43 protein-coding genes (1 of these 43 only partly in view) are annotated in these 57671 nt (G+C 47.7%); 23 read left to right on the forward strand and 20 right to left on the reverse strand.

All coding sequences use genetic code 11. The features are described 5' to 3' along the window. The 4 genes from mfd to B0475_RS03075 form a co-directional block, all read left to right on the forward strand. Nucleotides 1-1209, forward strand: partial view of a transcription-repair coupling factor gene (gene mfd / locus B0475_RS03060; RefSeq protein ID WP_157892665.1) — the final stretch only. The gene continues 2220 nt to the left of window position 1, outside the view; the window shows 1209 of its 3429 coding nt (coding positions 2221-3429); its start codon lies off the left edge, out of view; its stop codon occupies nt 1207-1209. Continuing rightward, entirely contained in the window at nt 1206-2066 is an 861-nt protein-coding gene (locus B0475_RS03065; RefSeq protein ID WP_077409966.1) for a CsiV family protein, read from the forward strand. The genes mfd and B0475_RS03065 overlap by 4 nt, the downstream gene beginning before the upstream one ends. Next, the gene (locus B0475_RS03070) at nt 2063-2662 is read left to right on the forward strand and encodes a YceI family protein (protein ID WP_077409967.1); all 600 of its coding nucleotides are present in this window, start codon (nt 2063-2065) and stop codon (nt 2660-2662) included. Before B0475_RS03065 ends, B0475_RS03070 begins: the two co-directional genes overlap by 4 nt. 65 nt (nt 2663-2727) lie before the next feature. After that, the gene (locus tag B0475_RS03075) at nt 2728-3513 is read left to right on the forward strand and encodes an enoyl-ACP reductase FabI (RefSeq protein WP_077409968.1); all 786 of its coding nucleotides are present in this window, start codon (nt 2728-2730) and stop codon (nt 3511-3513) included. Nucleotides 3514-3537: 24 nt separating this feature from the next. Here the strand turns inward: B0475_RS03075 and B0475_RS03080 are convergent, their stop codons facing one another. Next, nucleotides 3538-4467 (reverse strand): TolB family protein, encoded by a 930-nt coding sequence (locus B0475_RS03080; protein ID WP_077409969.1) that lies wholly within the window; start codon nt 4465-4467, stop codon nt 3538-3540. Nucleotides 4468-4715: 248 nt separating this feature from the next. On the opposite strand from B0475_RS03080, the gene B0475_RS03085 reads away from it, so the two are divergent. Then, entirely contained in the window at nt 4716-5240 is a 525-nt protein-coding gene (locus B0475_RS03085; protein WP_077409970.1) for a hypothetical protein, read from the forward strand. A gap of 6 nt (nt 5241-5246) precedes the next feature. Here B0475_RS03085 and B0475_RS03090 read toward each other — a convergent pair whose 3' ends face one another. The 4 genes from B0475_RS03090 to B0475_RS03105 form a co-directional block, all read right to left on the reverse strand. After that, entirely contained in the window at nt 5247-7007 is a 1761-nt protein-coding gene (locus B0475_RS03090; protein ID WP_077409971.1) for a tetratricopeptide repeat protein, read from the reverse strand. After that, the gene (locus B0475_RS03095; protein ID WP_077409972.1) at nt 7004-7249 is read right to left on the reverse strand and encodes a hypothetical protein; all 246 of its coding nucleotides are present in this window, start codon (nt 7247-7249) and stop codon (nt 7004-7006) included. The genes B0475_RS03090 and B0475_RS03095 overlap by 4 nt, the downstream gene beginning before the upstream one ends. A 31-nt stretch (nt 7250-7280) precedes the next feature. Next, nucleotides 7281-8480 (reverse strand): RtcB family protein, encoded by a 1200-nt coding sequence (locus B0475_RS03100; protein ID WP_077409973.1) that lies wholly within the window; start codon nt 8478-8480, stop codon nt 7281-7283. Nucleotides 8481-8901: 421 nt separating this feature from the next. Beyond that, the gene (locus B0475_RS03105; RefSeq protein ID WP_198538090.1) at nt 8902-12063 is read right to left on the reverse strand and encodes a S41 family peptidase; all 3162 of its coding nucleotides are present in this window, start codon (nt 12061-12063) and stop codon (nt 8902-8904) included. 210 nt (nt 12064-12273) lie between these two features. On the opposite strand from B0475_RS03105, the gene B0475_RS03110 reads away from it, so the two are divergent. From B0475_RS03110 to B0475_RS03135, 6 genes are all read left to right on the forward strand, one after another. Next, nucleotides 12274-13380 (forward strand): efflux RND transporter periplasmic adaptor subunit, encoded by a 1107-nt coding sequence (locus B0475_RS03110; protein ID WP_077409975.1) that lies wholly within the window; start codon nt 12274-12276, stop codon nt 13378-13380. A 1-nt stretch (nt 13381) separates the two neighbouring features. Next, complete coding sequence (locus tag B0475_RS03115; protein ID WP_077409976.1) at nt 13382-16516, forward strand: efflux RND transporter permease subunit; 3135 nt, start codon at nt 13382-13384, stop codon at nt 16514-16516. Nucleotides 16517-16588: 72 nt separating this feature from the next. Continuing rightward, on the forward strand, nt 16589-17167 hold the full coding sequence (locus B0475_RS03120; RefSeq protein WP_077409977.1) for a TetR/AcrR family transcriptional regulator: 579 nt from the start codon (nt 16589-16591) through the stop codon (nt 17165-17167). Next, complete coding sequence (locus tag B0475_RS03125) at nt 17164-18219, forward strand: efflux RND transporter periplasmic adaptor subunit (RefSeq protein WP_077409978.1); 1056 nt, start codon at nt 17164-17166, stop codon at nt 18217-18219. Before B0475_RS03120 ends, B0475_RS03125 begins: the two co-directional genes overlap by 4 nt. Further along, on the forward strand, nt 18216-21218 hold the full coding sequence (locus B0475_RS03130; protein WP_077409979.1) for an efflux RND transporter permease subunit: 3003 nt from the start codon (nt 18216-18218) through the stop codon (nt 21216-21218). Before B0475_RS03125 ends, B0475_RS03130 begins: the two co-directional genes overlap by 4 nt. After that, nucleotides 21215-22648, forward strand: coding sequence for a protein adenylyltransferase SelO (locus tag B0475_RS03135; RefSeq protein ID WP_198538091.1), 1434 nt, complete (start codon nt 21215-21217; stop codon nt 22646-22648). Before B0475_RS03130 ends, B0475_RS03135 begins: the two co-directional genes overlap by 4 nt. 4 nt (nt 22649-22652) lie before the next feature. Here B0475_RS03135 and B0475_RS03140 read toward each other — a convergent pair whose 3' ends face one another. From B0475_RS03140 to trpS, 6 genes are read right to left on the reverse strand one after another with little or no spacing between them, the layout of a single operon-like run. Continuing rightward, nucleotides 22653-24017: a choice-of-anchor B family protein gene (locus tag B0475_RS03140; protein ID WP_077409980.1), complete on the reverse strand. Its 1365-nt coding sequence runs from the start codon at nt 24015-24017 to the stop codon at nt 22653-22655. Beyond that, nucleotides 23995-25251 (reverse strand): metal-dependent hydrolase family protein, encoded by a 1257-nt coding sequence (locus tag B0475_RS03145; RefSeq protein WP_077409981.1) that lies wholly within the window; start codon nt 25249-25251, stop codon nt 23995-23997. The genes B0475_RS03140 and B0475_RS03145 overlap by 23 nt, the downstream gene beginning before the upstream one ends. Before the next feature lie 2 nt (nt 25252-25253). After that, nucleotides 25254-26558 (reverse strand): aminopeptidase P N-terminal domain-containing protein, encoded by a 1305-nt coding sequence (locus B0475_RS03150; protein ID WP_077409982.1) that lies wholly within the window; start codon nt 26556-26558, stop codon nt 25254-25256. Further along, nucleotides 26559-26873 (reverse strand): MGMT family protein, encoded by a 315-nt coding sequence (locus B0475_RS03155; RefSeq protein ID WP_077409983.1) that lies wholly within the window; start codon nt 26871-26873, stop codon nt 26559-26561. A 37-nt stretch (nt 26874-26910) separates the two neighbouring features. Next, nucleotides 26911-27888: a hypothetical protein gene (locus B0475_RS03160; protein ID WP_077409984.1), complete on the reverse strand. Its 978-nt coding sequence runs from the start codon at nt 27886-27888 to the stop codon at nt 26911-26913. A gap of 44 nt (nt 27889-27932) precedes the next feature. Continuing rightward, complete coding sequence (trpS, locus tag B0475_RS03165; protein ID WP_077409985.1) at nt 27933-28937, reverse strand: tryptophan--tRNA ligase; 1005 nt, start codon at nt 28935-28937, stop codon at nt 27933-27935. Nucleotides 28938-29030: 93 nt separating this feature from the next. On the opposite strand from trpS, the gene B0475_RS03170 reads away from it, so the two are divergent. Both B0475_RS03170 and metJ read left to right on the forward strand, forming a co-directional pair. Further along, nucleotides 29031-29312, forward strand: a complete 282-nt coding sequence (locus B0475_RS03170) for a hypothetical protein (RefSeq protein ID WP_077409986.1) — start codon at nt 29031-29033, stop codon at nt 29310-29312. A gap of 51 nt (nt 29313-29363) precedes the next feature. Next, entirely contained in the window at nt 29364-29636 is a 273-nt protein-coding gene (metJ, locus tag B0475_RS03175; protein ID WP_077409987.1) for a met regulon transcriptional regulator MetJ, read from the forward strand. A 13-nt stretch (nt 29637-29649) separates the two neighbouring features. Here metJ and B0475_RS03180 read toward each other — a convergent pair whose 3' ends face one another. The 5 genes from B0475_RS03180 to B0475_RS03200 form a co-directional block, all read right to left on the reverse strand. Continuing rightward, nucleotides 29650-30717 (reverse strand): MBL fold metallo-hydrolase, encoded by a 1068-nt coding sequence (locus tag B0475_RS03180; protein ID WP_077409988.1) that lies wholly within the window; start codon nt 30715-30717, stop codon nt 29650-29652. Next, nucleotides 30714-31838: an ADP-ribosylglycohydrolase family protein gene (locus B0475_RS03185; RefSeq protein ID WP_077409989.1), complete on the reverse strand. Its 1125-nt coding sequence runs from the start codon at nt 31836-31838 to the stop codon at nt 30714-30716. The genes B0475_RS03180 and B0475_RS03185 overlap by 4 nt, the downstream gene beginning before the upstream one ends. Before the next feature lie 272 nt (nt 31839-32110). Beyond that, nucleotides 32111-33070 (reverse strand): lipase secretion chaperone, encoded by a 960-nt coding sequence (locus tag B0475_RS03190; RefSeq protein ID WP_077409990.1) that lies wholly within the window; start codon nt 33068-33070, stop codon nt 32111-32113. Further along, nucleotides 33071-34021: a lipase family alpha/beta hydrolase gene (locus B0475_RS03195; protein ID WP_077409991.1), complete on the reverse strand. Its 951-nt coding sequence runs from the start codon at nt 34019-34021 to the stop codon at nt 33071-33073. A 171-nt stretch (nt 34022-34192) separates the two neighbouring features. Continuing rightward, complete coding sequence (locus tag B0475_RS03200; protein ID WP_077409992.1) at nt 34193-35170, reverse strand: LysR substrate-binding domain-containing protein; 978 nt, start codon at nt 35168-35170, stop codon at nt 34193-34195. Between the two features lie 250 nt (nt 35171-35420). Between B0475_RS03200 and cysG the strand changes: the two genes are divergently transcribed. From cysG to B0475_RS03220, 4 genes are all read left to right on the forward strand, one after another. Next, nucleotides 35421-36857, forward strand: a complete 1437-nt coding sequence (cysG, locus tag B0475_RS03205) for a siroheme synthase CysG (protein WP_077409993.1) — start codon at nt 35421-35423, stop codon at nt 36855-36857. Nucleotides 36858-36868: 11 nt separating this feature from the next. Continuing rightward, nucleotides 36869-37807 (forward strand): cysteine synthase A, encoded by a 939-nt coding sequence (gene cysK / locus B0475_RS03210; RefSeq protein WP_077409994.1) that lies wholly within the window; start codon nt 36869-36871, stop codon nt 37805-37807. 111 nt (nt 37808-37918) lie between these two features. Next, nucleotides 37919-39157, forward strand: a complete 1239-nt coding sequence (locus tag B0475_RS03215) for a saccharopine dehydrogenase family protein (protein ID WP_077409995.1) — start codon at nt 37919-37921, stop codon at nt 39155-39157. 4 nt (nt 39158-39161) lie between these two features. Beyond that, nucleotides 39162-39656 carry a DUF2306 domain-containing protein gene (locus B0475_RS03220; protein ID WP_077409996.1) on the forward strand — a complete coding sequence of 165 codons (495 nt, stop codon included), beginning with the start codon at nt 39162-39164 and terminating at the stop codon, nt 39654-39656. A gap of 48 nt (nt 39657-39704) precedes the next feature. Here B0475_RS03220 and B0475_RS03225 read toward each other — a convergent pair whose 3' ends face one another. The 3 genes from B0475_RS03225 to B0475_RS03235 form a co-directional block, all read right to left on the reverse strand. Then, nucleotides 39705-40844: a hypothetical protein gene (locus B0475_RS03225; protein ID WP_157892666.1), complete on the reverse strand. Its 1140-nt coding sequence runs from the start codon at nt 40842-40844 to the stop codon at nt 39705-39707. A gap of 96 nt (nt 40845-40940) precedes the next feature. Continuing rightward, complete coding sequence (locus B0475_RS03230) at nt 40941-42575, reverse strand: cation:proton antiporter family protein (protein ID WP_077409998.1); 1635 nt, start codon at nt 42573-42575, stop codon at nt 40941-40943. 194 nt (nt 42576-42769) lie between these two features. Then, on the reverse strand, nt 42770-44956 hold the full coding sequence (locus B0475_RS03235) for an OsmC domain/YcaO domain-containing protein (RefSeq protein ID WP_077409999.1): 2187 nt from the start codon (nt 44954-44956) through the stop codon (nt 42770-42772). A 303-nt stretch (nt 44957-45259) separates the two neighbouring features. Here B0475_RS03235 and B0475_RS03240 point away from each other — a divergent pair, with 303 nt between their 5' ends. From B0475_RS03240 to yghU, 5 genes are all read left to right on the forward strand, one after another. Beyond that, entirely contained in the window at nt 45260-49135 is a 3876-nt protein-coding gene (locus B0475_RS03240) for an FG-GAP repeat protein (RefSeq protein WP_077410000.1), read from the forward strand. 319 nt (nt 49136-49454) lie between these two features. Further along, nucleotides 49455-51371 (forward strand): serine/threonine protein kinase, encoded by a 1917-nt coding sequence (locus B0475_RS03245; RefSeq protein ID WP_157892667.1) that lies wholly within the window; start codon nt 49455-49457, stop codon nt 51369-51371. Continuing rightward, complete coding sequence (locus B0475_RS03250; RefSeq protein ID WP_157892668.1) at nt 51337-52395, forward strand: hypothetical protein; 1059 nt, start codon at nt 51337-51339, stop codon at nt 52393-52395. Before B0475_RS03245 ends, B0475_RS03250 begins: the two co-directional genes overlap by 35 nt. Nucleotides 52396-52397: 2 nt before the next feature. Further along, on the forward strand, nt 52398-53744 hold the full coding sequence (locus tag B0475_RS03255; RefSeq protein ID WP_077410003.1) for a LysM peptidoglycan-binding domain-containing protein: 1347 nt from the start codon (nt 52398-52400) through the stop codon (nt 53742-53744). Nucleotides 53745-53981: 237 nt separating this feature from the next. After that, the gene (gene yghU / locus B0475_RS03260) at nt 53982-54848 is read left to right on the forward strand and encodes a glutathione-dependent disulfide-bond oxidoreductase (protein ID WP_077410004.1); all 867 of its coding nucleotides are present in this window, start codon (nt 53982-53984) and stop codon (nt 54846-54848) included. Nucleotides 54849-54920: 72 nt separating this feature from the next. Here yghU and B0475_RS03265 read toward each other — a convergent pair whose 3' ends face one another. Further along, nucleotides 54921-55526: a hypothetical protein gene (locus tag B0475_RS03265; RefSeq protein ID WP_077410005.1), complete on the reverse strand. Its 606-nt coding sequence runs from the start codon at nt 55524-55526 to the stop codon at nt 54921-54923. A 208-nt stretch (nt 55527-55734) separates the two neighbouring features. Between B0475_RS03265 and B0475_RS03270 the strand changes: the two genes are divergently transcribed. Next, nucleotides 55735-57480 carry a vWA domain-containing protein gene (locus B0475_RS03270; protein WP_077410006.1) on the forward strand — a complete coding sequence of 582 codons (1746 nt, stop codon included), beginning with the start codon at nt 55735-55737 and terminating at the stop codon, nt 57478-57480. The last annotated feature ends 191 nt before the right edge of the window (nt 57481-57671 follow it).

Consider the following 57671-nt stretch of genomic DNA (forward strand, 5'->3'; position numbering starts at 1 on the left):
AAACAACTTAAAGCCGATGTGGATTTCCTTACCCTGACTGCCACACCAATACCCAGAACCCTGAACAGCGCGCTGTCCGGTCTGCGTGACCTATCCATCATTGCCACTCCGCCTAAAGCGCGACTGACGGTCAAAACCCAGGTCATTGAATGGCAGAACAGCATCATTAACGAAGCCTGTACCCGCGAGATTCAACGGGGTGGGCAGGTCTATTTCCTGCACAATGATGTGCAGTCCATCGAGCAAATGGCTGAAACCATTCAAAAAATCAATCCTGGTGCCAGGGTTCGGGTTGCCCATGGCCAGATGAATGAAAAGGAATTACAAAATGTCATGGTGGATTTTTACAAACAACGATTCAATGTGTTGGTGTGTTCCACCATCATTGAATCCGGTATAGATATTCCCAATGCCAACACCATCATCATCAACCGTGCAGACAAACTGGGTTTGGCTCAATTACATCAGTTGAGAGGTCGGGTTGGTCGCTCACATCATAAAGCCTTTGCCTACATGATTATTCCCAGTTGGAAAGCGATTTCCCGGGATGCCAAAAAACGCCTTGAAGCCATTGAATCACTTGAAGAACTGGGAGCCGGCTTCACCCTGGCCACCCACGACATGGAAATCAGGGGTTCTGGTGAATTACTGGGAGAGGAACAAAGTGGACAAATCCAGAGCGTTGGCTTCAGTTTGTATTGTGAAATGTTAGAACGTGCTGTGGATGCATTGAAAAAAGGTGAAGACATTGATTTATTGGATGACAACCAACAGCACACCGATATTGAACTGAACATCCCTGCCCTGATACCGGACAGTTATGTGTTTGATGTATTCACCCGATTGACTTTTTACAAGCGCATGAATAATGCCCGTACAGCAGATGCACTGGATGAGATCAAAGTCGAGTTGATTGACCGTTTTGGCCCATTACCCGAACCTGCCAATCACTTGTTTTATGTATTGAAGTTCAAGCAAAAAGCAAAACAGTTGGGTATTCAGTCGTTGGTCATGAATGAGGATTTCGCCGATGTGAAATTCAAAGCTCAAAACGATGCTTTTTTCGCCCGACTGATTCAGTTGATCCAAAAACACCCTGAAACCTTTAAGCCCCTGCCTGCAAACGGACTGCGTTATCAGGGTGATTTCCAATCGGCAGAACAACGCATCGACGCAATTCACCATTTATTTGATATACTGCATACATGAGAAAAATCATCCCCTTCTTGGTGCTGTTTACCACAGCACTCCCTGCCCAGGAATACCACCTGATCACTGATGAGACTCCGGTTTACGATGTTGAAGTCATTGTTTTCGCTCGCTTGTTGGGACAACCTGAAGCCAGTACATTGAACCCCAAACCCACGTCGCTGGAGCTGCCTTATCGTGAAGTGACAGCCATTGATGAAAGCTGGTTGATGTTTCAGCCTCACCAAACCACAGTGCTGCAGACAGATGGATCAACTGAACAACGCAATGAACAAAACCCGGAAGACTGGCAAGTGCCGATGGATGAAAGGCAACAGGAGCCCGAAACTGAGGCATTGGTATGGGTCCGTTTTGCCGAAAACAGTGAGCACCCGGTCACTGAACGATTGGCCACCAATCCTGGCATGGCGCCTTTGATGCAAATGAAATGGCGTCAACCTGCCACGCCGTTTCTGAATCCAGAGTTTGTTCGGGTCAGTTCTGTTTGGGAACCAACGGCTCAAGAACAGTTGATAACTGATGCATACGGTGATCAAACAAACCGTGTGGAACCAGGCTACAACGTTGATGAAAGCGATTTGTCAGGCACCACTGATCTGTCCACACCAGCAGCAACCACTTATGCTGATTATGCCTTTGATGGCGCAGTGGCCTTCTCAGAGCAAAGGTTTACCCACATACAGGTTAAAATGAATTTTTACCGACAGGACAACAATGGCCAGCAACTGACATACAGCATTGATCAGAAAAGCCGCATCAGACTGGGTGAATGGCATTATTTTGATCATCAGCAATTTGGCATACTCACCAAAGTCATCCAGGTTGACATTGAACCACAGGAGAACGAAGAATCATGAACCGCAAATCCATCATCACGGCCTGTCTTTGGCTCGTTGTTATGACAGGTTGTCAGCACAGCAACGAAAAACCCTCAGAGCCACCTTACATGAACTGGCAATTACAGGCGGCTGCATCGCAATTCAGTTTTTTGTCTACCAAAAATGGTGACCACACCGAAGAACACACCATTCGGTTTGATCAGGGACTCATTGATCAGCAGGGACAGTTAAAACTGGCACTGGATTTGACCACTGTAGACACCATGATTCCCATCAGGGATCAACGCATGCGTGATATTTTATTTGAAGTAAAAGACTTTCCCAAGGCTTACATATCCAGTCAATTGGATGAACAAATGCCACTGCTCAAACCATTTGCTGTGGACTTCATGCTCGACCTGCATGGCACCCGTCAATCCATGAGTGCTCAGGTGTTGATTCAAACGGTTGGAGATCAACTGGTGGTGACCAACTTCGAACCGGTGCTGGTTAATGGTAAAGACTTTGGTCTGGATCCGGCGATTAACCAACTGACCAAAATAGCAGGTCTGCGCAGCATCAATTACGAGGTTCTGGTGGATTTCAAACTGGTGTTTGAAAAAGCAGCTAATTGAAGTCACGCTGTAGAAAAGGTCGGTTAAAGAAAGTATGATACTGGTCTTTTCTAACAGGAAAACACATGGGTATTCTTACCGGTAAAAAAGCCCTGATTGTAGGGGTTGCCAGCAACCGCTCCATCGCCTGGAGCACCGCCGAATTCATGCACCAGCAAGGTGCTGAACTGGCTTTCACATACCTCGATGACAAATTGAAAAAAAGGGTAGATAAAATTGCCGAAGTCACTGGCTCGGAGATTGTCTTGCCTTGTGATGTGCAATCTGACCAACAGATCGAAGACGTGTTTACTGAATTGAAAAAACAGTGGGACGGACTGGACATCATCGTCCACTCGGTTGGTTTCGCCCCTCGTGAATTATTGCAGGGCAGTTACCTGGACAACCTGACCCGTGAAGGATACCAAACCGCCATGGACATCAGTTCATACAGTTTTGCCGCGCTGGGTAAAGCTGGCCGTGAAATGATGCAGGGGCGTGATGCTTCATTGCTGACCCTTTCATACCTTGGTGCAGTTCGGGCAATGAGCAATTATAACGTCATGGGCGTGGCCAAAGCCGCCCTGGAAGCCAATGTCAGATACATGGCACACGCTCTGGGAGCAGATGGCATCCGGGTTAATGGTATTTCAGCAGGACCGATCAAAACCCTGGCTGCTTCAGGTATAGGAAACTTCAAAGCCATGCTTGACCATGTCGCCCATGCAGCACCGCTGAAACGCAACGTTACCCAGGAAGACGTGGCCAAGGCTGCTGCATTTCTGTGTTCAGATTGGGCAGCCGGAATCACCGGTGAAATCACCTATGTGGATTCTGGTTACAACATCATGGCCATGACTGAATTGGGGTAAACCCTGAGTTAACCGGCTGATGACTCAATCATCAGCCGGCCATGACTGACCTGCTGGTGGCCAGTCAATGTGATAGACTTTGTGCCAGCCATTGCTGCCTGTATTGACCCATTCCATCCATTCTGAGAGCGTCAGTTTGTTTGCCAAAACAGCTTTGTCACTGCGACCACTTGTCCAGTATAGTTGCCCTGATGCGGCATCGTAAAACGGACAATAATCCAGTTGTTCAGAGTTGATGGTGTTTCCCAGATTTTGCGCTGGTTGCCATTGCCCCGCCACTTGCTGGCTGACATATAAATCACCACCACCGTGGTCATCTGCGCGGCCAAAAGATGAAAAGAACAACCATTGTTCATCCGGGCTGATGAACGCATTGAATTCATACGTGGCTGTGTTGATGGCATCAGGCAAAGGCACAGCAGGTTGGTAGACGCCGTTGTTCAGCCGACTCACAAAGATATCTTCTTTACCGGGTGCATTGTCCCTCGATGCTGTGAAATAAAGATGTCCCTGGGCAGTGACGCTGGGATAAAATTCATTCCCTTGTTCGGTGTTGATCTCTGCTGGCAGTCGGACTGGTTTCTGCCATGGCAGACTGAGGGATTGTCTGCTGACCACCCATAAATCAAATTGTTCACTGACACCGTCCTGCTGAAGGTTCCTGTTGGAGGCAAAAAACAACTGCAGTCCATTGGGGTGTAAAAAAGCCTCGAGGTCTTTGAATTGACCAGAAAAAGACGCCACTTCAGGCTGTGACCATTGACCATTGTGATGTTCAAGACGCACGATAACCGAACTGTCTTTGGCAACATTTTCCATGGTTACATACAGTTCCTGGTGATCATTTCTCAGGGCATAATCCCTGACATGTACCCCTGGCCAATCAAAGGCCACCTCTGCAGATGCAGCCAACCCAGTCAATAAACTCAATATCCATGTCAATACAGTTTTCATCAGTCACCTGTGCACCTTGAAATGATTCATTGTCACACGCCATTGTAGGTTTGACAATCGCTACACGTGTGAACAAAACCTGTTTATTTTGACCAACGGCAGTAAATACCCAGCCTGGATGGCAAATTAGAGTGTGATCTTATTAACATTTTTATGCTTTTTACCAGTTTTTACCAGCAGCTAAACGCCTCAACACATCAATTACCGATAAGATGTCGATCAACAAACACACAAGAGGGTTATGTACCATGAAACACCATAAAAAAAGCGCCATTCTGATCTTAATCATGTCATCATTCAATTTGTGGGGACATGAGTTTCTGACTGAAATGCTGGTATATCCTGAGGATACGATTGCTTATGATCCGGCCATCACGTATGACATCATTCAAACCATTCACCTGGATGAACAAGCGCTTTTAGCCGGGGTGCACAAAGAGTTGGTCAAAAAAGAAATCAAACGCATTGCTGCCAAATCTCACCGCCAGGTTAATCCCAAATTCATCGAATGTGACGATTGGGATGTGGTTTTTAAAACCTGCGGGGCTTTTGATCATTTCAACCAGGCCAGATCCATGGCCATCGATATTTGTACGGGGTTATCGGTTTCGTATGCCGAGCTGTATCCAGATGGTTTGATTCCCCAGTTTTTGGGACCTTTGACATTCATAGATGGTGGATCTGCAGCTGCCAATCATCATGATGATTATGATTTCAGCCAGGGCCTGAGTTTTAATTGTGTGGCTGTGATTTCCAATCTGGCTACTGAATAACAGCACCTACCGGGCTGACAGGGACATTTCCTTGGCCAGGTTAAGCACCTGATCCAGTTTGTGCTCCAGTTCACCCCGGTCTTTGTTGTCCAATGATTCATGAGAAAGGATAAAATGGCAGGTTTTCACCACCTGCCGCCAACGGGGATTGGCTGGCATCTTCTCTAATTCCAGGTATTTATCCAGAGAGCGGGTTCGCAAGGTGCCATTATCGACTGAAACGGTCCACGCCCTGCTCTGTTCTGCCAGTTCAATGCGATCCTGACCGGTGTTTTTTTCCCAGCAAGCCAGGGCATCAACCATCAACTCAACCAGCATAACTTTGAATTGTTGTTTTCGCTCTGCCGGATCTGCTGATTGACTGTGTTGCTTGATTTCCTGTTCTTCCTGCATCATGAACAGTTGTTGGCGGTGATGCTTGATCGATTGCATCAGCGCGGCCCGTTCTTTGCGTTTTCTGAACACATACATCATCAGTGTCACCGCCAACAACAGGATGACCAGCACTGCCCACAAGGTGGCATTGGTGAGTTGTTGTAGCTGAACTGATTGGCGCGCTGAAATCAACTGCTCATTAACCAGATCATGCTCAATTTGTTGCAGTTCAATCTGGTGTTGAACATTGCTGAGTTGCTGATCATATTTTTCCTGTAAAAACAGTTCCCGGTTTTGCTGGTATTTTTTCAGGTAAACCAAAGACTTGTCCAAGTCCTCAGGCCGGTAAAGATCACTGAGCAATTCATACAGTTGGCTGAGCGTTTGATGGTCTTGAATCTGTTCAGCCAGGCTAATACCTGTGATGATCAAACTGATGGCTTGCTGGTCCGCTTGTTGGTGCTTTTTGATGCGTGCCAGGTCAAGATAAAACCTGGCCTCATGCGGTAAGTCATACTGCTGGTGCAGTGCCTGTGCCTGTAGATAAAATGGTGCTGCCACTGCAAATTGATCAGCGGCCAGATACATTTGCCCGATGTTGGCCAGTGCCCTGGCCTGAGCCTGAGGTGATCTCCTGGATTCAAAAGTAGCCAGAATTTGGCGCACATAACCGGCTGCCGCTTCCGGCTGCCCTTTCCGTGAATGGGCTTGTGTCAAGTCTTCGTAAAGGTGTGAAATACGGTCAAGCACCCGTTCATCAAAATCTTCAGTCTGGGCATAGGCCAGGTATTGGTCCATGGCCTGTTGATAATAATTCAATGCCTGATCATGATCTTCCAGTGCCACATGGACCAAAGCAATGTTATTCAGGGTGTTGCCCACCTGATAGGCATCACCATGACTCAATTTGATTTGCAGGCTTTGCTGATAATGGTGTAAGGCTTCGGTGTAGTGACTGAGTTTGCCATGTACCAAGCCCAAATCGTTGTGGCTTTTGCTGATCAACAGCGGATCACCCAATTGACCAGCCAGTTCGAAACCAGCCTGCAGATGCTTCAGGGCTTGTTCATAAGCACCTTTGAAATAATGAAACTGACCTTGTTTGCGATGCCAGTTGTAACGCACATCGGTCCGCTCATTGAATTTCGGATGCTGACTGATTGCTTGCAGATAGCTGTACTCTTTTTGACGGTGACCCAATACATGATGAATTTCCACAAGTTGCAACCACAGGTCAAGCCGGGCCTCCGGATGGTCAATCAATGCCTGTTCACATACTGGCAATGCCAGTTGATGGTCACCTGCCCTGATTGCCTGTTCACAGTCTTGCTGTGCCTGGACAGTGTAGCTGGTTAATGTAACAAAAAAGGCAACCCAGTAGCGAAACTTCATGGATGTTGAGCAGGCAATGAAAGCTGTTTATCATAGCAAACATCCACAACAACCAGTTCACAAAAATCATTATCAAGCGGTTCTGTGGAACACAAAAAAGGGCCATAATCCCTGGCCCTTAGTTTTTGTTTGAATGACTGCTTATCCTGCTGTCGTTTGGCTTTGTTGGATTTTTCGTGCACCCCACCCTTTCTCATGATGGGGGCTCGAGCCACCTGGTTTCTGATTGGTTTTTTTGGCATAATCATGCTCCTGTTGGTGATCTTGCGATCGTTAACCTTTCACACACACCACTTGTTTCAGGGTGTGCACCACATCCACCAGATCGGCCTGATTGGCCATCACCTGATCAATGTCTTTGTAAGCACCTGGAATTTCATCCAGCATGCCCCGGTCTTTGCGGCATTCCACACCGCTGGTTTGATGTTCCAGATCACGCACTGAGAATGACCGTTTGGCTTCAGTGCGGCTCATGGTGCGACCAGCACCGTGAGCACAGGAACAAAACGAAGCGGCTGAACCTTTGCCTTTGACGATGTAGGACCTGGCGCCCATGGAGCCAGGGATGATGCCCAACTCATCCTGCCCGGCCCTGATCGCACCTTTGCGGGTAACGATCACCCGTTCACCATAATGCGTCTCATGTGAGATATAGTTATGGTGACAGTTGATGGCTTTTTTCGTCAGGGTGAAGTTTGGTAATGACGAGGCTTTTAGGGCATCGACCACCAGTTTCATCATTTCCTGCCGGTTCACCCAGGCATATTCCTGAGCCCAGTTCACCGCCATCACATAATCAGTGAAATGTTGACTGCCCTCACTGAAGTAAGCCAGGTTGGTATCGGGCAGATGTTGCTGATGACGTTGCATGTCCTTTTTTGCCAGGTTGATGAAGTAACGCCCAATGACATTACCTACTCCCCGGGATCCGGAGTGCAACATGATCCACACATCATCGTTTTCATCCAGGCACAACTCAATAAAATGGTTGCCACCACCCAAGGTACCCAACTGACGGTGCCAGGTGTGGTTAAAGCCTTTGAGCATTTTCATGATCGCCGGGTGTTTACCCACCAGTTCATCCAATGGTTTGTCCAGCCCATTAACCGTCGAACGGTTGACCACGCTGCGTTTGTGCCAGTTGAAGCCAACAGGCACCCGTGATTCAATCCGACTGCGGACCTGATACAGGTTATCCGGTAAGTCACTGGCGGTCAGACTGGTCCGTACCGCATTCATTCCACAGCCGATATCAACCCCCACTGCAGCGGGAATCACCGCATTGAGTGTTGGGATCACCGAACCGACAGTGGCTCCGATGCCCAGATGAACATCCGGCATCGCCGCCACGTGGTGATGAACGATCGGCAGGTTGGCGATGTTGACCAATTGGTCTATCGCCTGGGGTGCAATGTCCTCGGTGAAAATTTTCACCGGCACCCTGGTTTTGTTGATTTGTTTAAAAATTGGCATAATTAAATTCCTTGTAATTCAATCAGGCCTTTGCCCTGTCAGGGGCATAAAAAAGCCTGAAATACAATGCATTTCAGGCTTTATCAAGTCTGAAAGGCATCACGAACATGCCTTCCAGAAAATATGGTTGGCAGGCGCTTATTGGATTGTCTTCTCGGTTTGTTGCATGTTTAAGCCTCCTGTATGCGGTAAATAAGTGATGATCTTGGGACTTCGTTCAAGTTTGTCCTGACAAAATTGAAAGCGGCCACGGCGATCATGTATTAAATCAAACGCGCGACCTCTGATTTTACTGAGTAAAACCAACCGGGTCGGCGTGTCGAGCTGATCATCAGCTCTCCTTGGTTATAAAACATCCCCTGACCCACATGTCAGGGGATGTGTATTTTTCACGTTTGACGATTAAAGTCAAATAAAAACATCACTTTTGCCCAAAATCAGTGGGTGCCGGAGGCGCGTTGATCAATGATCTTGGGTTGGTTTGCAGATCCTTGAGCAGTTCTTCTACCGCCCGTTCGATTGATGGATCACGGCCCGCTGCGACCAGTTCTGGACGATCGATCACCTCAATGTCCGGGGTCACACCTTCATTTTCAACCGCCCAGTTACCTTCGGTGTCCATAAAGCGAAAGGTCGATGCCAGAATCGAGCCACCATCGGCCAGATTGGGGTTGCCACTGATGCCAATCAAACCGCCCCAGGTACGGGTTCCAATGATTTTACCCAGGCCAGCTTTGCGGAAATAATACGGCAAAGCATCGCCACCAGAGCTGGATTGACCATTGGTCAGCATCACTTTGGGACCGTCGTGGGCAATCAGTGGAGTGGCATTGCTGTCTAAATCCAGACCACGGCGTTTCCAGTAGTTCAATGTGGTACGGGACAAAATCTCAATCATGCGGTCAGGAATAAAACCACCGCCGTTGTAACGGTCATCGATGATCAACGCGTCTTTGCCGATTTGTGGCAGCAATTGCTTGAACAACTCACGGTTGCCATCAACAGCAGTGTTGGGCAAGTGCACATAGCCAATGCGACCATCAGACAGGCGATCCACCATGGCCCGACGACTGTTCACCCAATCCAGATAACGCAACTGGCTCTCTGAAGCTATGGGTTTGACAAACACTTCTCGGGCACCGCTGGTACTGGGCTTGCTGTTCACCTGCAGACTGATGGTGCGGCCTGCGGTATGCTCCAGTAATTGAAAAATATTCTTCACTGATTGGGTGCTTACCCCATCAATACTGATCACAAAATCACCCACTTTGGCATCCACCCCAGACGCAGTCATCGGTGAGCGGCGTGCCGGAGTCCAGTTTTCACCGGCAAAGATTTTGGTGATTTCAAAGTAGCCACTTTTGTGGGCTTTGAATTCAGCACCCAGTAAACCATTATCCTGGCGTTTGACTGCCGGCTGATCACCTGAATTCACATAGATGTGTCCGGCGTTCATTTCACCGGCGATTTCACCAAACACATAATCCAGGTCGGTGCGGTGCCTGGCGGCTTGGGCCAATGGCAGGTACTTGTCGTGGATTGCCTGCCAGTCCATGCCATGCATACCCGGGTCATAGAACCAATCACGCAGGATACGCCAGGCATCGGTGTACATTTGCCGCCATTCTACGGCGGGATCAACCTTCAGGGTCAGGTGGGTTAAATCCAATTTGTCATTGAGCTTCTGTTCAGCAGCAGCTTTGATCACACCGTAATCACCGCCTTTTTGCACCAGCATGTATTCACCATTGGCGCTGAGCTGATAATTGCCAACACCTTCAATCACGGTTTGGGGGTCTTCGGGCTTTCTGAGGTCAATCATTTTCACGGTGTTACCGTTGTTGTTGTGGACCACAAACACCGCATTGCCGTTGTTTTGCAGGTTGAAATAGTTACCGGCCTGACCAGGTAAGGCATGCACCCGATTATCGAACCCGGCAAACTGAATGTTCACCTCTTCTGCAGGTTTAACTTCTTCACCATGGGCGGCACTGCCAGCAAATGGGAACAATTCAGGTGCGCTGTCATTCAGAGCGGCAGCATACACCCGCGTGGCTTCATGATACAGGTAGTTGAACTCGTAGCTTGAGAATGACAGGTTGTAATCCCGGTTAGACAGGAAATACAGGTAATGACCATTGGTGTCAAACACCGGTGAGAAGTCATTGAACGCAGCACTGGTCAGACGTTGGCTTTGGCCTTTGTCAAGGTTGTGAACAAATACCGAACTGAACCCGGAATTCTCTGTTTTGGTGTATACCAGCCAGTTGCTGTCCGGAGACCAGCTGTAATCATTGATGTCATTGCGGCCGGAGTGGTCGGCTTTGCGGACCTTTTTCTTGCCAAGGTCGACCACCCACAAGGTTTGGTTGGTGTCGCCATATGCCAGGCGCTGACTGTCAGGAGACCACACTGGAGCATAGCGCCAGGTATTGCCATCTGTGGTCAATTGGGTCACCGCACCGGATTCAACTGCTTTGACATACACTTCGTATTCACCTGAGGCATCACTCAGGTATGCCACGTGCTGACCATCCGGAGACCAGCTGACTTCAATTTCACGTGCAGCAGGAGTGCGGCTGAATTCACGGATTTCATTGTGTGCCGTGCTGGCTTTGAATAATTCACCCCGGGCTGCAATGATGACTTCTGTGCCATCCGGCGAGAGGGCCATTGAATCAATCTGATCTTTGACCTCTTTGCGCATCGTCAGCATGCGCTCCTGATTGGCACTCACGGTGATGTCCAGTTTGCTGGTTTCACCGGAACCCGGATCAAAACGCCACAGGTGTCCACCATTTTCATAAACAATGGCGTCAGGACCAGCGGAAGCCCACAATGCATCAAAACCATCATGATGGGTGACTTTTACAGGCTGGCCACCTTTGACATAACGATACAAATTCAGGTAGTAGTCCCGGTCACTGAGGAAATAAATGTCCTCGCCCACCCAAACTGGTTGATGATCAGTGGCATCATGGGTTGTTAACCGTTCACTGCTGTTGTTTTCAAGGTCATACACCCAGACGTCCTGTGCCCGGCCGCCACGGTATCGTTTCCAGGTTCTGAACTCACGATCTTTGGGGGTGTACACATATTTTTTACCATCCGGTGACAACATCCCGCCACCGGTTTCTGGCACCGGTAACGCCTGTTCCATGCCACCATCAACTGGTACCAGGTAAGGTTGACCCATGCGGATACCCCATGGCAACCTGTTCGCCCTGACCAATACATGCTGATCATCAGCCGACCAGTCCAGAATTCGGTAATCATAACCGCCTCTGGGAGGCATGGCACCGACATCGTTATACCAGGTCAGTTGAGTGAGTTCACTGCCATCGGTATTCATTATATATACTTGGCGATTGCCTGTATATTCAGCGCTGAAAGCGATTTTGGTACCATCTCTGGAAAACTTGGGAAAAGCTTCAAATCCTTCATGAGCGGTCAGTCTTTTGGCCATTCCGCCTTGAACTGAAGCCACATAAATGTCCCCTCCATAGACAAATGTAACTTGCTCTTTGTGGATGTCTGCATAGCGCAGCAGTGCTGTGCTGCCTTCAGCGTGATGTTCAGCCATCACTGTGAAGGAGCCCATGCACAAAAGCGTGGCAATTACTGTCTGTAAGTGGTTTATCAGCAGTTTTTTGAAAATCATATCAGGAGTCCCCTTGATCAAATGAAAGCTGAAAATTTTAGCATTTCTGACCATCAATTGCTGGCCAAAACGAATCACATTTTTTTCACAACACCCATCTATAATTCAAACATTGTACCTGCCTGAATTCTTATGCTGAAAAAACTCATCGGTCCTGTCATTATCATTATCGCCGTCCTGGTTGTGCTGGTGATGATCAAAAACAAACCCCGACCAGAAACTCAGGAATCGGTGAAGGACAACACACTGAAACTATTGACTCAAGACATCACAGCGGCGACTCATCCGTTGTTGATTGAAGCCGAGGGATTCGTTTCGTCCCGGTGGCAAACAACCCTCAGCGCTGAGGTCAGCGGTACCGTCATTGCTGTGAGTGATCAATTCCTGGCAGGTCGCCGTTTTATGGCAGGCGATGTGTTGGTCAGTCTTGACCCATTGCCTTATGAAGTACAACTGGCCAGGGCCCAGGCCAATTTGAGTGATGCTGAAACCAGGCTGGTTGAAGAACAAAAACAAGCAGCCCGGGCAGAAAAAGACTGGTATCGAATCAACCCCAACCGGGAGCCTACCGATTTCAATCTCAGGAAACCACAGCTCAAAGCTGCCGAAAACAACTTGTTGGCCGCCAGGCAAGACCTCAGACTCGCGAATGACAACCTCCGCAAAACCCGCATCAGAGCGCCTTATGATGGCTTTTCCCTGTCCCGGAATGTAGACCTGGGTGAAGCCGTTCAGATTGGCACGGTGCTGGGAGAGTTGGTTGCTGGTAAACAACTTCAGGTGAGGTCATCCCTGACCACTTCCGAAGCCAGTTTGCTTGAACAGCAAGCACCGTTTAAAATCACCTTGACTGATCAGTCCGGACAAAGCTGGCAAGCCACTGAAGTCCGGTTTGAACCATTCATTGACAGCAACAATCGCTGGAGAACAGTGATCATCGAACTGGAAAATGATCGCCCTGCTCCTGTATATGGTGCATTTTTACAGGTTATGTTTTCGGTGCAGAACAATCAACCACTGATGAAAATTCCAGAAACGGCGATCAGCATAGACGGCAGCGTCTGGTATATCCTTAATGGTCTGACAGCCAAACTCAATCCTCAGGTCATTTATCAGCGAGCAGGTCATTACTATATCCAGCCACCCAATGAGACCGATAAACTTGAGCTCATCAGTTCACCACCGAACAGCCTGACCTCCGGCATACCGGTTGTGAGTGCCACAGAAACAGGTGAATAAGGTGAAACAAATTAATCAGGGTACCACTGGATTCATTGCCTGGTTCACCCGTAACCCAGTGGCCGCTAACCTGCTGATGGCCTTCATCCTGGTGGCAGGTTTCATGACTGCTCTGAATATCAGAACCGAAGCCTTTCCAGCCTTCCCGCCAAATTCAGTGAACATCGATGTGACCTTCATAGGTGGTACGCCGGCTGAAGTCGAAGAAGGTGTTACCATCAAAATTGAAGAAGCCCTGGAAGGGATTGAAGGGATCAAAGAGATCAGCAGCTCTGTCAGTGGTAGCGGTACGTCGGTGACAGTCACTGCCGTTGAAGGCTACGAATTAAAACGTCTTAAAGACGACATCAAACTGAACATTGATGCCATCAGTAGTTTTCCAGATCAGGCAGAGAAACCAGTGATCAAGGAACAGGTGTTTGAACGTCGGGTATTGAGTCTTGAACTGTATGGCGACAGTGATCACTCATCCATGAAAAAAGTGGCTGAGCGGGTGCGCGATGAATTGATGAAAGCCGATGGCATCAATAAAGTTGACATCACCGGAGCCAAAGCCTATGAAATCAGCATTGAAGTCAGTGAACGCACACTGCGGGAATACAACTTAACCCTGCAGGACATAGCCAGGTCCATCCAGAATAACTCGGTGAACCTGTCAGGTGGCAGCATCACATCCGACCAAAGAACCATCAACATCAAAACCGACGAACAGGCGTATTATGGCCCTGAATTTGCCCGTCTTGTGGTTGGGCAGTCAGCCACAGGAAAGCCGTTGTTGCTTGAGGATGTGGCCGTCATCAACGATGGTTTTGCAGAGCGTCGTACCTTTTCCAGATACAATGGCAAACCATCTATTCAATTGCAAGTTAAACTCCTGAGCAGCGACAGCATCACCCGTGCGGCGGCGGATGTCAAAGCAAAAATCGCCCAAGTAAAATCTCAAAATTGGTTTCCTGAAAACATTCAGACAGCCATTTGGAACGACGAATCAGAGGTCATCAGAGATCGGTTGTCGTTGATGATGAGCAATGCCCTGACCGGTATTGTGCTGGTGTTGATCATGTTGACTTTGTTTTTGCACCTGAAAGTGGCATTCTGGGTTGCGCTGGGTATTCCCATTGCTTTTGCCGGTGCATTGTTTGTACTGGGTCCCGCTGTGGCTGACTATTCTCTGAATGTACTGACCACATTTGGCTTCATTGTGGTGCTTGGGATTGTGGTAGATGACGCCATTGTGATCGGTGAAAATATTTATTCTGCCAAGCAAGAATCCGGATTGGGCGACCCTGACCCGGTAGGCACCACCATCAAAGCCACCCAAAACGTTGCCATTCCTGCAACATTTGGGGTGCTCACCACGGTGGCTGCCTTTTTACCCCTGACCCTGATCAGTTCTCAATTTGGGGAAATACTGGGTTCCATTGCAGCGGTGGTGATTTTTTGTTTGCTGTTTTCACTGGTCGAATCCAAGTGGATTTTACCGGCTCACCTGGCGCACATCAAAATTGCAGAACCAGACAATCAACACAGTCATTGGTGGCAAAGGTTTCAAAACCGCATTGATGAGGGCTTACATCATTTTATTCGACAACGATACCGTCCGTTCCTGCATCGGGCCATCACTCACAAAGCACTGACCCTCAGTTGTTTCATTGCCCTCTTCATACTCACCGTTGGACTGGTTCCCGGAGGCCTGGTAAGAACCAGCTTCTTTCCGGATGTAGAACAAGAAACATCCGTTGCTGATCTGGAAATGCAAAGTGGCCTGGGAGCCTTGATCACAGACGAAACAACCCGCAAAATTGAACAGGCTGCTTTGCAGGTTAATCAACAGGCCTATGATTTATTTGGCACTGACAATCCCCCCATACAATCGGTTTATGCGTTCAACACCACAGATCAGAAAAGCAAAACTTATATTCAGTTGGCAGTGGATCCAGATCGTGCGTACAGCAGCCAGGAAGTGGTCAATGCCTGGCGCAAAAACATGGGTGAATTACCCGGTGTTAAGTCACTGGAAGTCTATGCACTAGGCCCTGGCAGTGGAGTTGACATTCGCCTTGAGTTATCATCTGCGAACGATCAGGCGCTGGCCACCGCGGCCAGTGAATTACGTCAAAAACTGGCTGAATATCAAGGTGTTTATGACCTGAAAACCAACTACGATGAAGGCACTCCTGAATTTGCATTTACTTTGAATCAACTTGGTCAGTCCCTTGGTCTGAATCAAGCTGATGTGGCCCGCCAGATCCGTTATGCCTTGTTTGGATTTGAAGCACAGCGTATCCAACGCGGTAAAGATGAAATCAGGGTCAAAGTACGGTATCCTGAAAGCGAACGGGATCAACTCACAGATTTAAACCATATTCGCATCACAACTGCCAATGGTGCCACCATCCCCTTATACGAAATTGCTGAATTCTCTCCGCAGTTGGCCTTATCTGAAATTACCCGATACAACAAAAAACGAGTGGTTTATGTCAGTGGCCGCGTGGATAAAATACGCACCAGCAGCAGTGAAATTCTGGCTGATCTTAATGCCACTTACCTGGACAACATGCGACAGCGTTATCCAGACATTGACATTGATTTTGGCGGTCAATCCCGTGAACAAAGTGCTGCAACTGCGTCACTGATACAGGGGTTTGGCTTGTCCCTGATTTTGATTTATGCCCTGCTCGCCATTCCTTTGAAATCATATGTACAGCCCCTGATTATCATGAGCGTAATTCCATTCGGTATCATTGGTGCTATTTTGGGTCATTGGTTTCTGGGCATACCTTTGGGCCTGTTATCGTTTTTTGGCATCCTCGCGCTCAGCGGAGTGGTGGTCAATGACTCATTGGTTTTGGTCAATCGATACAACGAATACAAAGCAGAAGGCCTGAATTACTACGATGCCATTAAAATGGCTGCTCAATCTCGCTTCAGAGCAATTATCCTTACTTCATTGACCACTTTCATGGGGCTTTCTCCACTGGTTTTTGAACAATCTTTTCAAGCTCAGTTCTTGGTTCCCATGGCAGTTTCACTGGCGTTTGGCATATTGTTTGCCACCCTCATCACTTTGCTTATCGTGCCCACCATGGTCGGTATTGTTGAACGTTTAAACGGATCATTGCCAGCTGATCAATGAATGGCTGGATGAATTACTTGTTTTTTACAACCAATTGTTGACCGATCGGTCAGTCAAATCTATAATGTACCCATGGAAATTTCAAAAAAAGACAATATTCTGAATGAAGCCCTGGCTCTATTTGCCACGCATGGTTTTGCCCACGTATCAATATCGATGATTGCCAAACAAGCCAAAGTTACCAAAAGCCTGATTTTTCATCATTTTGAAAACAAAGAGCACTTATGGGAAACAGTTAAAGAAGTGTTTTTTAAAAAATACGCTGACAATCAAATGAATTTATTTGAGTCTGAATCAGACCCCATTGAACTGATCAGAAAATCGATGCGCTACTATTTTGACTTTGTCAGAAACAATCCAATGGTTCCACGGTTTTTTGCCTACGCGCATTTGGAAAATGATGAAAACTGTGGACGTCTTGACCAACCACTCATGCAACGAGGTGGTGAACTTATTCGCCAGGCTCAGGAACATGGCCTGATGCGAAAGAACTTTAATCCGGTTGTGCTGGTGATGAACTTCATTACTGTCATCAACCAATATTTCATTGCTGAATGCCATTTTAAGCACTGGGACAATGGCCTCTATCAAGATCCTGATACATTCATCAACGATTTCATCGAAATCACCATCCAGGGAATTCAACCATGAAAATCAGAACCCTTTTCATAGCCGGCATGTTTATTGTTTTACTGACAGGCTGCGATCATCAAGCGTCAGAGCAACAAGACAATGCAGAACAAATCACTTATGGATCAGCTGAATTCAGCCCCAATGAACAATATAAAGTTCATCAGGTAGCTGCATTTGTGGTACCCACTGACCAAGCCAGTTTGTCATTTCAGGTCAGTGGCGTGATCACCAGACAGTGGATCAATATTGGCGACTCAGTAGAACCAGAGCAACCATTATTCAGCATCAGCAACCCTTCACTGGAGCCCCAAATTGCTCAATTTGAAAGTCAGATAGAAGCCATAGAAGCCACATTGGAACAAAATCGGGCGGAAGTAAAAAGGGTCAAAAACCTGAAAAAAACCAACGCGGTCAGCCAAAATGAACTGGATCGCCTGACCAATCAACAAGACAATCTGCAAGCCACCAAGAAAAGCTTGCAGGCTCAACTCGAACAAGCCCAGTCAATGTATGATGAAACAGTACTGAAAGCGCCATTTGCTGGTAATGTGGCGGAAATTTATAAGGAAAATGGTGAAGTCATCAGTCCAGGTGAGCCCATCATGGTTTTGGGTGGGATCACATCGCTCGAAGCCCCCATCTACCTGCCCTCTTTCCTGCATAGAAACATCAGCCCTGGACAGCAATTACCCGTGCGTTATGAAAATCATGTACTCACAGCAACCGTCAAAGAAATCAGTCAAACAGCTAATCCACAATCACAGTTATTCAAAGTCATGATTGAAGTACCCATAGCGCACCAGATTAAATCGGGTGAAAAAGTCACTGTTCAATTAAAAGAGCACATTGGTCAGTACTACCGCTTACCCATTGAAAGCGTGATTGACGATGGCATCAATGATCCGTTTGTGTTGTTGATCGTTAATAATCAGGTCATTCAGACACACATCACACTGATAGACATCGAAAACAATGAGGTCATCGTTGAATTACCACATCAAGGCACCATTGAAGTGGTCACTTCTGGCCAGGTAAACCTGTCACCTAATCAACGGATCAACCAGTCATGAGTGTGGTCAGGGTCCTGGTTGGACAAAAAAGACTGATCCTCACAACGGCCATTTTTCTGGCACTGTTCGGAATATTTTCATGGTCCAGCATGAACCGGCAGGAAGACCCATTCTTCCCCTATCGGCAGGGATTTGTGCTCGTACAGTACCCCGGGGCGGATGTAAAAAAAATCGAAAAACAAGTCCTTAAACCCCTTGAAGAAGAATTGGCACAAATCGAAGAAATTGACGAAATCAGGGCGACGGTTCGCTCTGGATTTGTCCAGGTTATCGTTAAAATGCTGGATCACATCACTGACACTGATTTGGTATGGGACCGGGTCAGGCGGGCGGTAGATAAGGCCGAAGTACAGTTTCCGGACGGTGTTGTAAAGCCGAGCGTGGAAGATCGGTTACTGGACACGGCTGTGGCCGTTTATTCGCTTTCTGGCATCAATGACATCATGCAATTGCGAGATGCCGCCAAGTCCATTAAAAACCGCATGTTCAACTTACCGGGCATCGGTAAAGTGTCCTTATATGGAATGCCTGAAGAACAAGTCACCATTACCCTGAAAGAATCATTCAATAACAGTGCCATCATCAACCATGAATCAGTGGCCAGACAAATCAATGAACGCACCAAAGCGCAACCGATCAATGCCTTGCATGTGGGAAACAATCGCATCAACCTGGATGCTCATACTGAGTTTCAATCCATTGAGGAAATTAAAAACACCAGCATTGAACTGACTAATGGTGAACAATTACCCTTGTCGGCACTGGCAGACATCCGCCTGGAGGCTGAAAATGTGTCCAATTCGGGGTTCTGGCACCACAGTGAGCGGGCCATTGCCTTGTCTTTGTATGTGCCCATCAATCAACTCAATGTGGTTGATTTTGGCGCTTCACTGAGGGATTACATGGATGACATCCGTGATTTATATCCTGATGTAACCATAGAAGAAGTGTTTTTTCAGCCTGACCGGGTAAAAGACCGCATTCAGGAGCTCGGCGGTTCTTTGCTGACTGGAATGGCACTGGTGACCATAATCCTCGCCTTGTTCCTGGGTTTGCGCCCAGGTTTAGTGGTCGCCACCGTGATACCATTGGTTACCTTTTCTTCACTGGCATTATTCAATATGGGTGGTGGTGTGCTGCATCAAATGGCCATCGCTGGTATGGTCATTGGTTTGGGTATGTTGGTGGACAATGCCATTGTGATGGTAGAAAACATACAGTACCACATTGATGAGGGCATGCGGGGCTCAGATGCCTCTGTGACTTCGGTGCGTAATCTGGCCATGTCACTGGGTTCAGCCACCGGTACCACCATTGCAGCATTCATGCCGATGCTGCTCTCCCAGGGGAATTCAGCTGATTTTACCCGGGCCATTCCGACCATGATCATTCTGTCGATCACCGTCAGTTACGTGTATGCCATTCTGGTGACCCCTGCATTCAGTCACATGTTCCTTAAACAACACAAGGAAAATCAGGAATCATCACTCCAAAAACTGGGCCATAAACTTGGCCAGTTGGCTGTTGGTCGCACCAACATCATCATTGCCGGTGCGGTGGTTTTTGTGATGTTTTCAGGTTACATGTTTGGTTTTGTTCAACGTGACTTTTTCCCTGACACCGATCGAAACCAGGTGATCATTGACATCAAGTATCCGGAAAACTCACACATCATTCAAAACACCCAGACCACCCGGGCCATTGCAGCAGAACTGGCCAAGCGTAATCATGTGGAACGCACCGTTACATTTGTCGGTAACTCAGGTCCGGTGTTTTATTACAACCTGGTAGAAAAACCCAGGGCACCTCACATTGCCCGAATTGTCACGATCATTGATGACGTGGCCAATTCTCAGGGCATCATCGAATGGATCACCCGCGAAGTGACACCACAATACCCACAAGCAGAAATTGTGGCCAGGAGACTGGGTCAGGGTCCACCATCAGACGCCCCGATAGAAATCAAAGTCATTGCTGAGGACCGCAAAGACCTCACCGAATCGGTGCGCAAAATTCAAGACCTGCTCAGTCAGACAGAAGGTACCCGAACCCTGCGCAACACCATCGGACTGGGTATGGCCAAACTGACCCTGACACCACACGATGACCTGCTGAATAAAAATGACATCACCAGGGATAAACTTGCCAGTGGTCTGGCACTGCGAACATCAGGACAGGTGATTGGACAATACCGGGGTGATGAAGATCCCATCAACATTGTCATGCAATCACCCGAACATGTGAATTTCAACATTCAGGATCTGGATGACATCTCCATTCACAATGGCGAATACCAGTTGTCGCTCAATGCCCTCACCGATAAACGCATCGAATGGTTACCCGCCTCCATCAATCACATCAACTTACAACGAACTGCATCGGTTTACTCGGAAACCATTGACGGTTATACCTACGATGATGTGTTGGCGAAATTTCTGCCCCAAATGGCTCAGGTTGAACTACCCAAAGGCGTTGATTACTATGTGGCCGGTGCCGTTCAGGAATCCGGGAAAGCCAATCAGTCGCTGGGTAAAGCCCTGCCGATTGGTATCATCATGTTGCTGATCTTTTTATTGATTGAGTTCAACTCATTCAAAAAAATGTTGATCATTCTGATCACCGTTCCGCTGGCATTTGCTGGTGTACCCTTTGGCTTGCTGTTCACCAGCACCCCTTTTGGATTCACCGCAACCCTGGGGGTCCTGGCATTGGTCGGTATTGTGGTCAATAATGCCATTGTGTTGCTCGACCTGATACAAAAACACCAGGACCAGGGTATGGACATGAAAACCGCCATCGAGCTAGCAGTGGCACGACGTACCCGCCCCATCATCCTGACCACACTGACCACCATCGCTGGTTTGTTGCCTTTGGTGATGACCAAATCGACTTTGTGGCCTCCTTTGGCCTGGTCAATCATTTCAGGTTTACTGGTTTCTACCGCCCTGTCATTACTGGTGGTGCCATCCATGTATCAAAAACTCATCAGATCAACATGAGCATCCAACTGACACATCAATACCTCGACCTGGGTCAGGCTTTTTCCAGACCGGTTTTACCTGAGTCTTTCCCGGAGCCGAAACTGCTGCTGTGGAACACAGATCTGGCTGATGAACTTGCGATCAGCGTAACAGCATCAGAACGGGCACAGGTATTCTCCGGCCAACTCCTTGCCAGCGGCTCAAGGCCTGTGGCGATGGCTTACTCAGGCCATCAGTTTGGCCAGTTCAACCCTCAACTTGGCGATGGCAGAGCCCACTTGCTTGGCGAGCATGAATCTGCCAACGGACAACTGGTTGATATTCATTTAAAAGGATCAGGCCGCACACCATTCTCCCGAAATGGTGATGGCAAATGTGGCATCAGACCAGCCGTCAGGGAGTACCTGATGTCAGAAGCCATGCATGCTCTGGGGGTGCCTACCTGCCGCACCCTGGCTGTGGTCAGTACAGGGGAAACAGTGTTCAGGGAACAGCCTGTACCAGGCGCAGTGGTTACCCGTACCGCTGAGTCTCATATCAGGGTCGGTACATTTGAGCATTTTGCGGCCCGGAATCAACCTGCTGAATTAAGTACTCTGGTGGATTTCTGTATCAGCAGACATGACTTTGACACGCCTGAAAGCGGACCTGAAAAATACTTGAGATTTTTCTCCCAAGTTATTGATAAGCAGATAAAATTACTGATCAATTGGATGCGTGTTGGTTTCATTCATGGGGTAATGAACACAGACAATTGTCTGATCTCGGGTCATACCATTGATTATGGGCCTTGTGCCATGCTGGGCGTTTATGATCCACAAACGGTTTACAGTTCCATAGATCATCAGGGACGTTATGCGTTTGGTAATCAGCCAGCCATCACCCATTGGAACCTGGCCCGATTGGCCGAATGCTTACTGCCATTGATAGCGGATGACCAGGACCAGGCAGTGCATCTAATCATGCCATATATTGAAGGTTTCAGTGATCGCTATAATCAGGCTTATCGTCAGATGATGGCACACAAACTGGGTTTCAACACAGCCGATGAAGAAGTCTCTTCCTGCGCGGATGAATTATTGAAGCTGATGCATGCAAATCAAATGGATTACACCCATACCATGACTGCCCTGTTGGACCCGGACAAAGACAAATCGCTGTCAGCATTGAATGCATGGTTGTCAAGCTGGCAACAGTTACTGCATAAATGGAACATCAATAAAGAGCACAGTGTACAGCAGATGAAAGCAAACAACCCACTGGTCATCCCCAGAAATCATCACGTCGAACGAATTCTCAAACAGGTTGAAGAAAATGGTGACCTCAATGAATTGAAAACTTTTTTAAAAGTCCTGAAATCTCCTTATCAAACATCAAAACACATCAGTCAATATCAGGATTTGCCTACAGATCAGGACCAGAATTACCAAACTTATTGCGGAACCTGATGAATCAATCAAGACCACCAATAAAAATCAGGTCTGGTTCAGGCAAATTGGGTCGCAGGATAAATACCCCCCGATTGATGTCTGACACAATCACTACGCCATTGTCAAAAAAGGGGAATACGTTCCAGGCGCCTGGAAAGCCCGGGTTGTCATTGGGCGGATAGGTGTCAAAAAAAGCCACTTCTTTCATTTCAGCATGACGCAAATCGCCCAACTCAAGGATGCGAAGTCCCCGTGAGTAATTGGCCTGGTAAGTTCGCCCATTGAGCACATATTGATTGTGATCAATGGAGGCCCCTGCAGATTCATGATAACCACGGTCTACCGGGACATCAACGTTTCTGAAATCCATCACATATGTTCGGGTGTTGTTGCCATCCCTGAATTCATCTAACTCATCATCAATGATGAAAAATCTTTGGTCAGCAGTTAACCAGCCCTGGTGAGTATACCGATGTCCGGTATAACTGGTTTTGGAAATTTGAGTGGGGTTGATTTTCACCGTTACATCGACCACTGTGACCGTGTCTTCGTTACTCAAAAAACACAGTTCCCTGCCATGATAATCAGGGTCTGGACCAATATAATTGACACATTGGGCATCATGGGTGTAGCCATCACTGTCAAAACAACCGGCATATGTGGGATTGGTTGGGTTATTGATGTTCACCATGTGCAAACTGCCGGCACAGGTATTGCCACCAACCAAATAAGCAAAACCGGTTTCCTGATTGATGATGATGTTATGGGCTTCTCTGAAGTTTTCCTGTTGATACAGCGCATCATGGGTAAAAGTGACCGGAAAATCAACGGCTGTTAACAATCGATTCAGGTCAAACACCTGCATACCATGATTGCCTATTTCATCAGCCACAATGAAAGCGTGGTGGCCATATGTTTTGATGTCACGCCAGGAACTGCTGGAAACGTGGCTGGGTAACTGACCGATATAAACCGGATTGGCCGGATCAGTTACTTCAACAAATGATGTGCCATTGGACCTGCCTACCAAGGCAAAGTACCGATTGCTTTTGGGATCTTTCCAGCCCCAGGAATCAGAACCTTGCCCGCCACCGATGGTTGGTAAATCCAAATGTCCCAGTAAATCAACATGATCACAGGGGAAGACATCAGCCATTCCACCCAAACAGGAACCACTGCCTTTGAATTGGTAGCCCGTATAAGGTTGATCATGAGCGGCATGCATCAATTTGGCAAAATCCATGTCTGGATAGTTTTTACCAATGATGGCTGACCGGCTGGGGGTATGACACGCCTGTACCGGAATCCAGGAGATCAGTAGCACCCACAACACCAATGCATTGAAGTTCACAGGCAAATTCGCTTCATTGTTTGACCACCTGCCCACCTTTGATCACCACTGCAATGTTTTGCATCACTGTAATGTTTTCAATTGGGTTGTCTTCAACGACCACCAAATCAGCATAATACCCAGGCTTGAGTTGTCCCAATTGACTGGCTTGTCCCAACAAGTCTGCCGCATGTAAAGTGGCTGCCTGCAACGCTTCAGCAGGACGCATGCCATTGGCCACCATCAGGGCGAATTCTTCACCATTGCGGCCATGCTCTGAGACGCCACTGTCGGTACCAAAAGCGATCTTTACGCCAGCTTCATATGCCCGGTTAAATGACCCTGCCAGCAAAGGTCCAATGGTCGCTGCTTTGCGAGCCACCACTGCCGGGAAAAAACCTTTAATCCTGGATTTTTCTGTCACCCAGTCTCCTGCAATCAAAGTCGGAACCAGGTATGTGCCATGTTGCTTCATCAGTTTAATGATTTCATCATCCAGGTATGTGCCATGCTCAATACTTGAAACACCAGCCACAATGGCCCGCTTCATACCGCCTTTGCCATGGGCATGGGCGGCCACTTTAAAACCATAGTCATTGGCAGTGGCAATCAAGGCATCCAGTTCTTCATCAGAGAACTGTGCATTGTCGCCACTGGCTGCCTGACTGAGCACACCACCTGTGGCAGTGATTTTAATCAGATCAGCACCGTCCTGGTAACGTTGCCTCACTGCTCTGCGTGCCTCGCCCGTACCGTTCAAAACACCATGCTTTGGGGTGGTGTGTGGAAACAAGCCATCACGATATCCATTGCTGGGGTCAGCATGACCGCCAGTTGTGGCCAGCGACTTGGCGGAGGTGAAAATACGCGGACCAACTACTTTTCCTTTGTTGATGGCATTTCTCAGGGCCACCGATGCATTGAAGGCATCGCCTACATCACGGATGGTGGTAAATCCAGCATCCAGGGTGATGCGGGCATACATCACACCATTAATGGCCACATCAGCTTCATTGTCCTGAAATTTTTCCAGGTATCTGGTGGCACTGTTTTGATGGGTGATGTGGGTGTGCATGTCCATCAACCCAGGCAAGCAGTATGCCTTACTGAAATCATGATCAGCTTCTCCACCATTGTCATCACTGACAGCAGTGATGCGGTCACCCTCGGTGGTGATCAGTTGATTGGCCTTCATTTCGCCACTGGCGGCATCAAACAAGTGACCACAACGAATGGTCTCGGCTGATACCCAGGGACTGGCCATTAACAGGATTAACAACGTTTTTTTCATCTTTAGCCTCTCATTACAGATTCAATTTCAGCGATGGCCTTGGGCGCTTTTTTACTCAAAACCACAGGACCTTTCTTACTGACATGGATGTCATCTTCAATGCGTATGCCCATACCTCGCCACTTTTTGGGTGCTTTGGAATGCTCACTGATATAAATCCCCGGCTCCACTGTCAGCACCATGTTCTCTTCCAACTCGACCCACAAGTCATCAACCCGGTAATCACCACAATCATGCACATCCAGACCCAACCAGTGACCAGTCATGTGCATGTAATAATTGGCATAAGCCTTTTCTTCCAACACCTGTTCCAGAGAACCTTTGAGTATCTTCAGATCCAACAATCCCTGACTGATGGTTTTGACTGCTGCATCATGAAATTCATTCCAGTGACGACCAATCTGAACACAATCAATGGCGTCAAGCTGTGCCTGTAAAACCACCTCATACAAATCTTTTTGACGGGCTGAAAACTGACCGTTTACCGGGAATGTACGGGTGATGTCTGACGCATAAAAGTCGTACTCAGCACCCGCATCTATCAGCACCAGATCATGCTCAAGTAATTGGTGATTGTTGTTGATGTAGTGCAGGATGTTGCCATTTTCTCCACCACCAATGATGGGGGGATAGGCACTGTGTGACTGGTGACTCATCAGGTGATGTTGGTATTCTGCCTGTAAATGAAACTCATAAAGGCCTGGTTCGCAACGTTGCATCATCCTGATATGCGCTTCAGCTGCCAAATTGGCAGATTGCTGTAAACATTTGATCTCAGCACGGCTTTTGTACAGACGCATGTCATGCAAAACATGGGTAATGGAACTGAACTCTTCAGGCGCTTTGGACTTCTGACCTTTGCGTGTTTCGATGGCTTTGACCCACTGTGTGATTTTGTGATCAAAATCATCATTGTCACCAATTTTGAAACACAGTTTTTCACATCCCTGTAACAACAGCGGCAAACGGCGGTCAATTTCCCGGATGTCATAGGCTGCATCAAAACCAAAATCGTCCACAGCACCCTGTGTGCCAGCCATGGGACCGTCCCAAATGATTTTCTTCGGATCTGCTTCCCGGCAAAATAAAATCTGCTCAGCATCTTTTAATCCTGGGAGCAGAACCATCACTGCATCCGGTTCATTGAAACCAGACAAATAATAGAAATCACTGTCCTGACGATAGCCATGAAATACGTCACCATTACGCAAATATTCTGGTCTGCTGGTGAGGATGGTGACGGCACCCTCGCCGGTGATTTTCATTAATTGCTGGCGTCTTTTACGGTATTCCTTTGGGGTTATCATTCAGCCTGAACCTGACCACTGGTAAATAGAAAGATCTATTGTATCACCCAAGCCAAATTCTATGCCTTCCAATTGCAGTTTTTTCTTCTGAACCGAATGACCAGGACGGTCAATTGGAATGGTGATTTTACCTTGTGAACCGATCACCCGATGCCAGGGCAATTGATGTTTTTCTGTGCAACTGTGTAACACCCGTGAGACTTGCCTGGCAGCCCGGTGATTACCGGCCATGGCAGCCACCTGACCATAAGTCACCACTTTGCCGGCGGGTATCCGGCTGATGATGTCAATGATGGCCAGGGTTAATGGCTGCACAGTCAGCAGATCCGTGTTTCAGTTGCGGCTCTCATTTTCATTCAGGCAATTGTTTATCGTCTTTGCCACCGACTTTGGATTTGGCCCAACCCAATGCTTTGTTTTTCATTTCTACAAATTTTTTGGAGCCCCTTTCCAGTTTGGCTTCCCATTCAGGATTTGGCTCTTGTCCCTCGGTGACTTTGAAAAACACCTGCATCAATGCAGTCATGGCAAAGGGATCAATTAAAGCCGCTTTGACGCCCCAGGCCGTAACCACAGCCAATACGAAAGGCCAGAAGCCGCCAGAATATCCACCAAAACTCATCAGGGCGGCCAACGGAGCAAATACGATGATCAACACAATCAGTGACAACACCCAGGTGATGATGGTCAAAAACAAAGCGTTTTTCAGAAATGTTTTGTAATTCTGAGCATACAACACCAATGCTTTGCGTGAATCTTCCCATGGGTTTTCAGAATTATTGCGAATGTAATAAGCCAGAATCACTTCATCAACGTAGGTCAAGGACATGTTTACCACTCCATTAATGAATTGCACCAATGGCTGTGGAATCACCGGCAGGAATGACATCACCCCGGAGAAGATGCGGTTGAAGGTCTTCAAAACCCCTTTGATCAACTGATCCACACCAAACAACACTGAAGACTCTTTGAAACGGTTTTTTACCACTTCCTGAGCGTATTTGATCTGACCTTTACCTTCCGGCATCGGCTCACCATCCAGGTGTTTAACCACCACCGCGATGTGTCCGGCCTTAACCAAATACAACAGGTATTCACGCACGTAATACAGCACCCCGCTGACCAGTGTAAAACCACCGACCATGCCGTAAAAAACACCGGCTTCCGAATTATCTCCTACCTTGCCAAATAAATAGCCCACACCACCACCGGTACCGGTACCCAGAATGTAAGCCAGGGTAATGCCCATATAAATCAGAAATCTGAACAACACAAACTCTTTGGTTTTCCATAAGGTGGACATGACCTGCCCAAATTTAAAATCAACCATTGTTATCCTCTGTTTGTAATCGACGTCTGATACAGACGCCCTGTTTATTTAATCGGTCTGATACCCACAGCTTCCTTCAACCTGGCCAAAAAAGGCGAGGCGAATGCACGGGCTTTGACCGCACCCTTTTGCAGTTCCTGTTCAATTATATCGGGGTTCTCCATCAGGTCATGGTATTTTTCACGGGCAGCTTTTAATTCTGTGTTCACCATCTCAAAAAGTTGCTGCTTGGCAGTACCCCATGCGATGCCGTTGGCAAATTCGGTCTTCATTTCATTCACTTGCTGTTCAGTTGCAAAGGCTTTGTAGATGTCAAACACAAAAGAATCGTTCGGATCTTTGGGCTCGCCTGGCTCAAGCGAGTTGGTTTTGATTTTCATGATGTGCTTACGCAACTGCTTTTCTGTCAGCCACAAAGGGATGGTGTTGTTATAGGATTTGCTCATTTTACGACCATCCAGACCCGGTAAAATAGCTACATTGTCATCGACAATGGTTTTGGGCATGGTGAAATGCTCACCAAAATGATGATTGAATCGCGCCCCGATGTCACGGGCCATTTCCAAATGCTGGGTCTGATCCTTACCCACCGGCACTTCATTGGCATTGAACATCAGGATGTCTGCGGCCATCAGAACCGGATAGCTGAACAGGCCCATGGTGATGCCTTTATCAGGATCATCTTCGCCCTGGTCGGTGTTTTCTGCCACTGCCGCTTTATACGCATGTGCACGGTTCATCAGGCCCTTGGAAGTCATGCAGGTCAGCAGCCAGGTCAGTTCAGGTATTTCCGGAATGTCAGACTGACGATAAAAAATGGCTTTGTCTGTGTCCAGTCCCAGGGCCAGCCAGGTGGCGGCAATTTCTTTGGTAGACTGAGCTATGCGCTCAGGTTCCCAGCACTTGATCATGGCGTGAAAATCTGCCAGAAAGAAATAACTGTTCATGGCCTCATCCTGGCTGCGCAGAATGGCGGGCTTGATGGCCCCCACATAATTGCCCAAATGAGGTGTTCCGGTGGTGGTAATCCCTGTCAAAACGGTGGTCATGTTGTGTCCGCAAATTAATAAAACCGCATTATTGTATTCAACCGCCTGAACTAATTACAATGGATAATTCGATTTATCAAAACCGGAGTACCCATGAAACTGTTGTTATCCTCGTTGTTTACCTTGTTATGCCTGACTTCAGCCCCTGTTCTTGCCAAAAACGAAGCCCAGGAAGCCGCCCAAAAAGGCTTAAAAGCAGTCACTGTATACCTTGATGTCAATTTAATTGCCCGTAAACACCGCGCTGCAAAAAACCTCACGGAGTTACATCAGGAGTTCGCCGCATATGGTTATGAACTGATTCAGGTCAATCCCTATACAGAAAACAGTGACTTGCAGGGGTTTTATGTGTCTTATAAAAAGGCCGCAAATTGATTTCAGAGGTTTCCATGCTAAAATATAAATTTTCTACAAACAGACGTTTATATGGCTTGGAATGGCAAATACATCAATCCTTATGTACCCCATGGTAAAAAAAGTGAGAAGGTCAAGAAAATCACTGTCTCCATACCGTTTGATGTATTAAAAATACTGACCGATGAACGAACCAGACGGCAAGTTTCAAACCTCAAACACGCCACCAACAGTGAATTGCTCTGCGAGGCATTCCTGCATGCCTATACCGGACAGCCGTTACCCACAGATGAAGATCTGAGCAAATCAAACACTGCATATGATCGCAAACTGAAAGGCGAATAACCACCCCATGAGTTTATGGCGGAGACAAAATCCGGGTTTCACCAACTTTCATGGTGATGAAAGGTTTCAGTTCCGGCGTTGACATAACCTCACGTTCCAACCATTCTTTGGGTTCAAGGTAAGGTTCATGGGTCAACAGGAACGTCCCCCAGTGTATACCCAAAGACAAGTTGGAACGCACATCCTGATGAATCTGCACAGCCTGACTCGGGTTGACATGCTGAGGTAACATAAAATATTCAGGGCCATATGCTCCGATGGGAATCAGTGACAGATCGTGTGGCCCCAATTGTTCACCAATGCGTCGAAAATAATCGGCTTCATAACCGGTATCTCCAGCAAACCAGACTTTGAATCCATCGATGTTGACGTGCCAGCTGTTCCATAACGTTTTGTTGGTATCAAACGGCGTTCGTTTAGACCAGTGTCGGGTTGGGGTTGCGGTAACAGTTGTGAATTCATTGTACTGATGGGTTTGCCACCAATCCATCTCTATCACCCGTTGCTCATCGATGTCACGCTTCAAAAACCACTGTTTTAACCCCCATGGCACCAGCCAGGTTACCTGATTGCCGAGTTTGATCACCGTTTCATGGTCCAGGTGATCATAGTGGTTATGGGAAATCACCACCACATCCACAGATGGCAGCTGATCAACCGATAGTGCCGGGGGTATCAGGCGCTCAGGTCCACCGAGGCCAACAGGCGATGCCAATGCACTTAAATGTGGATCAGTCAGAATTGTCACATCCTGGAACTGTATCAATACTGTGGCATGACCCAGCCAGGTAAAACGTGGCAACGCAGCAGGCGCTTGAAGCAATGCCATATCAATTGATTGCTGTTGCTTCATGACCATTTCATTTTCTGGTTGGACAAAAGTACCTTCTCGCCAGCGCATACGCAAGTATGACAGCAAAGGGGAACTGTTTTGTGCCCGTGAAATGAATTGCTTTTCTCCATGATGTGCAGCATCTCCTGGTGGTTTGAGGTATTGGGCAGATCGCCAGCATCCACTGATCAAACCCAACACCACCAGCAAGCCAATCATCAGCCCAAGCACTTTAAGGCTTTTGATCATGATAACAGCTTCAGGTCTTCCAGGATCTGGTCCAAACTCGACCGACAGGTCAGTTGTTGGTATAAATCATCCAGTTCCTGACCATTGACCATGGCCAGTATGGTGGCCAATACAAAGCCACGGTGTACATTGTCGCCACCCAGTTCGGTATTGACCTGTAATGCAGTCAGGGTATCTTCCGGGTATTTATTGGCCAGATAGAGAATTCCCGGCCAACTGTCACTGATGTAACAAGCCGAAGAATACAAGCCGCCGATGACTTGATCGTCCGCCCAGCTGGCTGCAGGACGGCGTTTAAAATGCTTGCCAGCTACCTGCATGAGCACCTTCCTAAGAAGAGTTTGACGTGATTCCAGATCATCTGATTGCCACAGGTCATGTAATAAATCCAGGTATTGAAAACACACACGGATCAACTGATTGTCCGGATGAGTGAGTTTCAGGTGCAGCGCAGCCATTGATTTGATCTCAACCAAAGAATGTCCCGTTTCCATCGCCCACAAAGCCAACGGACCAATCCTGACCAGCCCTCCGATTGATGGTGTGTCATGGGTAACGGCGGCACATTGATGTGCGGCGCGGCCAGCGGCTAAATGGGCGAAAAAACCACGGTGATAGGATTCTGCATAAGTGTCTGGATGATTGGCCGGATCGGCAGTCATTTGTTGGATATAGTGGTTTAAAAAAATGGATTCATCATATTGTTGCCCAGCTGCTCTGATGGCATCAAACATCCACAATACCGTGTGTGCATTCAGGGTGTTTTCGCCAGCCTGCATGTCATGATGATAATGGATGCCGGATTGATCCCACAAGTGGGCTTTGCCTTTGAGAATCACATTACCCACCACTTCAGGGACATTGTTTGCTTGTGAGCCTTGGCGACCGCCGTGGCGCTTGGAATGTAATGACATGATGGCACCGGGATGTCTGGCAGGAGCCGGATGAAATTGCTTGAAACCGTCAGGAAAATCCTTCCTGATGTCTGTGCGTCGGTAATACCAATGAGCTGGCATGGCCAGAGCATCGGCCACAAAAGCATTTCTGATGGCCCTCACAGACCTCGGAACAGTTTGCAAACCCTGCTGTTGGATGCTGTATTGCTTATGAGGGATTGACATGAGAAAAACGGTGTTTAAAAGACAATTATTTTAAACACCGTCAGTGAAAGTCAGATGAAACCAGGCAGTAACCGATGATAAAGAGTGTTCCTGGGACTCCGCCCTCCGATCCAGTCCTGCACTAAGTCATGAATCCTTACAGTTGCCAGTAAATTTTATTCCTGTCAAAATCCAATATGGCCTCGTCGATCATATCAAACGATCAAACACGCAACGTGCTGAATCGCCGTCGCTCATCAATTAAGCCAGCGTCTCGAACCGATCCCCTGCTCTCAACCGTTATTCAGGTGGTGATCATACCAGGACCGCAATCGTTTCAATGAACGTGCATCATACTGACTTTCCAATTGGGCCATGGCCTCCGGATCTCCCTGTAATTGTTGGCGTTGTTCAATGTAAGCAGAGACTTTTAACTGCCAGGCGCTCTGACGTTGATCCAGCGCCCCGAGTCTTTGTGCAACATCTTCACCATAATCAATGGTTCGCAAGATCATTTTTTGTTGATCACTGACTCCTGTATCAGCATATTGCTGGTTTTGTAGCCAGGCATCCTGATAGGCTGTTGCCGCTTCTTCCTGCAGTAACCACTGGTGTTGTTGACTGGTCAATTCTCCAATGTCTCCAGCCTCCCGGGCAAGGAGCCAGGATGCATAAGCATGTGCTTCACCATAGAATGCTTCACTCAGGGACTTTCCCAGCAATTGCTCCCGATGATCCTGAATGGCCATGAGTTGATCTTTGAGTGACAAGTCTGATGACAAGGACAATGCAAAATTTTCTGTTTCGGCCAGGTAATTAACATACTCATCAAACAAATCCCTTACCTGTTCCAATTGATCCAGTGAGAGGAAATCACTGCTGATGCTGAGTAACCGGTGTTTGATTTGTTGTAGTGACATTTCACCTCTTGCACTGAGGTAATGATCAAATAAACGATGTAAATCTTTGTCTGCAATAACTTGACCTTGATCATCCAGATTCACCCCTCCATCAGGATGTGTACCGGACAACGAACTGACCTGGCTGGCATATATCAGCTGTTGATTGGGCAATTGCCGTCGTTGTTCATGTTCCCAAAGCATAGCCACTGTGATGGATTGTCTTTGCGGAATTGATGATTGCACATCCATTGTAACAGGTGCTTTCAGCTGATCGGCTTGAGCATAGGCCCAATAAGCTGCTGCTGCTGTCGTTGCCAGGATGATTGTACTTAAAGTTGTTTTACCTTTCATTTATAAACCCTCGTTTTTTAATCTGTTGGCATGTGCCCGGTAAACGCTTACAGGATTGGGAGTGAACAGACCCCTCAGTCCTAAGACCTGATTCACTTCATCTCCATGATTCCATGGGTAATCGTCACGCAAGACACGGCCCAGATGTGAAGAACAACGTCCCACCAAACCGTCATTGGCTTCGCCAAAGAACAACAAACTCGTCAAGCCGAGTAAAGCATCACTGATGTCAATGACGTTACTGACTGGACGGGTTCCGCTGAAAGAATAATATTTAACCCCATTGGCTTCGTAAGCGCCTTCACCACATGTGCTCAATGGCATGCCCTCGGGATAATTTTGATTGAATGCTTCGGCACCTGCAGTGGTCAGGGCATTGAGCGAGGCCAGTGCATCCTGGGGGTCACCTGCACCACCTGAAGCCACTTCAATCAAGGTGGCCAGGGCATTGGCCATTCCGGCAAGCACAGCTTCAACAAATGATCCAGGAGGTGCCACTGTCTGTACTGCATCAGCGACCGGGCTGCCAGTATTGGGGCCGCCAACAGCAGTCACAGAAGCCACTAAATCCGGACGCACTGACGCCACATAGCGGACAGTAGGAGAGCCATGAGAATGACCGATGAGATTAAACTTTTGATGACCATAAATGGCCTGAATGACTTCAAGCTGAGACAACAATTGTTCACCACGCATTTCACTGGAATGTGCTGCCGATACATCAGCCACGTAAACCGTTGCCCCATCATCTGCCAATTCACCCGGAATACGATAGAAATAATTGAATATTCCAAAGGCCTGATCAAAGCCAAACAACCCATGAACCAGTACAATGGGATGTTTGGTTTTGGTGTAATTACTGTTCCACCAGAAGGCATTAACTGGTGAACTTAATACCATAAGCATCATCACAACGATGATCCATGGCGCAGATACTTGCGACTTGTTCATAATACTCCTCTCTATTAATTCATCAGCTCTAACGGCTTTTACATTTTTTTAACAGAGCGGAAATGACTTGTCAACAATAAATTAAACGAACGTTTGAAATATCAATTAACTTCGTTTATTTTCTGTTTTTATTCAGTGATTTAGTTGATATGTTAAGCATTTTTTTTGAATTCATTGCCAGGCAGAATCAATCGGTTCAACCTGCTTTTGTGGATCCACCAACAACAATTTATTATCAATGGCTGACTGAACCTGTTCCCTTTTTACATGAGGTGCAAATAACTGAATAAACTCATGCATAAATCCACGCAGGAATAAACTTGGGCTGAATGCCAGCCACGTGGCACTCAATGGCAACAATCCGACAGTGCCCAGGGTATGCAGATCTGCATCCAGTTTTTTGTCAACCGCCATACTGGCAATGATGCCCACCCCAAGTCCTGAACGAACGTAAGTTTTAATCACATCTGAGTCACGTGCTGTGAAGACGATTTGATAGTCAAGGCCAGCTTGGTTAAAAGCCTGTACCAGTGATGAATTCTGTTGATCATTACCCACATAGACAATCAATGGATGCTTGGCCAGTTCAGCCAATGTGATGGATTCTTTTTGAGCCAGTGCATGACCTTTGGGCACCACGATTTTACGTTGCCATTTATAAAGGTCCAACTTGACCAAGTCGGTGGCTTCTTCCGTACTGCCGGAACTGATGACAAAATCCACTTCCCCTTCTCTGAGGGATTTGAGATTTTGCTGTGACGTACCCTGTAATAAATTCACTTTGATTCCCGGGTAGACTTCATGCAACTGTTTCAACACCGATGGCAACACATACCGGGCCTGGGTGTGAGTGGTGGCAATGTTCAGCTGACCATGCCGGTCATTGGTCAGCTCATGACTGAAGGCTTTGATGTTCTCCACTTCCTTGAGAATGCGTTCAGCCCTCTTCAGTACTTCCTTACCAGCCTGGGTCAAAGCAACCAGGGCCTTGCCTTGTCTGACAAACAAACTGAATCCCAGCTCATCTTCCAGCAAGCGCACCTGACGACTGACACCAGGTTGTGAAGTGAACAACTGCTTGGCAGCTGCAGTGACATTGAGTCCATTGTGGCTGACCGCCACGAAAAACCTCAGTTGTTGTAATTTCATTTTGAAATACCGGTTAATTCATACAGTTGACCGCACATTGACGCATAAATGACATGTCTGTGTACAATCAGTTTAAGTCCCACAATCAATGGCCCTTTTGAGCGCATCATATCAGCCACATCAATAATTCGCAATATGGACGTCTAAACGTCTGATAACTTTTTGTTATATGCCCATGCCGATTTACTATTTTGGGAAATCAGGTCAGCTGGCTATAGTGTGCAGAACATTTACCTCAATATGACCCATCATGAAACACTTGCCAATCAACATCAAATTGCACCAGCAACCCGTTTGGGTCTTAGGTGGTGGCACCGTAGCACTCAGGAAAATTCAGCCTTTGTTGTCTGCCGGTGCTGAAGTCTATTGTGTTGCCAGGCGGTTTCACCCTGATATCAGGACTTTGACCATTGATCACAGTATTTGGCTGACCAAACATGATTTAAAGGATTTGTCGGTATTGGAACAATTACCCAGACCACGACTGGTGGTTTCAGCCACCGATGATCCACTGATTAACCGTCAGGTTTATCACTTCGCCAAAACCCATGACTTGCTGATCAATACCGTAGATGATCAGCCTTTGTGTGATTACATCACACCTGCCATTGTCGATCGCTCACCCGTGGTGGTGGCCATCAGTACCGAAGGTGCTTCACCGGTTCTGGCCAGGATGATTAAACAAAAAATCAGTTACCTGCTGCCAGCAAACCTCGGAAGTTTGGCAAGAAAAGCCAGACAGATGAGGCAAAGCATTAAAGAGAACATCCCCGATTTCAATAACCGCAGGCGGTTTTGGCAACGGTTTTTTGATTGGTCTCATGCCAGCCTGAGTTTATTCAAAGACCCCCACATGAATCCCGGAAAGGAACACATTGATGAATTGATCTCCGAAGTCAACCAAACTGCAGGACGAGTCAGCCTGGTGGGAGCCGGTCCCGGGGACCCTGATCTACTGACCATCAAAGCCATCAAAGTCCTGCAATCAGCTGATGTGGTGCTGCATGACCATCTGATTTCCTCAGACATCATGGCCATGATACGAAAAGATGCTGAATTGATTGATGTGGGTAAACAGGCTGGTAAACACTTGACCAAACAACAAGTCATCAATCAACTGCTGGTCGAGCACGCGCGTCAGGGATTACATGTCTGCAGACTCAAAGGGGGTGATCCATTTGTTTTTGGCCGTGGCGGTGAAGAAATCCAGCAACTGAACAAGCACCAGATACCATTTGAAATTGTTCCCGGTATCACTGCAGCAGTTGGTTGTGCGGCCTATGCGGGTATTCCGCTGACCCATCGTGACCATGCCCAGGGATTGGCATTTATCACCGCACACTGCAGTGATTCGAAAGATCGGATTGATTGGCAATTCTATGCAAAAAATCAGCAGACACTGGCGGTATACATGGGACTGATTAAAGCCGAGCACCTGGTAACACAATTGATCCTGCATGGAAAAAACCCATCAGTTCCTGTTGCAATCATAGAAAATGGCACCCGCCATAATCAACGCACCGTCACCGGACAATTGCACCAATTAGCTGCTATGATAGATGAACACAAAATCAATTCCCCTGCCCTGATCATCATCGGTGAAGTGGCGGGCTACGCAGAACAACTGGATTGGTTCAGCCCGCACGTGGCATACCAGCCTGAAGAAGCTTACTTAAAATCAGCATAACGAGAAACTTTATGATTTATAACAACATTCTGGAAACCATCGGCAACACGCCAATCATTAAAATCAACCGACTGGCACCTGATCATGTCGACATGTATGTCAAAGCTGAATACTTTAACCCTTTGGCTTCAGTCAAAGACCGCCTGGCCCACGCCATCATCGCCGACGCTGAAGCCAAAGGCTTACTGAAACCAGGACAAACTGTGGTGGAAGCCACTTCTGGTAACACCGGTATTGCTCTGGCCATGGTATGCGCGGCAAAGGGCCATCCATTCGTAGCCGTAATGAGTGAAACATTTTCCATAGAACGGCGTAAATTGATGCGCGCATTGGGAGCGAAAGTGGTACTGACACCCGCCGAAGCACGCGGATCTGGCATGGTGGCCAAGGCCAAAGAACTGGCGGAAGAACGTGGCTGGTTCCTGGCCCGGCAGTTTGAAAATGAAGCCAACCCGGCCTACCACCGTTCCACCACCGGACCAGAAATCCTCAAGGATTTCGCCGGCAAAAAACTGGACTATTTTGTCAGTGGTTACGGAACCGGTGGCACCATCACCGGGGTTGGTGAGATGCTGAAACTGGCCAGGCCTGACATCCAGGTGGTTGCTACTGAACCTGTCGAAGCCCAGCTGTTGGCTGGCAAGGAATGGAGCCCTCATAAATTACAAGGTTGGACCCCTGACTTTGTGGCCGATGTGATGAACCAGGATATCTTTGATGACCTGATTCCAGTTGACGAACATCAATCCAAAGCTGCCTCGCTGGCATTGGCATCAAAAGAAGGTATCCTGTGTGGGATTTCAGCCGGAGCCACCTTTGCAGCAGCACTGGAGACTGCCCAAAAGGCCCCACAAGGATCGGTCATTCTGGCCATGTTGCCAGACACCGGGGAACGATACCTCAGCACTTATTTGTTTGAAGACTTCGAAAGCGGTTCAGACGAAATCTGAACCCACTCAGGCTATGACTGACAAGACAGGCTTCAATCGCCTGTCTTTTTTTATGTCTGATTATCAACCACATATGCTATTCTGATAAGTCAATCAACGGTAATAATCATCATGACACAACAAAGGTACGATGTGATTGTCTTTGGTGCCACCAGTTTTGTCGGCAAAATCATTTGCCAATATCTGGTCAGCCATTTCAAATCCGGGGACATCAGCTGGGCCATGGCCGCCCGATCTGCTGACAAACTCGATCAACTCAAAACCCAGTTGGGTCCAGCCGCTCAGGATCTGGCAGTCCTGGTGGTTGATGCCACCGATGAACAGGCCCTTGGGGCCATGTGTCGACGTACCCGGGTATTGATGACCACGGTGGGTCCCTATGATTTATATGGTGAACCGGTATTGCGTGCTTGTGTGGAAACCGGCACTGATTACTGTGACCTGACCGGAGAGGCGCATTGGATTCGTAAGATGCTCGACCGATACGAAGAACAGGCCAAACAAACCGGTGCACGTATAGTGCATTGCACGGGTTTTGATTCCATCCCCTCTGATCTGGGTGTCCACCACCTGCAGCGCGAGGCCCGCCGAATATTTGGGACTCACTGTTGTGATGTTAAATTGCGCATACGCCGAATGAAAGGCAGTGCATCAGGTGGCACCGTTGCCACTGCATTGAACATGGCCAAACAAATCAAGGCCGATCCATCGGTCAAAAAGATCATGGCCAACCCTTATGCACTGTGCCCTGAAGATCACGGTTTTTCTGTGCGTCAACAACGCGATAAAATCCAATATGATGCATCCTGTGACTCATGGGTAGGTCCCTTCTTCATGGCTTCCATCAACACCCGAATCGTTCACCGGTCCAATGCCCTGAGCAAGCAAAGCTACGGTTCTGACTTCACCTATCATGAAGGTGTTATGACTGGCAAAGGCTGGTCTGGAAAAAACAAAGCCAGGGGTATTTACTGGAGTCTGGCGGCATTTTTTACGGGCGCAAGCCTGTCGCCAATCCGCTCCTTTATGGCCAAGTTTTTACTGCCTAAACCAGGCGAAGGACCAACGCCAGAAGCCCAGGAGGCTGGGTTTTATGACTTTCGCTTCATCGGTACAACCGCAGCAGGTCAACAAATTACCACCAAAGTATATGGCGACAAAGATCCGGGTTACGGGTCAACCGCTCAAATCATGAGTCAGGCAGCAGTGTGCCTGGCCAATGATGTACCGGCACATACAGCAGGCGGGTTCTGGACCCCCGCTACATTGATGGGCGATGTCCTGATTGACCGATTACATCAGCATGCAGGGCTGACTTTTGAAGTTTTATCAACCCAACAGGAGGAATAAACGCATGAACTTAACCCCCATAGGCTGGTTGCACACCATCGTCGGAATCATGGCACTGGTTGCCGGAGTCTGCGTGTTGTGGCAACACAAACGACTGAGTTACCGCCCTCGTTTGGGACAAATCTATTTACTGGCCACTGTCATCACTGCGGCCTCTTCGCTGACCATTTTTAATCATGGTGGTTTCAATGTGGCTCATGGCTTGGGAATCCTTACTGTGTTGGCTGTGCTGGCTGGTGTGATCATTGAAAAAACTGTGTTGTTTAAATCCTGGAACAAATTTTTCACCAACCTGTGTTATTCGGCGACCATTCTGTTTCATTTGTTACCAACCACCACAGAAATCATGACCCGTTTTCCGCCTGATCATCCGCTGGTCAGTTCATTGAAAGATCCGTTGCTGCACAAAACTTTTCTGGTCATCACCGCGGTGTTTCTGATTATGCTGATCTGGCAAATGTTGTGGCTGCGAAACCAGCCCAATGAATTCAATGGCTGACAATACGCACCGACAGAATTAACTGACCAGGCAAACACTGGGTTTTGGTCAAGGGTGCTGCGCTGACTGCTGCTCAATCGGTTGGTATAAACAATCCTCAGGGCTTTGCAATTCATCAGCAGGAATACCTTGTTGGATTTTTTGTTGGTGAAAATACCTGGCAGCGTGGATCAAAGCAGTCCGCTCGCCCTGCTCGCGTTTGATCTTCATATTGTCCCGCATAAAGTCCAGATCCATTTTGCCAATCACCTGAAAAGTAAATTGGTTGTTCAGGCAAGTGATTTCCTTTTGATAGGCATGGTAAGTTTGCTCCGCAAGCATGGCGGGGTCATTCTGACCAGCCAGTTTCCAGGCTGTTGACTGAATTTTGTGGCCAATAGCAGTGCTCAGGTATTGGTCATCATTTCCAGCCAATATACGGCCAATGGTCACGCAAGCCTGACTCAGTTCTTGGTATGTATCACAGGCATCAAGCAGACCCCTGAAAGCCGGAACCGGCATGATCATTGAGAAGTTAATCTTCATCACCAACAACAGATGACCACTGGCGTTGTCATGCAGGTACTTCAACTGTTCAGCAGAGTAATCATCCAGATCTGTTAATTGACCAACTCCAAGGTGTTCGTAAAGGTATCCGGTTGGCAAAGGGTGATCAGTGGCATATTGATCCAGGGTCTCAATAAAAAGCGGTGAATTATCCATCTTTAGTTGAAAACTGCTCGCTTCAGCCATGCGGTTAACCCAATCAAATACTTCCCCTTCAATACCTGCCCGCATGGCCTGATTCAAAGGCCTTATATAGGGTAACAGTTGATCACCATGTTGTTTAAACATGTGATCGTTGAGCAGGTTGATGTCACAATCCGGGTACACCTGATCACTGCGACACAAATCATTGATCAGCCACATGGTGTGCAAATTGAGGTCCTGACGTTTGACCAGTGAGTTCATCACTGGCGTGAGTAATTCGACCCGTTCAGCTGCGGGTGGATCAAAAGTATTTGGGTGAAACAAAAAGAGCCCATAAGCCTGTAATTCAGGATTTTTTTGTTCAAGCAGATGCCGGTAAAAACCATGCTCCCAGGCCAGCAATTCAAGATTGGCCTGCTCTTCACGACTCAGTCCTTGTTCAGCTTGGGTGGCAGTGGCTGATAACAGCAACAGAATCAGGTAAACTTGTTTCATCATCAACTCCATAAATCAGAAAACCTTTATTGTAATTGAGAAAACCGGCACTCACCAGTGAGATAAGTCCTGAATGAACAATGACCAATCAATGCCGGGTCAGCTGACCGGTTTATGCTGATTCCTGAGGTCGGAAAAAACCGGTTCACTTTCTATGATGTGACTGGCAAAGCCCGCACCGGCTTCACTGAAAATATTGGCCGCCATGTCCACGCCCGCTTCTTCCAGCGCAACGATATCCTCCGGGAACTTGGCTATCGACACCAAGCGGGCTTTGTAGCCCATTTCTTTGAACATTTTCACCACTTCCAGGGTGGTGGCCACATTGGGCAGGGTCAGCACCACCAATTTCAGTTTATGCATGCGTTTGACCCGATCCCAGAAATCTGCATCACTGGGGTCTCCCAGCACCACATGGCGATGGGCCTTTTTGTGCTTAAGGACCTTATAAATGTTCACATCGATGCCAACCACGAGTTTATGATGCAATTGCGAAAGCTGATCATAAGCACCGGTACCAATGATGCCCATGCCCACCACAGCGACTTCAGCTTTACCGATGTTCAGTACCGGATCAAAAGGCAATCGTTGTTTACTCTGAAACCGTTTAAACCACTTGCGCCGCTGGTTATACAAATCATTGGAAAACCGGCTGAGGATGGCTGACAAAACAAAGGAGAAAGAAATCATCATGGCCATCACAATTAACCAGCTGTCATTGATCCATTGTTGAGCCACTCCAACAGCCATCACAATCAGCCCGAATTCACTGAAATTGCTGAGGTTAATGGTAGAAAAAAGCGCGGTTCTGGAGCGTAATTGGAAACGCGTGAATAAAAAGAAAAACAAAACACCTTTGACCAGCACCAGTGGCGTTAATACGGCAGCCAGCATCAACATGTTCCAGTCGGGTTGCCCATACAGCCCTATGGAAAGGAAAAAACCCAACAAAAACAAGTCTTTGAAACCCATCATGTTTTTGACCAGCTCAATCGACTTGGCATGATTGGCCAGCAAGGCCCCCAACAACAAGGCCCCCAAATCTCCTTTGACCCCAACCATTTCAAATATTTCTGCGCCACCCAGGGCCAGTAAAAAGCCAAACAACACCAACATTTCACCATGCCCGACCTGGTTCAACAGACGATGCAACAAAAACCGGAACGGGATCAATAACAACAAACTGAATGCCCAGATGGTGGGTATCTTGCCGTCTGAAAAAGCCAGAAATGCCACCGCGATGATGTCCTGGATGATCAGGATGCCGATGGCGATCCGGCCATGCAAGGCATCATATTCACCGCGTTCTTCCATGACTTTTACCACAAAAACCGTACTGGAAAAACTCAGCGCAAAAGCCAACAGCAAAGCATTGTGTAAACTCAGGTCAGCAAACATGTAGACCTTCAACACCGCCAATGTCATCACCACCCCACTTAACAGTGCAACGGTGATGACAACATGCAGCAAAGTAACCCCCCATACCTGAGGCCGGATCAAATTCTTGACATTGATTTTCAAGCCAATGGTGAACAACAACAAAGTGATACCCAGTTCCGACATGAATTCAAGCAAATGACGATCAACGATGTTTTGGGTGCTCAGGATAAATCCGGAAGTCAAAAATCCAACCAGTGGAGGCAAGCCGATTTTCTGTGCAAACAAACCTAGCATGAATGTCATGCCAATCCAGATGAAGCTGTCCAAGGCCTGAATCAACCAGCTCAATTCCATGAAAAACCACCTCCACTGAACAAGTAGAGCGACCTCAGCTGCAGCTGCAAACTGTTGTTGGTTTTCATAAAACCTCCGCCTGATTGCTGTTGATTAATTATCTTAACAAATCAGCTACCTGCCTGGCCACTGTAAAGTTATTTCTCAACAATACCAGCGGATCAATTCAAGAGCTGATTAACCGATTACCCGGCTTAAGGGTTGTGGGCTTCGGCCCTGGCCTGACGCAGTTTCTGATAACTTTCGATCAGCCTCAGGTGTTTATCAATACCCTCCAGTTGCATGTTGGTTTTGAACAAGCCATGAAAGCGCAACTCACCGTGCACATACCGAATCACCTCATCTGTGGTTTGCTTACCAAACATCCGGCCAAAATTCACCTTGAAATCAGCCAACTCCAGGGCATCGTCCAGTTTAACTTCCAGCACGGCCTGCACGGCCTGATAGAACAGGTTGCGTTCCACGGTGTTGTCATTGTATTGTAAGAATGCCTGCACCAGGTCCAGGGCTTCTTCGGGGTTACCCAATGCCAGACAAAGCATGATTTTCAGCTCCAGTATGGTCAATTGTCCCCACACTGTATTTTCATCAAACTCGACACCGATCAGCGTTCTTATGTCGGTATAGTTATCCAGTTGACTGTCCTCCAGCCGTTCCAGTAAAGCGGTCAATGCCTGATCGTCCAAATCATGAATGTGTAGGATGTCTTCGCGGTAATCCAGGGCTTTATTGGTGTTATCCCAGATCAGGTCTTCAACCAAATAAACTTCGGAATAATCAGGCACCAGAATCCGGCAGGCAGAGGTTCCCAGAACATCAAAATGAGCCACATAGACTTCTTTACCCAATTTTCGCAGGATGCCAAATAACATCGTTGCTTCGGCTTCATTGGTTCCTGAGTAGTCCCATTCACAAAATTCAAAGTCAGCTTTGGCACTGAAAAAGCGCCAGGAAATCACCCCGGTTGAATCAATGAAATGCTCCACAAAGTTTTCTGGCTCAGATACCGCCAATGAATTAAAGGTCGGCTGTGGCACATCGTTCAGTCCCTCAAAGCTACGCCCCTGTAAAAGTTCAGTTAAACTGCGCTCCAGGGCCACTTCCAGACTGGGGTGGGCGCCAAAAGAAGCAAACACGCCGCCGGTTTTGGGGTTCATCAGGGTCACGCACATCACTGGAAACCGACCACCCAGTGAAGCGTCCTTGACCAGCACCGGAAAACCCTGGGCCTGAAGCGCTTCAATACCCGCTACAATGCCCGGATATTGATTCAGCACGTCCTGTGGTACATCAGGTAATACCAGCTCCTGTTCTATGATTTGTTTTTTAACCGCCCGCTCAAAAATTTCAGACAGACACTGCACTTCTGCTTCCGCCACATTATTACCAGAACTCATGCCGTTACTGAGGAACAGGTTTTCGATCAGATTGGAAGGAAAATAAACCGTTGCACCGTCAGATTGCCGTACATATGGAATGCAACATATACCCCGTTCGCGATTGCCTGAATTGGTATCAATCAGATGAGAACCACGTAATTCACCATCCGGATTGTAGATGGCCAGACAGTGGGCATCAAGGATCTCCACTGGTATGGCATCATCCGGTCCAGGTTTGAACCATCGCTCATTTGGATAATGAACAAATTCACTGTTGGCAATGTGCTCCCCAAAATACTGATCGTTATAAAAAAAATTACAATTCAACCGTTCAATGAATTCACCCAGTGCAGAACACAATGCACTTTCACGGGAAGGCCCTTTGCCATTGGTAAAACACAACGGTGAGGCGGCATCACGGATATTCAATGACCACACATTGGGTACCAGATTGCGCCAGGAAGTAACCTCAATTTTCATACCCAACTGTTGCAGGATGCCGGTCATGTTTCTGATGGTTTGTTCCAAAGGCAAGTCTTTTCCCTGAATAAATGTGCGTTCAGTGGCATCGATGTCTGCCATCAGCAGCGCCTGGGCGTCCTCGTCAATGTTTTCTACGACCTCAACCTTGAATTCAGGACCGGTTTGCACCACCTTTTTCACGGTGCAGCGATCGATTGAACGCAAAATACCCGCGCGGTCTTTTTCTGCCATGTCATCTGGCAGTTCCACCTGAATCTGAAAAATCTGGTTGTAGCGATTTTCCGGATCAACGATGTTATTTTGCGACAAGCGGATGTTGTCCGTGGGGATATCGCGGGCATTGCAATACACCCTTACAAAATACGCTGCACACAAGGCCGATGATGCCAAAAAATAATCAAAAGGACTGGGCGCTGACCCATCTCCTTTGTAGCGTATCGGCTGATCAGTGATGACTTTGAAATCGTCAAACAAGGCCTCTAATCTGAGGTTGTCGAGAAAATTAACTTTGATTTCCATAAGGTGCGGTGTGAAGTAGTAAATTGAGTTGTGTTGCTGATTATCGGTGTTTTTGACAGCTGAGTGTTGATATTTTATGACAAATAGCGATGACAAGTCAGCCTGATCGCTGGCGGCATTTGAGCACTGAGATATTTGTCATCAACCATACCCCTTATTTACAGATAGATTGCCAGACAACCTGATCTGACTGTACCTATTTTAATAATACCTTTGTATGCATTGGACAAATTGTTATATACATGATCAGCCATACATACTATCATTATATAAAACAATACAAACACAACCGAGGGGAATTTCATGAATCATTCTGTCAGGATTTTGATGGGCATTGCACTGCTCGCCCAAAATATTTTTAACCCACTGTACGCCAATGAAACCCCACCTGATTTCACTGATGTTGAAGACATACTGTTGGGCCAGCGACATTTGCTGCGCAATGATGACCTGGTGATTGCCCTGGATAAAGGTACCCAGTCATCTGGCAGTGTGTTCAACCAGGTCACTTTAGAGACCAATCTGTTACACATATCCAAACAATCCAGCCAAACCATCATAACACCCAAATGTGCGCTGGCCAGACCTGGAAGCCTGTCTCTCTCCGTGCCGATCAACAATGTCATGCACACCCGGGTTGGACGGGTATTTGAACTTGACCGGGATGTTTCGGTGACCCTGGCACCAGCCAGTCAAAACGGTCAGTTTGGTTGTGAAGGTCCATTGGCTTTGTATGTCAACGATCACCAGAATGCTGACAACAACACCAGGACTGAAGTCGATAACTCAAGTCCCATGTGGACCCAGATGCTGTTGGCTGATTTTGACCTGGATGGCTATGCTGACGTATTCCAGAACCATGGCTATGGTTACGCGATTCACACCGCTGTGGACACCAGTGACCCCACTCAAGGGCTGAAAAGAACCCAATTCCAGGGCATCCCAGATTCAATGGTAGCCACCACCACGCCTCCTGTGGCCGGTGATTTTAATGGTGACGGGGCGGTTGACATAGCCTGGCTGGCAAGTCAGGCCAAAGATCAGGCCGGTTTATCAATTTATGTGATCTCTGTGTGCCCACGGCAAGGCATGAAAATCAATGGTGTTACTTGTCAGCGGCCTTTTCAGACCATTCCCAAGGTGTCCACTGAATTTGCCGCCCATTCCATCACAACCGATGCTCAATTGGAGTGGCCCAACAGCTTATGTTCCGGTTGTGGCAACTCAGTGAATAAATTCTGGTTGGCCAGTGGTAATCTTGATGGCAGATTCACTTCCACTGAAGGGGCTCAAACCGATGAGCTGGTTTTTGCCCGGGTCAATCAACAACAGCTTGAGATACACGCTTATCGATTGGGCAACGACCTCAAACCATTAGGTAAAGCCAAAAAAACCATCATTAAGGGCATGAATGTTTCGAAGTTTTTGCTCACCAGTGGGCCAATTAACCAATTCAGTGCCACTGATCAATTGGCGCTGGTGACATCCAGTGACACTGTTCTGGATAAAACCACCCTGGCAGTGGTTCATTTTGAAGCAGATTTAACGGCCAAATGGTACAGTTATGAGGTCAGTCAAAAAGCCTTTAACAGCACAGGTCGCACCCGGGCATTTCCATTTGCCACAGGCATCACAATCGGTCGATTTAATCCTCCACAGTCAGGGAACTCGAGGGATTTCAACCATCAGATTGCCGTGCTGTACAACACCGTAGATACGGTTTCTATGGATTCCAAATACAAAACCATGCTGCATATTTATACCGTGGGTGATAACGCCGATCCGGTTCCGGCTCTGAAATCAGAACATGTGGTGGCCAATCAACAGTTTAACACCCCACATAATTTTCAGATGGTGGCACCCTTGCAGGTAGGCGATCTACGAGGGCGTTCATTGCTGCTGGGTGAGCCGGACACCTTTCAGGTGGAGAGTCATATTCAGCCCCATGTCATTCTTGGCAGCCCACCTCAGCATGTTGATTACATCACCCCATCACGCGCTGACCAACCCAAAGTCTTTAACTTCAGCGCAATCAAAAAAGATTTCCATTCCACCTATGCAGTACAGGCATCGCAGGAAAATCAGTCCAGCAACAAGTCCACCACAAGTTCAGGTTGGGCCTTGAAAGAATCAGCCAGTTTAAAAGGCAAGGCCACCATTGGACCAGTGGAAGTCTCAGGTGAATTGAGACAATCTTTGGATGTGGCTGAGAAGAATACGGTGAGCGAATCCTTTGATACCTTCCAAAGTAAATCCTTTGATGCGTCCACCACCACGGGTTATGGTGACCAAGTTTGGTATTCCAGCCGGCGGATGAATGTGTTTATTTATCCTGTACTGGGAAAATACCAGTGTCCACAGAACAAAAAAACCTGTTCTGACGATGAGAAGCAACCCATGACAGTGGTGTTCTCAGGCCCTGACAACATCCGTTCCAACATCAGTGCCACCGGGCGCAATCTGGAATGGTACCAACCTGTACATGTGCCAGGACAGTTATTCACCTACCCCTGGAATGAACAACAGCTGTTATTGCAAAACCCGGACCTGCAGTCATTGGGTCAAACCGCTACCGGGGCTTTTTTCACTGATGACTCAACCACCACACGCAAGGTCAACTGGAAAGGCAGTTCAGGCAGTCAGAAGAGTGTGGGTTTCAACAGCTCATGGGCTTTGGGGGGTGGGGTTTCAGTGGCCGTAGGCACACCAGAAGAAACTTATAAAAAAGCTGGCGGGGTCAAAGGAGAAGTCAATTTTGACATGTCCTACAGCAACGGTTTGGAAACACTCAACACCGACACCAGTAAAATAGGCACCTCAACCGGCGTGGCCATCAAAAAACCCGGTAGTTTTCCCAATCCCAGTTACTACCAGTACCTGTTGGAACCATTTATATTTGGCAGTGAAGATCAACTTCAACGTTCTGAGAACACCAAACCAGATGCCGACATATTGACCAGAGGGCCATTACAAACTGCCTTTGCAGCTGACCCGACCGATCCGGGCAGTGGCAGCTGGTGGTCCACAAGTCCTTACAAACAACACATTGATGTGGGCTTCGGATTTCCTGCCAGATGGGAAATCAGTAACAGCAACAGTCAGGGATTGATGGATAAGGAGACTGCCTGCCTGGGCGGTGAATGTGCCATCATGGATCAACCTGATGCAAATAACCTCTGGAACAGCAGTTTCTATTGGTTGCGTGGCTTTTACATACAGTCCAATGGCCAGGGCCCGCAAAGAACCGCCGCACATACAGGAGATCAACTGACCTTAAGTGTCCGGGTTTACAACCACAGCCTCAAAGACATGGCCAAAGGTGATCGGTTAAAAGTCCGTTTTTATGGCCAGCAATGGGACCCAACAATCAACCAACCCATGGCCGGGGTCAACAGTTTCCTGATCGGCCAGGATGTCTTTCAAAGTCTGCCCGGGTTTGCCACAGGCGCCGAGCCCAACTGGCGTCTGGCTCATACCCGCTTTGACACCTCACAATGTGGCTCGTCAGGTTGTGGTGATAAATATTTTGTCTTCTGGGCCATGGTTTGGGCAGAAGACAGTCAACAACAAATCATCAAATCAGAATTACCCGGTCATGGACTGAACCAAGCGCTGTCTTCAGAGGCTTTGACAGCTCTGCTGGGTAAAACCAATCCGAGTATGAAAGCCGTTTTTGAAGTCAGCAAACAGGGCGCAATGGAATTTTCGCAGGTTAATGACAATGACTATACGTCATTCAGCAACAACCTGGGTTACTTCCATCAGGTGTTTTTCATCCACAACCATGAAACGCCCATGCTGAAGCGAACTCAGGATACCGTTGATATTCATCGCCACAGCGTTGTCCAGCAACCAGTGATCATAGAACAGCTCACCCTCAGTGAGACACACATCAAAGCGGGTCAGGAAGTAAACCTGACAGTGAACTTGAAAGCCGGACAACACAGTAATGATGCCATGCAACTGATGGTTTACCAAGTCACAAGTTCAACATCACAGTCTTCTTTATTGGACCATGAAATGATTGCCCATATCAAATCCAACGATGTTTACCAGATCAGTTTACCGATTCGTCCTCAGGGCTGTGGTCGGCAGCAAATAAAAGCAGAGCTTGATTTGGGCGAGCCCAACCAGAATGCACAGATAGTGAGCGCAGAGTTTCTCGATATAGAATGCTGAAGAGGCACCCGAGAAGTACTGCAAATAATACATGATGACATGAAGGAATGATCTTGGGGCTACGGCCTCTGATCCAGTCACGTCTCAGACTTCTGTATCCATTGATAAATCGGTAAGGCTTGGTTTCCTGACTGCATCAAATCGAACACCTGCTTGCGCTGTCTAACTGAGTCGGCGGGTCGAGCTGATCATCAGCGCTTCACCGAATAATGAATGGATTCTGTCATTCTGACTGGTGTCATCACAGTTTACAGTTGTTCACCTGCAAAAAGTCTGTTTGCAGCTAACATGTACGATTGTGAATTTTTAAGGCGGGAAATTGAATAATAAGTCAATCATGTTCTGGGTCGTTTTGACTTTGGTGGTGCTGGGTATCACACCATTTGTGCTTTCCTGGTATCAAATCAATCAATCCAAACAGGCCATCGTTGATCAGGCTCAAAAGAATCACCTGATCATATCCCGGGCAACCGCTGATCGAATCGAAACCACCATTCAGCAATACCATGCCTTGGCTGAAGCGCTGGGTAACCAGCCCAATGTTTATCTCAGGCCTGACTCAACAGAGGCCGCAGAAGCCATCAAAAACAGCCTTTCTTCTCAACCGGATGTTGAAGTCATGGCGGTGATGCTCAACAAACAAAGTGAACGCACATTGATACAAGTGGCACGCAAAGATGCGGCCAGCCCGGCAAGCACGCAACTACTGCATCACAACACAGGATATCTGCCTGTGATTGAACACACAAACGGCAACAAATACCTCCACATAGCTGTCCCGACGGCAAGACCCCAGGTTGATTTGGTGATGCTGATAAATATTGATTTCAGGCAAATGCTCGACCCCACCATTCTTGGCCAGGCTGCTAACATCAGCTTAGTTAACCAGCAAGGTGACATCCTGGAATTTGCCGGTGAGCAACCAGTCAACCTGCCCGAAGAATGGCTCAATTTATTTGCCACAGCCACTGTGATGGGTGGGGCAAACAGGGCATTCCAAAATGATGAACGCATGATTGCAGCTTTTGCCAAACTAGAGGACCTGCCCTGGTTCATCGTTTCAGAACAACCTGTTCAACTGGCCGAACATTCAGCCACCAAAATGCGGCAAACCGCTTGGCTGGTTTTTGGAGTTGTGTTGCTGGTGACCTCAGGATTGATCACATTGGCCTACCTCTCCTGGGTAAAACCATTGCGTCAGATCGTTAAAGCCCAAACTTCACTTTTAGGCAGCGATACTGACTCAGCCATATGGCGCGATGGCGAAGTGGCAGCGATCGAACACAGCTTTGAAGCATTGACCCGTCACATTATTGACCGAAACACCCTGGGTGAGGTTTTTGTTGATCGTTATCAGGTAATCAGCCCCATTGGCAAAGGCGGCATGGGATCAGTATTTCTGGGCTGGGACCCCAGACTGAAACGACAAGTGGCACTAAAAACCCTGCCCATTGGAGAAAACAGTGCATTTGACAGTCGCAAAATCATGAGTGAAACCTTGGTTCAGGAAGCCATCACTGCAGCCAAAATCTCACATCGCAACGTGGTATCCATTTACGATGTGGTCTCGACTGATACAACCGCATTTATAGCCATGGAATACATCAAAGGTGAATCATTATTCAGTTTGTTGTCCAGAAAAAAACACCTTAATCTGTCATTAACACTGGCCATTGCAGTGGCCACATTGAGGGGGCTGCATTCTGCGCATAAAATGGGGTTTGTGCACCGTGATGTAAAACCAGCCAACATCCTGTTGGACGTCAATGGTGACATCAAACTCACAGATTTTGGCACAACTGCCCTGCTCAGTAGCCTGACCCATGACTCCATCACCGGAACAGCCGCTTACATGGCACCGGAAACCCTCCGTACCGGACAAGTCAGTGAACGCAGTGACCTGTTCGCTGTGGGGGTAGTCATTGCTGAATGTTTGTTGGGGGTTAACCCATTCAAAGGAAAGAAACTGTCTCAAACAAGACAAAACATCATCAACAAAAACATTCAATTCCATAAGCAATTGATTCACAGCGGTTCACCTGAATTATTCAAGGTCATTCAACAACTGCTTAACAAAGACCCTGAAAAGAGACCAGTCAGTGCAGCCGATGCTGCACAACAGTTGGTCAAGCATATGCCTGGTGACATTCATTGGGATGCCAAATCTGCGGGTGTCATAGTCTTAAAAACTGAGAGCGATCATGAAAGCGATAAAACCCTTATTTCCCATCATTAGTCTGGTGGTCTTTAGCCAGGTGTCACAGGCCCGGGACTGGCCGCAAAGCGTGTCACACAAAACCGGTGACCAATGGTCACTGGATGGTCAGGTATTTCAACCGTTTAAGCAATACCCACGGGTTAAATCAACCGGTCGGTATGCTTTGCTGCGACTGTCTCCAGATGGCCAGTTAAGCACTGAATGGGTCAACCTGGAAGCTTCTGATCCCCCCCCGGAAAACATGCAACTGTTGGTTGATGATGTGGGGCCTGACATCATTACCACCTGGGATTCTGTGGTCGCTGATTCAACAGCCATTGTGATTGGGCCGAATTCGGCTTTAAACATACAGACATCAGATGGAGTGCTAAGTACGGTACAACTGGATGGGCAATCAGTCCCTCAATCTGACGGCGTATTGAACTTTACCAAACCCATCTCGCACATTAACCTGACCGCAACTGATGCCTTCAACAACATCACACAATGGAATCAATCAGTAACCAGTGATTTCCACGCACCGATTATCCACTGGCAGCCCTTGCCTCCTATGGTTAAAATCAAACAGCAATGGGTGGGGAAATCAATAGCTGACATCAAAGTATCAGGTACTGATCAACAGGCATTGCAGTGGTCACTGAATGCACAATCCATCGACCTGCCTGAAAATGGTCACCTCAGTGTGCAACCCAATGACATCCTCACCGCCACTGATGCACTGGGCAATTCCAGTCAACAAACCATCAACTGGCAAACAGACAACACCCCTCCACAAATTGTCATTAAAACAGCCGCCGGAGAAAGCACAGCAGAGCGCACCATTCACCTGAGTGTGAATGAATTGATGCAGGTGTATGTTCGTGATGAAGCACTGCAGGTTACAAGGCAAACTTATCAGGGCAAAAGCAGACACTGGAAACCACTACCCAAAAGCTTCAGATTCACCAGCAAAGGGCGGTACAGAATCAAAGTCAAGGCCAGTGATGAAGCTGGCAATTCGACTGAACAGACCCTCAACATCAAAGTCAAAAGGAGTCATTGATCATGAAAAAATTTAAATGGATGATGCTATTGGCATTTAACACAGCCATGGGTCAGTCAGAAGTCAAAGACATCACCATCAAACATCAGGTAAAAAGTGGCGAAACCCTGCACAGCATCACCCGCCAATACCTGGGAACTGATTTCCTCTGGCAAGAAAACTGGAAATTAAACCCGCAAATTGACAACCCCAATTTGTTGACCATCGGTGAAGAGCTGACAATCATCAAAGAACGCATCATACCTGCAGAAAAAGCCCGCATCATAGACACTGTCAACAGGGTTGAAAAGAAACCGGTAACCAGTGGCTGGAAGATCACACAACCTGGAGATGAATTGGTTCAGCAGGAAGGTGTCAGAACATATGAGCAATCGACTGCACTGTTGTCTTTTAACGATGAGTCTACGTTGAAAGTACTGGAGTTTTCTCAGGTTTTCCTAAAAAACCGCAGCACCACATTACGAGGAACCGACTCCGCCACCATTGAAGTGATTAAGGGGGATACCGAGTTAAACTGGGAACCCCTGGCAAAGCAACCCACAGACATCACCATCATGTTGGGTAGCACCATGTCAAAACCTCAATTGAGTCAGGGTAAAGCCACTGAATTACGGACCGGCTTAACTGCTGACGGTGATTCGGTCATCTCTGTGTACCAGGGCCAAAGTGCCGTTGAGTCTGCAGGCAATCAAGTTCAAGTTGAACAAGGCATGGGGGTGGCTGTAAAACAAGGAGAGGTGCCTCCACCGCCTCAACGCTTATTGCCTGCTCCGGTAATGAATCCTGACAATGCGGGCAGTTATACATATACCAACCCTGTCTTAAGTTGGGAACCAGTGTCAGGTGCGCATGATTACGTGATTGAGCTGTGTGCTGATGCCCAATGCCAGGTGGTCATTGATGAAACCAGACAAACCGAAAACAGCTGGCAGGACAAACAACCCCGAACAGCCGTTGATCACTATTTCCGGGTTGCAGCCAGATCAGCAGAAAAGCTGGTTGGCTATCGGTCAGAACCGCAAATGCTGCGTTTCTCCACTGACCAGATGGATCACAGCCCACCTTTGGTTGCGATCCAATTGTTGGGCCATAAAATAATCGGGGATCAGCAGATCATTATAGGTCCACAAGCCACCTGGCAAATCCACGTCATGGATGAACAATCAGGCATCTCAACGATTGAACACCGCTGGAATGATCAAGCCTGGAAGCCATGGTCAGGAGAACCGGTCAGCATGAATGACCTGAACGGGACTTATTGGATCAGGGTCAGTGATCAACTGAACAATGAAGCCATCAAATCTTATCACTTTGTTCGTTTATCTGAATCGCCGGATCACCAACGGTAACCAAGCATGACCTGGTGATTTTCATATGTTGATTTCATAGATTTTTAGTTCATCCATATCTACCAAACTATGAACATCAGAGCAGAAGATCATCAGGTTATCTCTGTCATTTTCCAATCAGTTTTTCACCCATATTTCAGCGCCTTCATCTAGAATAATGACAAGCCATGTATTTTTTTGCATGAAGTCTCTATTTATCCGGTCACTTGCAGAACAGACCACTCAGGACTAACCACAATGACAAAACCGAAGTATCAACCACCGAAAGTCTGGCAATGGAACAAAGCGTCAGGCGGTAAATTTGCCAACATCAACCGTCCGGTTTCCGGTGCCACTCATGAACAGACATTGCCCGTAGGCAAACACCCTTTTCAACTCTATTCACTGGCCACCCCCAACGGTGTCAAAGTGACCATCCTGTTTGAAGAACTGCTGGCTGCCGGTCATGCCGATGCCGAATACGATGCCTGGCTGATCGATATTTCTGAAGGTGACCAGTTCGGCAGTGGTTTTGTGGACATCAACCCCAATTCAAAAATCCCTGCACTCGTTGATCGTTCAGGAGGACAGCCTTTACGTGTGTTCGAGTCAGGCGCCATTTTGTTGCACCTGGCCGAACGCTTTGATGCTTTTATACCCAAAGATCCTGCCACCCGCACCGAATGCCTGAACTGGCTGTTCTGGCAAATGGGCAGCGCCCCCTATCTCGGCGGTGGCTTTGGACATTTCTACAGCTATGCTCCTGAGAAAATCGAATATTGCATCGATCGGTTCACCATGGAAGTCAAGCGTCAATTGGATGTGCTGGATCAACACCTGGACGGTAAACAATTCATTTGTGGTGATGAATACAGCATCGCCGACATGGCCATCTATCCCTGGTATGGTGCCCTTGTACTGGGCCGGCTGTATGATGCGGCTGAATTCATCGAAGCCCACGGCTACAAAAACGTGTTGCGCTGGGCCCAGGCAATCGATGACAAACCTGCCGTGGTCCGTGCGCGAAAAGTTAACCGCAGCTGGGGCCATCCGGCCGGTCAGTTACGGGAACGACATGATGCCAGTGATTTTGAACGACGTACCCAGGATAAACTCGAATCCTGAATTTGGGCCATTGCAGGACCCAAATGATGAAAGCCCGGTAAACCCGGGCCTTGATCATATTGATGGCAATATTTACTTGCCGTCGTTGTGCAGTTTTACCACACTGACCGCAGGAATGATGAAGATGGCAAAATGTTCATCATCAACCCAACAATTGTTTTTCCAGGCATGAAGAATGTCAGGTGAATTTTTGTTGATAAAATAATTTTCTGCAAAGTTAACCATAAAATCATATGGTCCATAGAAATACACCGAACCACCGTACAGGTAACCGCCATCGACCTGCCCTTGATTCCATCCAGCCCAGGTACAACTCGCGGGATCCTCTTTAACCCGCTCAAGAGGCTTGGAAAAACCACTGTGATACACTTCATGGGAATACCAGTGAGTTAATTCATTGGAACCTTTGAAATTACCTGTTGATTCAGAAATCAAGTAGACCAGGTTATCAGAAGTAAAGTATTCCGTACCAAAATGATCAATCACAAAACTGGCTGCATTACTGCGCATGAAATCATAAGCTTCGAATTCATATAAATATGAGCTGTATTCACGCGGCCAGCCATTACTGTAATAGCGGTCCACATAATTAGCCTGGAACTGATCCAGCCTGGCTTCAGCTGAAAACGCTGACAGCACGAGCATCAGCAGCATGATGGTTTTGTTGGTATTTTTCATTTTAATTTCCTTTTTTGTTGTGTGTTCACTTCTTAAAACGAAAAAAACGTTTGAATCTTATCAACAATATAACAATCAATGCCTCAAATCAGTCCATACTGAACACAGCCGTTTGCAAAATGTGATTGACTCAACAATTTCACAGATCTCTGTTGCAAGGCCGTTCTCACATCCATGACAATAGCCTTTTTTTAACTCAGGGGAGAAAATGAAAAACATATTATGGGCCACTTTGGCCATCACCAGCTTCAGCCAAAATGCCTTTGCAGAAAAACAAACCATGATCGTGTTTGATGCCTCAGGTTCCATGTGGGGACAAATCAATGGCCAGGCTAAAATAAGTATGGCGCGTGAAGCCATGAGCGAAATCAGTCAACAATTTACCGCTGATGATCAAGTCGGGCTGATGGTTTATGGCCATCGACAAAAAGGTGATTGTCAGGACATCGAATTGGTGGTACCCATTGGCTCTGACAATGCCAATGAGATCGTCAATCAGGTCAATCGCATCAAACCCAAAGGGAAAACACCCATCAGCCGGGCCCTGCAAATGGCCACCGATGCACTGAGAATAACCGAAAACACCGCTGAAGTTGTGCTGATCACAGATGGTCTGGAAACCTGTGACATGAACCCCTGTGAGGTGGCTGCAGAAGCCGAATCTTTGGGTATCGGTTTCACTGCCCATGTGATTGGCTTTGACCTCACCTCTGAGCAAGCTAAGCAGGTTTCATGCGTTGCCGACATCACCGGTGGTCGGTATTTACCTGCCAGTGATGCTGCCTCCCTGAATGCTGCATTGAATGCGGTGCTCATCGAAGATGAACCTCAACAAATGGCCCCAGAGCTACCCACTGCGACAATTGATCCACCGGTAGCAACACCCGCCATTGGCGCCACCTTTAAAGTCAATTGGACCGGTCCGGCGGGCGATGAGGACTACATTGATGTGGTCAACCCCGGTGATGAGCGGACCTATGCAGAGCTCAGCTACCAATGGGTCAAAAACGGTTCAAGCGCACAGCTCAAAGCACCCGGAGAGCCCGGTGAATATGAACTACGTTATATATGGCAAGGACCGGATAACAAACGACACATCCTCACCCGCACCACTTTTGAAGTCGTTGACAGTGACGTGGTACTGGACGCACCAGCGGCGGTGATGGCTGGTGAAAACTTTATCGTAGACTGGAGGGGTCCCAATGAACAGGGAGATTATGTGGACCTGGTGAAAGAAGGCAATGACCGCACTTATGGTGAGTTGAGCTATTTTTATACCAAAGTGGGTAGCCCTGGCACCATGACCGCTCCCACTGCGGCTGGCAATTATGACATCCGCTATGTGCTGGAAGCTGCTGATGGCCGTCAGGTTTTGCATCGGGTGTCGCTGGAAGTGAAACAACCAGCTGCCAACCTATCTTTTGAGCCGACTGCAGAAATTGGTGCTGATTTCACCGTTTACTGGAGCGGTCCGGATAACAAGAACGGCTATGTGGATTTGGTCAAGTCAGGCGATACCCGAACTTATGGTGAACTCAGTTATTTCTATCTCAAAGACAATCCGGAAAGCGGCACCTTGAAAGCCGCCATTGTACCCGGTACCTATGATGTCAGGCTGATCATTGAAAACGGCAAAGGTCAACGCTCAGCCATCGCCACGCAAAGCATTGAAATCTTGCCAGTGACCACCCAACTGGAAGCACCAGCCTCAGGCACTGCCGGCAGCCGGATCGATGTCAGCTGGCAGGGTCCCGGACGCGCAGGCGATTACATTGATCTGGTCAAACAAGCGGATACCAGGACTTATGGTGAGTTGAGCTATTTCTACACCAAAGACAATCCCGGTCAAGGCAGCCTCACCCTACCCGATCAACCCGGTACCTACACCATACGCTATGTCATCCAGGGTAAAACCCGCGGTATACTGACCACCCGTGACATCGTGGTTGAGTAACGATCAATTGACCACATCCGGTCTCACATCCGGATGTGATCTACACATAAACACGCAGCTTTACGGAAGATTTTCCTGACTTGTAATGGCAGTGTGGCTTGGTTTGAATGACTCGGCAGTGCTCACGGATGATTCGACACCTGGGGGGATGATCTGCTTATCTGAAATGTGTTCATCATTAGCCAAAGCCA

It is taken from the genome of Marinicella sediminis, assembly GCF_002000055.1.
Lineage (GTDB): Bacteria > Pseudomonadota > Gammaproteobacteria > Xanthomonadales > Marinicellaceae > Marinicella > Marinicella sediminis.

Bases quoted from the DNA above. Each gene is read 5' to 3' on its own strand.
- B0475_RS03065 (WP_077409966.1), top strand. From the start codon at position 1,206: ATGAGAAAAATCATCCCCTTCTTGGTGCTGTTTACCACAGCACTCCCT.
- B0475_RS03070 (WP_077409967.1), top strand. From the start codon at position 2,063: ATGAACCGCAAATCCATCATCACGGCCTGTCTTTGGCTCGTTGTTATG.
- B0475_RS03075 (WP_077409968.1), top strand. From the start codon at position 2,728: ATGGGTATTCTTACCGGTAAAAAAGCCCTGATTGTAGGGGTTGCCAGC.
- B0475_RS03080 (WP_077409969.1), bottom strand. From the start codon at position 4,467: ATGAAAACTGTATTGACATGGATATTGAGTTTATTGACTGGGTTGGCT.
- B0475_RS03085 (WP_077409970.1), top strand. From the start codon at position 4,716: ATGAAACACCATAAAAAAAGCGCCATTCTGATCTTAATCATGTCATCA.
- B0475_RS03090 (WP_077409971.1), bottom strand. From the start codon at position 7,007: ATGAAGTTTCGCTACTGGGTTGCCTTTTTTGTTACATTAACCAGCTAC.
- B0475_RS03095 (WP_077409972.1), bottom strand. From the start codon at position 7,249: ATGCCAAAAAAACCAATCAGAAACCAGGTGGCTCGAGCCCCCATCATG.
- B0475_RS03100 (WP_077409973.1), bottom strand. From the start codon at position 8,480: ATGCCAATTTTTAAACAAATCAACAAAACCAGGGTGCCGGTGAAAATT.
- B0475_RS03105 (WP_198538090.1), bottom strand. From the start codon at position 12,063: ATGGCTGAACATCACGCTGAAGGCAGCACAGCACTGCTGCGCTATGCA.
- B0475_RS03110 (WP_077409975.1), top strand. From the start codon at position 12,274: ATGCTGAAAAAACTCATCGGTCCTGTCATTATCATTATCGCCGTCCTG.
- B0475_RS03120 (WP_077409977.1), top strand. From the start codon at position 16,589: ATGGAAATTTCAAAAAAAGACAATATTCTGAATGAAGCCCTGGCTCTA.
- B0475_RS03125 (WP_077409978.1), top strand. From the start codon at position 17,164: ATGAAAATCAGAACCCTTTTCATAGCCGGCATGTTTATTGTTTTACTG.
- B0475_RS03130 (WP_077409979.1), top strand. From the start codon at position 18,216: ATGAGTGTGGTCAGGGTCCTGGTTGGACAAAAAAGACTGATCCTCACA.
- B0475_RS03135 (WP_198538091.1), top strand. From the start codon at position 21,215: ATGAGCATCCAACTGACACATCAATACCTCGACCTGGGTCAGGCTTTT.
- B0475_RS03145 (WP_077409981.1), bottom strand. From the start codon at position 25,251: ATGAAAAAAACGTTGTTAATCCTGTTAATGGCCAGTCCCTGGGTATCA.
- B0475_RS03150 (WP_077409982.1), bottom strand. From the start codon at position 26,558: ATGATAACCCCAAAGGAATACCGTAAAAGACGCCAGCAATTAATGAAA.
- B0475_RS03160 (WP_077409984.1), bottom strand. From the start codon at position 27,888: ATGGTTGATTTTAAATTTGGGCAGGTCATGTCCACCTTATGGAAAACC.
- trpS (WP_077409985.1), bottom strand. From the start codon at position 28,937: ATGACCACCGTTTTGACAGGGATTACCACCACCGGAACACCTCATTTG.
- B0475_RS03170 (WP_077409986.1), top strand. From the start codon at position 29,031: ATGAAACTGTTGTTATCCTCGTTGTTTACCTTGTTATGCCTGACTTCA.
- metJ (WP_077409987.1), top strand. From the start codon at position 29,364: ATGGCTTGGAATGGCAAATACATCAATCCTTATGTACCCCATGGTAAA.
- B0475_RS03180 (WP_077409988.1), bottom strand. From the start codon at position 30,717: ATGATCAAAAGCCTTAAAGTGCTTGGGCTGATGATTGGCTTGCTGGTG.
- B0475_RS03185 (WP_077409989.1), bottom strand. From the start codon at position 31,838: ATGTCAATCCCTCATAAGCAATACAGCATCCAACAGCAGGGTTTGCAA.
- B0475_RS03190 (WP_077409990.1), bottom strand. From the start codon at position 33,070: ATGAAAGGTAAAACAACTTTAAGTACAATCATCCTGGCAACGACAGCA.
- B0475_RS03195 (WP_077409991.1), bottom strand. From the start codon at position 34,021: ATGAACAAGTCGCAAGTATCTGCGCCATGGATCATCGTTGTGATGATG.
- B0475_RS03200 (WP_077409992.1), bottom strand. From the start codon at position 35,170: ATGAAATTACAACAACTGAGGTTTTTCGTGGCGGTCAGCCACAATGGA.
- cysG (WP_077409993.1), top strand. From the start codon at position 35,421: ATGAAACACTTGCCAATCAACATCAAATTGCACCAGCAACCCGTTTGG.
- cysK (WP_077409994.1), top strand. From the start codon at position 36,869: ATGATTTATAACAACATTCTGGAAACCATCGGCAACACGCCAATCATT.
- B0475_RS03215 (WP_077409995.1), top strand. From the start codon at position 37,919: ATGACACAACAAAGGTACGATGTGATTGTCTTTGGTGCCACCAGTTTT.
- B0475_RS03220 (WP_077409996.1), top strand. From the start codon at position 39,162: ATGAACTTAACCCCCATAGGCTGGTTGCACACCATCGTCGGAATCATG.
- B0475_RS03225 (WP_157892666.1), bottom strand. From the start codon at position 40,844: ATGATGAAACAAGTTTACCTGATTCTGTTGCTGTTATCAGCCACTGCC.
- B0475_RS03230 (WP_077409998.1), bottom strand. From the start codon at position 42,575: ATGGAATTGAGCTGGTTGATTCAGGCCTTGGACAGCTTCATCTGGATT.
- B0475_RS03235 (WP_077409999.1), bottom strand. From the start codon at position 44,956: ATGGAAATCAAAGTTAATTTTCTCGACAACCTCAGATTAGAGGCCTTG.
- B0475_RS03240 (WP_077410000.1), top strand. From the start codon at position 45,260: ATGAATCATTCTGTCAGGATTTTGATGGGCATTGCACTGCTCGCCCAA.
- B0475_RS03250 (WP_157892668.1), top strand. From the start codon at position 51,337: ATGAAAGCGATAAAACCCTTATTTCCCATCATTAGTCTGGTGGTCTTT.
- B0475_RS03255 (WP_077410003.1), top strand. From the start codon at position 52,398: ATGAAAAAATTTAAATGGATGATGCTATTGGCATTTAACACAGCCATG.
- yghU (WP_077410004.1), top strand. From the start codon at position 53,982: ATGACAAAACCGAAGTATCAACCACCGAAAGTCTGGCAATGGAACAAA.
- B0475_RS03265 (WP_077410005.1), bottom strand. From the start codon at position 55,526: ATGAAAAATACCAACAAAACCATCATGCTGCTGATGCTCGTGCTGTCA.
- B0475_RS03270 (WP_077410006.1), top strand. From the start codon at position 55,735: ATGAAAAACATATTATGGGCCACTTTGGCCATCACCAGCTTCAGCCAA.